We start from the raw sequence: 57,671 nt of genomic DNA on the forward strand, positions 1-57,671 counted from the left end.
TTCCGAAACTCTCACCCACAAAATTTTCTCCTGCAGCACGGAAATCTCTTAGTTTTTGCCCGATAGAATATTCATTCATCGCTTCTTTTCCTGCGGTATGTGTCAGCCAGTAAAGGAATTTCACCATGGCAACACCATCTCGTACCATCACTTTTCTGAAACCTTCGAGTTCCGTTTCGTTTTTCTGAGCTTTCATCAGATTTCCCGGAACAGCTGCTTTCACAAATTGATTATCGATTTTTAAAGCTTCAAAAATCGACTGATTACTGTTAGGCGAAACCAAAACTTTCTGACCCTTTACGGTTTTCAAATGATTGTAAAACTCTTCGTAAGGCATCATTTTTACCCACGCCTCGTCCATTTGTTTTCTGGCTTCAACCTCCATTTTTTCAAGATCAGTGAAGAGAATCGCATCGTTTTTAGTAATTAAAATATATCCTAAAAATACAGGATTACTTTCCACATCACTTCCTCTTAAATTTAAAGTCCAAGCCACATCATCCAAACTGGAAATAACATGAACAGATACTTCCTGCTCCTCCATTTTTTTGCGGATGGCAGAAATTTTATCAGAAACAGATTTACCCGCTCTTTCAATGGGATGCGTATAAATAGGATTTTTTGATGGTGTTCCTCTTTCTATCCAAACCTTTTTTAACAAAGGAAGATCAATTAAATTTAAATTTTTTGCATTCAGTTTTTGATATAAAAGTTCCCAGTTGGAATGCGATGTAGCCAGTGCATTGACAGCAACCTTTCCATTTTCCGGAATTTCAGAAATAATCCAGTCAATGTAATTTGGCGTTCCCTCCATTCCATCTTTGAAAAGGTCAATCCCGGAGCCTGCCAATTCAATTGGAGCTTGTGTGAAATACCTTCCGTCTGTCCAAAGTCCGGCTTTATCTTTTGTAATTACCACAAAACCTGCTGAACCCAAAAAGCCCGACAGCCAAGCTCTTTCCTGCCACTCTTCAGGCAAATATTCACTCATGTGAGGATCTGCAGAATATACTATAAATGCATCAACACTATTTTTCTGCATCTCTTCACGAAGCGCAGCTACTTTTTCCTTTGAAGTCATTTTTTATCAATTTTAAAAACCGAAAGTTACGGATTTTTGGATTAAATAAGTTTGCTGGGTGCATGATGATGGGTGCGGGGTGTTCGAGAGTTTTTTAAACACTTTTTTTTCATTGAAGCAATGTTGAATTAATAATTCCCTACATCCAACATCAAGCATCCATCATCCAACACCTTCACATACCACACGAAAACATTTTGGAAAGATTATTGTAATGTTAAATTTATGAAAACGCAGAATTACCAGAATCACCGAAAATTTTATGCTCCTCATCATTTCATTTACCTCCCTTTAGTAATCTTTTTACAGGGATTTGGGGTGTATAAAATTTTCACTGATTCGGTAAATCAGCTTTTGTGGATTCTGTTTTCAGTTGTTATTTTCCTGATTTTATTTCTGGCAATCATGGTTCGCCAACATTATGCTTTGGGTCTTCAAAACAGACTGGTAAGACTGGAATTTAAGCAGAGGTATTTTGAAATATTTAACCTGAGGTCGGATAAAGTGGAAGAAAAATTAGATTTCAGTCAGATTGCAGCTTTACGTTTTGCTTACGATGACGAATTTAAAATTCTTTTGGAAAAGGCTTTAAAAGAAAACATTTCCGGCGACCAAATCAAAAAAACGATACAAAAATGGAAGGCTGATGAGAACAGGATTTGAAATTTGAAGTTTGAAATTTGAAATTTGAGATTTCAAAAACTCCAAAATTTTACATCCGACATCAAACATCCATCACCCAACAATACTATAAACATCAAAAATAAATTATTATGAAAAAGCTAAGTTTCTTATGTATGTCCTTATTTGGTTTAATGCTTTTAACAAGCTGTGAAGCCATTGAAACAATTTTCAAAGCCGGAATGTGGTGGGGAATCATCGTCGCAGTAGGTATCATAGGAGTAATTTTATGGTTATTTTCAAGAGGTAAAAACTCATAATTGATTTGAAAAATGGAAAATTCAGATCTTGAAATTATTTCACATCTAAAACCTTCCAGGATCATCAAAATCATGAAAGATCCGGTGGCTTCTGCAAAGGCTGTAAACTTGATTTACACTTCCGATGCAGAAGCTTCCGGTATTATTCGCCGTAAAAGAGGAAAGAAATTTCAGTATTTTAAGGGCGATGAAAGAGTAAAAGACAAGGAAGAAATCAAACGAATCAACAGTCTGGTAATTCCGCCAGCATGGGAAAATGTTTGGATTTGCGCTTTAGATAACGGTCATCTTCAGGCAACTGGTTTTGATGTTAAAAACAGGAAACAATATCGATATCATCCACTTTGGAGTGCTCTGAGAAACCATACTAAATTTTATAGAATGCTTCAGTTTGGATATACTCTACCTGAAATTCGCTTACAGCTTGAAAAAGATTTAGCCCTAAGAAATTTTGATAAAAGAAAAGTTTTAGCATTGATTGTAAGTTTAATGCAACGCACCAACATCCGTATTGGTAATAATATTTATGAGAAACTGTATGGATCTTTTGGTTTGACGACTTTAAAGGAAAAACACGTAAAAGTTGAAGGTCAAAAAATAAATTTCTCATTTAAAGGAAAAAAAGGTGTCATGCACAATGTCAATCTCAAAAGCAAAAGACTGGCAAAACTCATTATGAAATGCAAGGAAATTCCTGGTAAAGAACTTTTCCAATATATCGATGGTGAAGGAAACAGGCATTCTGTAGATTCCGGAATGGTGAATGAGTACATTAAAGAATTGAGCGGTGAAGATTTTACTGCAAAAGACTTCAGAACATGGTCGGGAACGGTAAATGCTTTAATTGCTTTCAAAGAAATCGGCTACGCTGAAAACAATACGCAATACAAAAAGAAAGTGAAAGCCGCTTTGGATATTGTTGCTCAACACTTGGGAAATACGAGTACGGTTTGCCGAAAATACTACGTCCATCCTTTAGTCATCAATCTTTATGAAAACAATTCTATCAAAAAATATCTTGATGAACTCGAGGTTATCGAAGAAAATGATGGAAAAGCAGGCCTGACACATGAGGAAAAATTAGTTTTAAAAATTTTGGAAACAGAGAAGATGTGAGCAGGTGTATTGTAAATGGTCAATTTGCTCCGTTTGTCAATTTTTTTAATTTTAAACATTTAAGAAAAATTGAACCATTAAGATTTTTTAGTTTATAAGATTTCTTAAGATTCAGATAAATCTGAATTAAGCGGTGTGATAAAAATATTTCTTAATATTTTCTTAAACCAACATAAAAATTTCAATATTTTAATGATTAGATTCTGTAGAGATGCTTTCAGCATGACAAAACGACGTGAGATTCAGAATTATAATATTATCAACTTTAGTTAAAACTAATTGTAAAGATCGCTTAATAATATCTTCAGATATTTCTTTAACCAACTTAAAAACTTCAAGATCTTAATGGTTTAAAATTCACTATTCACTCGCAAAGCAAAATTCACTATTCACATTTTTTCATCATAAATTTTAAAAGTTGTAAATTTGTAAAACAGCAAAATAAAACAATACAACTTATATGTCAAAAGCAATTTCGCAAGTACCATTTGCAGTAAATGAGCCGGTAACTTCTTACGAACCGGGATCAGCAGAAGTAAAATCTCTTCTTGCAACTTACAAAAAAATGTGGGCAGAAAAGACAGAAATCCCAATGATTATCAACGGAAAAGAAGTGAAAACTGGTGATACCGTTCAACTTCAGTCTCCGCAGGATCATTCTCATGATTTCGGTTTTTATCATAAAGGAACAATGCAGCATGTAGATGATGCCATCAATACAGCATTAGCAGCAAAAAAAGCTTGGAATGACCTTGGATGGGAGCACCGTGCAGCAATTTTCTTAAAAGCAGCTGATCTTTTGGCAGGACCTTACAGAGATGTAATCAACGCGGCAACAATGATCGGACAGTCTAAAAATGTACATCAGACTGAAATTGATGCAGCTTGTGAATTCATCGATTTCTTGAGATTCAATGTAGAATTTATGACAGAAATGTATTCTGAACAGCCGGTTTCTGATGCAGGAATCTGGAACAGAGTAGAATACAGACCATTAGAAGGATTCTGTTTTGCTGTAACTCCATTTAACTTTACAGCAATTTCAGGAAACTTGCCGACTTGTATGGCAATGCTTGGAAACGTAGTGGTTTGGAAACCTTCAGACAAACAAATCTATTCTGCAAAAGTAATTATGGATGTTTTGATCGAGGCCGGACTTCCTGCAGGAGTTATCAACATGATTTTTACAGACGGAAAAGAAACTGCTGAGAAAGTAATGGCTCACAGAGATTTTGCAGGACTTCACTTTACAGGATCTACAAAAGTTTTCCAGGGAATGTGGAAAATGATTGGCGATAATATTCATAACTATAGAACTTACCCAAGAATTGTTGGGGAAACTGGTGGAAAAGATTTCGTTATCGCTCACCCTTCTGCAAACGTAGAAGCCGTTGCAACTGGTTTGGTAAGAGGTTCTTTCGAATATCAAGGACAGAAATGTTCTGCGGCTTCAAGAGCTTATATTCCTAAATCTCTTTGGGCAGACGTGAAAAAAGTAATGGAAACTCAGATTGCTTCAATTAAAGTAGGTTCCCCTGAAGATCCTTCAAACTTTGTAAATGCAGTAATCGATAAAAATTCTTTCGAGAAATGTAAAGGGTATATCGACAGAGCCAATGCTTCTAGCGTTGCAAATGTCGTGATTGGTGGTAAAACTGATGATTCTAAAGGTTGGTTTGTACACCCGACAGTTATCGAAACTACAGATTCTCAGTATGAAAGTATGGTTGAAGAAATTTTCGGTCCTATTTTATCTGTTTTCGTTTACGAAGATGCAGATTGGGCAGAAACTTTAAAAGTTGTTGATTCTTCTTCTCCATATTCATTAACAGGTTCGGTTTTCGCACAAGACAGATATGCCGTAAATGAAGCTTTCAAAGCATTAGAAAATGCATCTGGAAACTTCTACATTAATGACAAACCAACCGGTGCAGTTGTTGGTCAACAACCTTTTGGTGGCGGTAGAGCTTCAGGAACAAACGATAAAGCTGGATCTAAAATGAACTTATTGAGATGGACTTCTGTAAGATCGATCAAAGAAACTTTTGTTTCTCCTAAAGATTATAAATATCCGTATTTGGGATAATAGATAAGCAATTGGTAATTGGCAATAAGTAATTGTTGCCTGCTACACTTTCATACAGCCCCGAATTTTTGTCGGGGCTTTTTTGTTGGAAAGATTACAGTGAAAGATTTTTATCACATTAAATTCTAATAAATTAACATTCAGCAGGTTATTTTATCATTCTTTTAATATTTGGAAACTTCATTCGGAATAATTCTTGAACTGTTGATAATACATCAAAACAAATTATTATGAAAAAGTTACTATTGGCCGTATTATTCGGCTTTGCAATCACAGCTTGTGGTACAAAAGAATCTTCGACAAATGCAAACAGTACAGATTCTACAGCCGCAGATAACGCTGCAAGAATATCGCCCTCAACAATGGACACTACTGTTCCGGCAGTACCGAATGACAGCACCGTTATGAAGGTAGACTCGGCAACAACTGGAAGATAAAATTTTATTTCTATAAAAAATCCTTAGAATATTCTGGGGATTTTTTAAATACTTTACCAATTACTTTTTATCTACACCTACTCTACCAAAATATTCCCTATAGTTGTTTAATGAAGTTTTACTTTTTACTTTTTACTTTTTACTTTTTACTTTTTACTTGAATTAAAATGTTTATATTTGATTAATCATCCACACAATTATTCAATATGAAAAATACGATACTTAGTGCATTGCTGGTACTTTTTTGTGCCACAAGCTGTGCCGATAAAAAAGAGAACAGAGAAGAATTTAAAGCTGAACACAACAAAGATTCTCTGCGAAATAAATTAGGAGACAGCGCTGTTGCCAATTCTGAACCGGTAAATGCAGCAGATTCTTCAACTTCTAAAGTAGATACTACTCAAAAACCTACCAACTATAAATCTACACCTCCTAATACGCAAGGTGGTGGAAGCCGTTAATTTTCATTTAAATTAATAAAGAAAGCAGCTGTCTTCGGGCAGATATTCATAATTTTAAATCATGATTTCAGAAAAAACAGGATTGGTGCTTTCCGGCGGAGGTACCAAAGGAATTGCCCATGCAGGAGTTTTGAAATTTTTGAATGAAAAAAATATTCAGATTGACGTTTTATCCTGCTGCAGTGCGGGATCAATCGTCGGATGTCTTCATGCAATAGGAAAAACACCGGAAGAAATTCTGGATTTTTTCAATTCAGTTTATTTTTTCAACTGGAAACATTTTACTTTTAATCAGCCCGGATTGGTATCTTCTGTGATTTTCAGAAATTACCTGAAGCCTATTTTTGGAGATTTAAAACTGAAAGATTTAGATAAAGATGTGAAAATCGTAGCAACAGAATTGGTTTCGGGAACTCAAAAGATTTTTGATCCTGAATTTGAAATTGTCGATGCCATTATTGCCTCCTGCTCTATACCAGGAATTACAACACCTTATATTATTAAAGATGAAATGTTCTGTGACGGCGGAGTTTTAAACAATTTCCCAGCAGATATTATAAGAGAAGATTGTGATAAACTGATTGGTGTGTTTGTTTCCCCACCTCACAACATCAATATTAATGATCTGAAAACTATTAAAGCAATTGTTTCACGTTCCTATGACCTTTTATCTTACCGTGTAGAAAAAATAAAATTTGACCATTGCGACTGGCTTATCACATCTCAGCAATTCTCAAGTTACGGAACTTTCGAACGGAAGAAAAACAAGCTTGATGAACTGTTTGACATCGGCTATCAGGCAGCTAAAGACAGTTACGAAGAAAATTTATTTATTAAAAAATATTCCGTCAAATAATCATTTTTAGTAAATATCCATTGACAAAAAGTGAAAAACGAATAAAAATTACATGTTAAATTTTGTATGTTCGAGTTTTTTCATAAATTTAAACAATGGATTGGCAATTTATTTGCTGACCAAAATCAAACCCAAAAATCTCAAAATAATAAAAATATGGCAATGTTTAATTATGGCGTTGGAGGAAACGAAGTGAAAGTTGATGCCAACGAAGCTATCGCCCAGATTCAGGAAAACAAATCTCTGATCGTGAGCCAGCTTACCACAGACGAATCTTACACCCCGGAAATCGTTACCGGACTGAAAACTGTAGATGATGTTTTCAGACACTTCCAACCCTCAGTAGAAGTACAGCACGAGGATGTAGACGGAAACGCAATTGATGAAGAATTCAGATTCAGAAATCTCGCAGATTTTACACCAAAAAATCTCGTTAACAATTCAGATTATTTACAGAAACTGAGCATGGAGCAGGATCAGTACAACAAAATTGTACGTCAGCTGAAAACCAACAAAATCCTCAGAAACATGCTCGAAAACGAACAGTCGAGGGCAGCTTTTGTGGAAGTGCTTAAAAATGTAGCTCAGGAACTCGAAAAATAATAAAAACACCCCCAAAATATCATGGAAAATAAACTTCAGGCATCTGAAAATACGCAGCAGCAACAGCAGCAGTTTCAGGATAAAAGACCGTCTGCAAATCCTTTGGAAGAGCTCAACAGAATCGGTGGATTCGGCTTCGTAGAATCTGTTGTAGACGGAATCGCCAATATGAACCCTACGCGAAAGGCAAGAAAAGAAATATTCTTAAACGACTCCAATAAATCTGACGAAAGAAAAGAACTTCTTCAGAAAATAAATCTTTGGGTTGAACTTTTAGAAGGAAGCGACAACGCCGAAAAATTGGCAGAAACCTGCAAAAACAAAGCTCAAAGCGCAGAAACCAATTTAAAATCAAATCTAAAAAATGCTTTAGATTCTGTTCGTCAGCTTGAAACTTCTTACCGCACTGTTGCTCAGTTTTACAAAAATACTGAGCTTGATAAAGTAGACAATGTAAGCATCGTCAACGCAAGTCTTGATCAGGTTTCAGATTTAGACAATCCTGTTTTTATTGAAGCGATTGCTGAAGAATTTAAACAATATTACGACCGTCTTGATCTTAGGGACAACTACTCTATTTTGGCTATCCCAGGTTATTTAGGTTCGAATAAAGTGATTGAAAAATGGGCTAAAATCTGTAACGAAAATAAGGTAATGATGGTTACCGATTTCGCTAATCTTGATAAACCGGATGACGTGGTAGACCTTTTCCATTCTGCAAATCTTACTGGCGGCGAACTTCACAGAAGTAATGTTATTATGACATGTAACTGGTTGGTAGGCAGAGGAAAAGCAGAAGAAGTAGGTGAAGAAGAAAACGTAGAACTTCCGCCATCAACTTCATTGGCTGGAAAAATTCATAAAACTTTGATGTCTCAGGTGGCTGCCGGTAAAAAACATGGTAACATCAACGAAGTAGACGCTGTAAAATTTGATTTAAAGAAAAGTGAAATTTCTCAGCTTGAAAAAATGGGTCTTGTGCCTATGGTAAACGAGTACGGAAAAATCATGGCGTTCTCGGCAAAAACATTATTTACAGGAGATAACATCGGTCTTCAGACCTATTCTGTAGTGCGTGTTTTCGATTACGTGACAAAAGTTTTGCTCGATTTCCTAAACAGAAGAGCTTTTGAAAACTGGAATGCGAGAAACGAAGATGATTTAAGAAGACAGATTGTAAGCTTCCTTGACGGAATCAAAGGTGCTGATAAACTGATTGAGAAATTCAAAATCGTAAGATTTGAGCAGGATAAAGTAAATAAAGACAGAGTTTGGTTAGACATCAGACTGACTCCTTATTTCCCTACAAAAAGTTTTGTAATCAAACTTGACGGTCACAAAGGTGATGACGGTAACGAGTGGGATGCAGAATATATTCAGGATTAATTTATTTAAAATAAATCATAAAACAGACTGTCATTTTTGGCGGTCTGTTTTGGCTTAATCTAATTACAAAATGTGAAAAAATTTATTGCAAGCAAAAGTAAGAGAAGCATTAAATTTTTTGTACATTTTGCAAGCTTTTGAATTTCTTATTGTAATTAATTCTTTTGTCACTTTAGCGGTTTTAAAACATGTCATATTTAAGTATCTTTGCACTTTACCATTGAGATTCTTTACTTGAAACCAACAAAAAAATCCACAGACTTTCTTCACATCGGACACAAAATCCAGAACTGGTACACCCAAAACGCCAGAGATTTGCCTTTCCGAAATACAAAAGATCCTTATAAAATCTGGATTTGCGAAATTGTGTTTCAGCAAACCAGAATTGCTCAGGGTTTGGGTCATTACAACAGATTTATTGAAAGATTTCCGGATGTAAAAACACTTGCGGAAGCCGATGAAAACGAGGTAATTCTTCACTGGAAAGGTTTGGGATATTACTCCAGAGCAATTAATATTCATAAAGCTTCAAAGCAGATTATGACGGAATTTTCAGGAAAATTCCCGTCTGATTATGATGATATTTTGACTCTGAAAGGGGTCGGAAAATACACAGCTGCAGCTGTTTCGAGTATCTGTTTCGGACAAAAAAGACCAGCCGTGGATGGAAATTTCTACAGAGTTTTAAGCAGAATATTTGCTGATGATTTTGATATTTCTCAAACCAATGCATTTTCCTATTTTTCTGAACTGGCTTTTCTGATAATGCCTGAAAACGCTGGAGATTTCAATCAGGCAATGATGGATTTAGGTTCGGAAATCTGCAAACCAAAAAATCCAAATTGTGGAGATTGTCCTGTAAATGATGATTGTTTGGCTTTCGCACTTGGGAAGGTTTCAGAATTTCCAGTGAAAACAAAGAAAGTGAAAGTAGAAAATCTTTCCTTGAAATATTATTTTGTTCACAGAAACAACCAGTTTATCATTCAACAACGTGGCGATGATTATATCTGGAAAAAACTGTATGAATTTTTGCCTGAGATTTCTGCAGAACTCGTTCCCTTGATCAAAAATGCAAAAACTGTGAATCACAAACTGACGCACAGAAATTTAAGCATAGAAATATTTAATGTGGAAATCAGTTCAGAATCTATCTGGAATGATTTAATAAAAGATAAAAAACTCATCATTTCAGACTTTGAAGATTCCCAAAAGAGGTCATTTCCGAAACCTTTGGAAAATTATATTCAAAACACATTGAAAGACTGAAATTTGTCTCCTAAAATCTAAAATCTAATTTGTATTTTTGCAAAATGATTAAAAAAGTCATTTTTGTTTTTGCGTCTGCGCTTCTTATTTCCTGTGGAAAAGAGGCTACACCAAAACCTTTCGGTGAATTAAGACTGGAATATCCGGCACCGAAATATCAGAAAATGGATAAAAACTGTAATTACAGCTTTGAATATTCAAATTTCGCCAATCTGAGTGATGCGAAAAGACCTTGCTGGTACTATCTTAATTATCCGAAGATGAAAGCGAAGGTTTTCATCTCATATTATCCCATCAATAATAATTTTGCCGATCAGGTTGCTGAAGCCGAGAAAATGGTGTACAGACATACCGTGAAAGCGAGTTCTATCGATACAAAATCATTCGAATATCCTGAAAGAAAAGTTTATGGAAATTTCTATGAACTGAAAGGACAGACGGCTGCCAACATTCAGTTTTATGCTACAGACAGTACAAAACATTTTGTGACAGCTTATCTTTATTTCAATTCAAGACCAAAACCGGATTCTTTGGCTCCGGCTGTAGATTACGTGAAAAAAGATCTGATGCATCTTTTGGATACATTTGAATGGAAAAATTAAAAATTTAAATTAAAAAAATAAGACATAATATATGAAACTTTTAGTTGTAGGAAGTGTAGCATTTGATGCGATTGAGACACCATTTGGTAAAACAGATAAAATTTTGGGCGGTGCGGCTACATATATAGCAATTACTTCGTCAATTCTAGGCGTAAAATCAGGAATCGTTTCTGTTGTGGGAGGCGATTTTCCTCAGGAATATCTTGATATGTTCAGCAAAAGAGATGTCAATCTTGAAGGTTTAGAAATTGTAAAAGATGGAAAAACATTCTTCTGGTCAGGTAAATACCACAACGATCTGAATACCAGAGATACTTTGGCTACTGAAGTAAATGTTCTGGAAAACTTTGATCCAAAAATTCCAGATTCTATGCAGGATGCGGAAGTTTTGTTATTGGGAAACCTTCATCCTGGCGTTCAGCTTTCTGTTTTAGAAAAAATGAACAACCGTCCGAAACTAACGATTCTTGATACAATGAATTTCTGGATGGATTCAGCAATGGATACTTTGAAACTGATGATCGCAAAAACTGACGTGATCAGTATTAATGATGAAGAAGCAAGACAACTTTCAGGTGAATATTCTTTGGTAAAAGCTGCTAAAAAGATTCACGAAATGGGACCTGCTTATGTAATCATCAAAAAAGGTGAGCATGGAGCAATTTTATTCGGAGAAGGAAAAATCTTCGCAATTCCGGCACTTCCATTAGAAGAAGTTTTTGATCCGACAGGAGCTGGAGATACTTTTGCAGGAGGTTTTGCTGCTTACATTGCCAAAAAAGGAACTTTTGATTTCGATACAATGAAAGCTGCATTGATCGTAGGATCTGCGATGGCATCTTTCACTGTTGAAAAGTTCGGAACTGAAAGAATCGAAGAAGTACAGGAAACTGATGTTTATTTAAGAATAAAACAATTCAAAGAACTGACGACTTTTGAGGTAGACCTTGATTAATCATTTGTTTTAAGAAATATTTATAATAAAAAATTTAGTCTGATTCATTAAGAATTCTAAATTTGCAACTCGTTTAATATAAAAAAATGATAGATAAATTAAAAATCGCTTTTCTTTTTGGTATTTTCATGATGTTTTTCTCTGTAAATATATCTGCGCAGCTGAAGAAAGGACAATTGGTTGATGGGATTGCTGCTGTGATTGGCGATGAAATTGTTTTGGAATCTGATGTGGAAGAACAGCTGAACTATGCAAAACAGCAAGGTGCGGGAGACACAAATAAATGTGAGTTTCTTGAAAATCTTCTCAACAATAAGCTTCTTGTGGTTCAGGCAAAAAAAGATACTTTGATCGAAAACCGCTCTGCTATGATTAAAGAGCAGGCAAATGCGAAATACAATCAGTTGATTTCTCAGTTTCCGGACGAAAAGACAATGCTTGCCGCTTACAAATTCCGTAATCAGTATGAAATGAAAAATGCCATCGAAAAAATTGATACAGATCAATATTACGGACAGGCAAAATACCAGAGAATTACTGAAAAAGCTGACGTTACGCCAAATGAGGTAACCGATTTTTTTAATCAGTTTAAAACTCAGCTTCCACAGATTAAGGACGAAGTTTCTCTTTCGCAGATTTTTATGTATCCTAAGCTTACAGAAAAGCATAAAGAGGAGCTGATTGCAAGATTAAAGAAAATTAAGGCAGACATCCAGGCTGGTGAGTCTTTTGACAGCCAGGCAAGAATTTATTCTGAAGACAAGGGTTCTGCAGCTACAGGAGGTTTAATGAAAAACGTTTTTAAAGGTCAAATGGTAAAACCTTTCGAGGCAGCAGCATTGAATCTTCAGGAAGGCGAAATTTCTGAGCCTGTGGAGTCTGAATTTGGTTATCACATCATTCAGTTGGTGAAAAAATCAGGTAAAGCGTACGATGCACGTCATATTCTTTTGATGGCAACGCCTACAGAAGAAGAAATTGCTACTGCAAAAACCAAATTAGACAGCATCAGAGGTTTGATTCAATCTGAAAAAATTACTTTTAAAGAAGCTTCATTTAAGTTTTCTGATGATAAAAGAACAAAATTCAACGCTGGTGTAATTCCTGGAGCTGACGGTTCAAACAAAATTGAAAGAGAAAGTATTCCTGGATCAATCACTTATGAATTAGCAGGTTTGAAAAAAGGTGATATTACAACAGCATTTGATGATAAAGACGAAAGAGAAAGAGTAGTTGTGAAAATCGTAAAAATTGAAGATGACATCGCTGCACACCAGATTACTTTGGAAACAGATTATGACAGAATCAAGCAATTGGCATTGAACAGACGTAGAAATGAAATGGTAGAAAAATACGTAAACGAAAAAATCCCTACCACATTTGTATCCATCGACGGAAGATATGAATGCGATTTCAAAAGCAACTGGAAGAAAGCTTCCATTTCAAAATAAACTTTAAAACCTTCAGAAATGAAGGTTTTTTTTGTGCTGTGAAAATTAGTTTTATTATTTTAGGGGATTACTATTTTTATAATTATTATTTCATTTAAAAATAAAATATGCCGGAAAATCAAAACAGAATTTCAGAACTTTTCAATATTAAATATCCCATTATCCAAGCCGGAATGATTTGGCATTCAGGATGGCGTTTAGCCTCGGCGGTTTCCAATTGTGGCGGACTTGGATTAATCGGTTCAGCGAGTATGTATCCGGATATTTTGCGGGAGAATATCCAGAAATGTAAAAAAGCTACAGACAAGCCGTTTGGAGTAAATGTTGCCTTGCTTTATCCTAATTTAGATGAAATTATTAAGATTATTCTGGAAGAAAAAGTAGAAATTGTTTTCACTTCTGCAGGAAATCCTAGAGTCTATACCGAAATACTTCAAAAAGAAGGCATAAAAGTCGCTCACGTTGTTTCGTCTACCAAATTTGCCGTAAAATGTGAGGATGCAGGCGTTGATACCATCGTAGCAGAAGGCTTTGAAGCAGGTGGTCACAACGGGCGTGACGAGACCACTACCCTCTGCCTCATCCCTAATGTGAAAAAACATATTTCTAAACCACTGATTGCTGCCGGAGGAATTGCTTTAGGCTCTCAAATGAAAGCTGCAATGATTCTCGGTGCAGACGGTGTGCAAATTGGTTCACGCTTTGCCGCAACACACGAAGCAAGTGCCCACGAAAACTGGAAAAACAAAATCACAGAACTTACAGAAGGCGATACTCATTTAACTTTAAAAGAATTGGCTCCGGTACGTTTGGTCAAAAACAAATTCTTCAGCCAACTGGAAGAAATCTACAATCAAGGCAGAAATAAAGAAGCTTTGAATGCAACTTTAGGCAGAGCCAGAGCAAAACTCGGAATGTTTGAAGGCAATATGGAAGATGGTGAACTGGAAATCGGGCAGGTTTCTGCATTAATCGATGAAGTTCTTCCTGTAGAAACAGTTTTTAATAATTTACTTAAAGAATTTAATGACGCTAAAATCCCTTCTATCTAACTATTTTGTGGTATTATTAATATTAAAAAAAAATCTCGATATTAGCGGAAAATAAATTTACACCCTATTTTCACCAACTCAATGGACTCTAAGCAACAAATACAAAAATTATCAGATGAAGGTAAAGAAATTTATCTCTCACATATTTCTGCAGATCCCGTGATTTTCGGATTTGAAAACAACGAACTGAAAGTGCTTCTCGTAAAAATGAATTATCGTGAAAAATGGATGCTTCCGGGTGGATATGTGAGAAAGGATGAAGATCTGGACGATGCAGTACAGCGAATTATAAAAGACAGAACGGGTCTTACAGACGTCTATCTTCATGAGTTCGGAGTTTTTGGAAAAAAAGCCCGTAGCGAAGAATATTTTGAGGAATTTGATGATTCTCATTTCAGCAAACAGCGCTTTATTTCTGTAGGATATCTTGCTTTATACAACCCTTCTCAGCAGGATCTCGTAAAAGATGAGCTTAGCCAGTCTTGCGAATGGACCCATGTAAACAAACTCGACGAACTGGATTTTGCCATGGATCACCGTGAGATTATCGAAAAGGCGCTGCTATCTTTACGAGAAAAAATCGCTATCAGACCCATTGGTTATAATCTTTTGCCTGAAAAATTCACGCTTTCTGAAATTCAGAAATTATATGAAACCATTTTGGGTAAAGAACTGAACAGAGGAAATTTTTACCGAAAGATAAAAAATCTTGGCATTCTGAAAAAATTAGACGAGCAAAGACGCGGTGGCGCACACAAATCTCCGGATCTTTACACATTCGACGAAGAAAACTACCAAAAAGCTCTTGAAAATGGCTTGACAAACTGGTAAACATCTATAAAATTCGGGTTCACTTTTGGTGAGCCCGTTTTATTTAAACATTTATCTTCCAAACTTAAAATATTCTGAAAGTGGATGTTTTTTGTTTTTCATAAAAGCCGAAACCATTTCCATTCCCGTTACCGAAAAAGTAATTCCGTTGCCTCCGAATCCACAAACGAAGTAAGAGTTTTTAAAATTTCCATGTTCTCCGATGTAGGGTAATCCGTCTTTTGTTTCTCCAAAAGTTCCTGCCCACACAAAATCTGTGTAAAAATGTTCGTCCGGTTTTATTTTCTTGAGATTTCTAAGGATCTCCTTTTCTTTTTTCCCCAACAATGCATCACGCTTTTCAGCATTGTGAAATTCTTCGTCGCCGCCACCTATTAACAATCTTCCATCATCTGTGCTTCTCATATAAAGATAAGGTTCGTCTGTATTCCAGATCAAAGTGTGCTCTATATTTTTAGATTTTTCAGATTTTGCTTCTGATACAATCGCAAAAGTGCATTTTAAATCTACAAAATCTTCTCTAATCAATTCTTTTGCTTCATACCCAACACAATAAATGATTTTTTTTGCTTTGATGGTAAAACCACTTGTTGTGAGAGCCAAATTATGATCTTTTAAATATTTTACAGATTTCAACTCTGTTTTATCAAAAACTTCAAGTCCTTTTTTTTCATTAAATCTCAAAAGTTCGTGCGAAAACTTAAAAGCATCAATACTTCCGCCGGATTTAGATAAAATACCACCGTAAGAATTAGTGATTTCAAACTGTCTTTCTACTTCTTCGGCAGACAGCCATTCGACCTCAAAACCTGCTTTTCTTCTTGCTTCATATTCTGTTTCAAGCCAGTTTAAATCTTTTTTTCTCGCAGCAAAATAGAGAGATTGCTTTTTTCTGAATCCTGATCTGGATTTTATTTCTTTCACAAGATCGGCAATATCGTTTATTGATTTTTCGCAGGCTTTGTAAGCTTGTATAGCTGGTTTTTCGCCAATCATTTCCGACAGTTCATACAGAGGAACGTCTATTTCATACTGCAGCATTGAAGTTGTGGCAGAAGTACTTCCATTACAGATTTCTCTCTTGTCAATCAAAATAGTGCTGTAACCATCTTTTATCATTTGATGCGCAATAAGATTTCCAGTGATGCCGCCTCCAATAATCAGTACATCACATTCTTTATCATCTTTGAGCGATGGATACGAAGAAATAAGACCATTTTTAATCAACCAGAAAGGCTCATTAGATTTGAGATCCATAGTTTATTTTTTTTGATAAACTTTATCAACAATCAAGCCCTTTTTGTTTCAAAAGATTGGTTTAATTATTGTTTAACCTCACTCACCAAAACATTAAAATTAAATATATGATCACAATTATTCCAGATGCTCCGGAGAACGTTGCCGCATTTAAGGCTTCGGGTGAAATTACCAAAACAGATTTTGAAAATATCGTAAATCCTGAAGTGAAGAGAAAGGTTGAAAAATACGAAGAACTTAATTATTTAATGCTTATTGATACCGATTTGGATCAGTTTTCAGCAGGTGCATGGTTTGAAGATGTGCTTTTAGGCATAAAAAATCTTGCAAAATGGAATCGTGCCGCTATTGTAACCGACAGCACTGGCGTTCAGAATTTCACAGATATTTTCAGCGTCCTGATGCCGGGAGAGTTTAAGGCATTTCCAAAAGATAACTTATACAATGCTTTGTATTGGTGCCAGAACGGAAATGAGGTTGAAAGTTAAATAAAAGTTAGTTTTAAAAAAAGCTCTGTTTTGAAATTACAAAACAGAGCTTTTCTTTGCTAAATATTTTTACCTTATTCTGCGATAAGTTCTTTAGGTTGAGCACTTTTGTACAAAATTAAATAACGGATGCTGATTAATAAACCAATTCCAGTCATTCCCACCCCAACCAAAGATGGATAATTATAAGGAAGTTTGTATTCTAAAGGAATTCCACCCAAAAATGCGCCCATCGCATTGGCAATATTGAACGCTGCCTGCATAAATGCAGCTGCCATCATCTCACTTTTTGGCGCCGCTTTCATCATCATAATATTAATTGGTGCCGAAACTGACATTGATAAAGCGCCGCAAATAAAGGTCAATACAAGAGAAATTATTCTGTGTTCGGACAGGAAAAATACCGAAAGTAGAGCAACCATCATTAAAGATAAAAACAATATACATGTTTTTTCAGGACTCATTTTATCTGAAATGTATCCTCCAATCAGATTCCCCACCACCATTCCTGCTCCGGCAAGGATCATGACGTAAGCCATTTGGTCTGTTTTAATTCCTGAAACTACGGTCATCAAAGGTGTAATGTAGCTAAACCATGTAAAAAGACCTCCAAAACCAATTGCAGTAATCATTAAGACGAGCCATGCCTGTTTGGTTTTTAAAAATTTAATTTCATCTCTGAAATGTGCATCTTCATTGCTTTCCATTTCAGGAAGCCAAAGTTTGATGAACAACAAAGCTAAAATTCCTATGAGAGCAACAATAGCAAAATAATATCGCCAGTGAAAAACATGTCCGATGTAAGTTACAAGCGGTACCATCGCCAAATTAGCAACTGTAAGCCCGGTAAACATCAGTGAAATATAAAATGCTTCTCTGCCTTTGCCTCCCATTCTTGATGCTACGACTGTTCCCACTCCGAAAAATGCCCCATGAGGAAGTCCTGATAAAAACCTTATCACCATCATCGAACTATAATCCGGCATTAAAGCTGATAAACCGTTGAAAATCGTAAAAATCACCATCAAAGCCAATAAAACTTTTTTTGGCGGAAACTTTACAGAATATCCAATCAAAATTGGTGCACCTATAACGACTCCGAATGCATAAGCTGAAATTAAATGTCCCGCCTCGGGAATGCTAATTGCTAAAGACTTTGCCAAATCGGGAAGAAGTCCCATAATGGTAAATTCCGTTGTTCCTATACCTAATCCGCCGATTGCTAAGGGTAAAATTCTTTTATCTAATGCCATTATTAAGTTTAAATGATTATAATTGATTACTTATGAATCAATGAATATTTAAAACCGCAAAAGTCCGTAAAATTTCTCAGAACTTCGGTCTTGGATTATTTAATTTTTGATTGGAAGTAATAAGTTTTATTAATGATTTAATTCTAACCCTAATCTATTTTTTAAATGAATTTTGCTAATCTTAAATTTTGATTTAATTAAATTGAAAATTGTTGTTTTCTTTAAGAGCTTGTTTGAATTTCATCAAATTAAATTCCCCGACCCTAAAGGGAGTTAATTTTGATGAAATTTTCAAGGCATTTTTCCACCCTTCAGAGTTGGGGAAAAGAAAAATGACTTGAAAATTTGTTTTTTTATCATTTTTAAATAGGCTCTAAATCTTAATTAAAATATCGAGTCAGAATTATCTTTAAATTTTAAGATAATCTGTACAAATAAATTTAATCAAAAGAAAACTGCCTCAAAAAATGAAGCAGTTTATATTTTTAGTGAATATGTTTTTCAGCGTGGTAAGAACTCCTTACGAGTGGCGAACTTTCTACATGTCTGAAGCCTAAACTCCTTGCAAAATCTCCGAATTCATCAAATTCCTCAGGAGTGATGAATTTTTTTACAGGAAGATGCTTTTTGGTAGGCTGAAGATATTGCCCCATCGTGATCACGTCCACATTGGCATTTCTAATGTCTTCAATAGTTTGAAAAACCTCATCTCTTGTTTCACCTAAACCAAGCATTACACCTGTTTTTGTGCGGTTTTGTCCGGCTTCTTTTAAATATCTCAAAACCTCAAGGCTTCTCTCATATTTTGCCTGAATTCTCACTTCTCGGGTAAGACGTTTTACGGTTTCCATGTTGTGAGAAATCACTTCCGGAGCTACAGCAACTAAACGATCCAAATGTTTCGTCATTCCTTGAAAATCCGGAATTAAGGTTTCCATCGTAGTTCCCGGTGAGATTCTTCTTACAGCATTTACAGTTTCGCCCCAAAGGATTGATCCCATATCTTTCAAATCATCACGATCTACAGAAGTAAGAACCGCATGTTTGATTTTCATTAATTTAATTGATCTTGCAACTTTCTCCGGCTCGTCCCAGTTGACATCCATAGGTTTTCCGGTTTTTACACCGCAAAATCCGCAGCTTCTTGTACAGATATTTCCAAGAATCATAAAGGTTGCAGTACCTTCACCCCAGCATTCACCCATGTTTGGGCAACTTCCGCTTTGGCAAATGGTATTGAGTTTATATTTATCAACCAAAGTACGGAGTTCGCGGTAGTTTTTCCCTGTAGGAAGTTTTACCCTGATCCATTTTGGTTTCTGAACGGTTGTATCCTGAACTAAATTCTCCATCAGTTTCTAAAATTGGCTTCAAAGTTACGTAATTTTTAAATGAAACCATCAACGATGAACATTGACAAAATGCATAAAAAAAGGTCTGCAAAATCTGCAGACCTTATATTTTTTTAGTAAAAGATTTAATCTAAAGGTTTTCGACCTGAAATAATGTTATATAAAATAACAATAATTGCGATTACCAGTAAAACGTGAATCAGATTTCCTAATCCCATTCCACCTCCTACACCTGCAAGTCCAAGTACCCAGACAATGATGCAGATTACTGCTACTAACCATAATAAGCTTCTCATAATAATAGATTTTAAGTGTTATGAGAAAGTATATACTAAATCTGTGCCTTTTGAAAAAATATGGTATCTAAATTTTCAGATTAAAGATCTCCACCGTGATTTTCCAGCTGGCCTTCCCATTTAGAAACAGCTGAAGTAGCCAAAGCGTTTCCTAAAACATTGGTCATACTTCTTGCCATATCGCAGAAGTGATCGATAGGAAGAATAAGTGCAATACCTGCAGCAGGAATATCAAACATGGTACAGGTCGCAACGATAATTACTAAAGAAGCTCTCGGAACTCCGGCAATTCCTTTTGAAGTCAGCATTAAAACCAAAAGCATGGTAATTTGTTGTCCCAAAGTCATATCAACTCCGTAAAACTGAGCTATAAATATAGATGCGAAAGTCATGTACATCATACTTCCGTCGAGATTAAATGAATATCCTAATGGTAAAATGAATGACACTACTCTATTGTTGCAGCCAAATCTTTCCAGCTCTTCAACCAATTTTGGGAATACTGCTTCTGAGCTTGTGGTTGAAAACGCAATAAGCAAAGGAGATTTTATTCTTCTTAATAATTCAAATAGTCTTTTTCCTAAAATTAAATATCCTACCAATAACAGAACAACCCACAAAACAGCAATCGCAAAGAAGAAATCGCGCAGATACACTGCATATACTTTAAAAATTTCAAAGCCATTGGTTGCCACAACAGCGGCAATCGCCCCGAAAACTCCAAGCGGTGCGAACCACATGATGTAACCAACCATTTTAAGAATAGCATGTGCAATAACATCAAAAAGTTTGATGACCGGCTGAGAATAATCGTCGCCCATGTTTGCCAAAGCCACCCCAAACATAATACTGAAGACAACAATCTGTAAAACTTCATTTGTTGCAAATGCTTCAAATAAACTTTTAGGAATGATGTGTTTTACAAAATCTTCCATAGAAAACCCTTTGCTGGTTTTCACAAGCTCGTCTGCTCCTGAAAGTTCCTGATTTGGGAATTTGATGGCATGCCCCGGCTCAAGCCAATTAACTAAAATCAGACCTATAAATAATGATACCAAGGATGCGGAAATAAACCACAACATGGCTTTTGTACCTACTCTACCAATCATTTTGATGTCACTCATTTTGGCGATACCTACTACCAAAGTGGTAAAAACCAATGGTGCAATAATCATCTGAACCAATCTGATGAAAACGGTTCCGAGTAATTTAATATTTTTAGAAAAAGCGGCTGCACTATCCGGATATTGCAGATGCACGATTCCACCAAGAAGTACACCGAGAGCCAGCGCAATGATGATGGCGAAAAAAAGTTTATTTTGTCCTTTCATATCTTAAATCAAGTGGCACAAATATAATATTTTTAATCTTCTGAAATATTTAAACTTAATCAGAGGATTATAACTTCCGAAAAACAGCTGTTTCACATAAGTTGACCTGCAAATTTTTAAAAATTTTTATAAAATTAATTTTCACAAGAGAAATAATTATTACATTTACCAATAACAATTATAAAAATAAATCCACTTATGAAAAAAACAATCACAATGGCTGCTTTAGCAATAGCAGTTTCTTTCGCATCTGTTTCTTGTAAGAAGAAAGTTTCTGATGCTGATCTTCAGACTCAGGCGACAGCAGTTGTAACTTCTACTCCTACAGCTACTGTAGAAATTAAAGAAGGTAAAGCACACCTTAGCGGAACTTTCCCTGACCAGGCTTCAAAAGATGCTGCTATCGCTTCTTTGAAAGCTATTAAAGGAGTAACAGATGTGCACGATATGGCTAAAGTAGAAGCAGCAGCTCCTGAAATGCCGGTGCAGACTACTTCTGCCGTAGATCCTATTGTTCAGCAAAAAGTACAGGATGCATTGAAAGACTTCCCTACCGTAAAAGTAGAAGTTGTAAACAATGAGCTGACACTTACAGGTAACGTTTCTTCAACTCAGGCAAGAAAAATCAAAGAGTCTGTTGACGCTTTGAAAGTAGGAAAAGTAAACTTCAATTACACAGTAAAATAATTATAAATGAGCACATTAGAAGAAAAATATTCTGGAGTAGTATCTGCAGCACAGTCTGCGGGAATCTCAAATTTAAAAGTACAGGAGCAGGACGGAATCCTCTATGTGTCTGGAGACGCAGCCAACACAGCTGCTAAAGATACAGTTTGGAATGCTTTAGGAGCAATTGATGCTTCATACTCTGCATCAGACATTAATATCGATGTACAGGTTACAGGTTTGGCTGCCGGAGCTGCATTAAGCGTTGCAACTGAAGAATCAAATCTTAATATCAGACAAGACCCTTCTACCGAAGCTGCCGTTGTAGGTAAAGCTGCAAAAGGATCTTCTGTAACACTTGTAGAGCAGACTTCTGACGACTGGTGGAAAGTAAAAACTTCCGAAGGCGTTGAAGGATACGCTTACGCAAGATATCTGAAAGCGTAACAGTTCAATATTTATAGAAATATTAACACATAGGAACATCCCATTGCTGGGATGTTTTTCTATTTTTGCCCCATAAAATAACTATTACTGAAACATGAGGAAAGTCTTATCCCTATTTTTCTTTTTAAGTTTATTTTTTGCGGCAAATGCACAGAAAATCAGCTTAGACGGAAAAGTAAAAACCAGTGAACAAAAACCTATTACCAATGCTACCGTTTATCTTTTAAAAGCTAAAGATTCAGCAATTATCAATTACACTTCTACCAATAATGAAGGCAAATTCTCTCTAAAACTTGATCAGCTCAATGAGAGAAGTTTGCTTAAAATTGAAGCAGACAAACACAACGAATATTCAAAAATATTTGAGAAGATTGAAAGCTCTCAAAACATCGGAGAAATACAGCTTGAAGACAGCAAAATAAATGATATTGCAGAAGTAAAAATCACTGCTTCTCCTGTTAAAATTAAAACAGACACGATTGAATTTAATGCGTCATCCATCAAAGTAAGACCCGACAGTAAAATTGAGGAACTTCTGAAAAATATTCCCGGAGTGGAAATAAGCAACGAAGGAAAAATAACCGTCAACGGAAAAGAAGCTGACCAGATTCTCATCAACGGAAAACCTTTCTTCGACAAAGACGGAAAAGTAGCACTTCAGAATTTACCTGCCGATCTTATCAAAAGCATTCAGTTTACCACAACCAAAACTAAAGAAGAAGAGCTCAATGGAAAAGCTGCAAAATCAAACAATGCTACCATCAATTTTACCATTGATGAAAAGAAAAATAAAGGTTTAATCTCAAGAATTACCGCAGGATACGGATCCGACAAACGGTATGAAGGCAGCGCTTTAATCAGTTATTTTAAAAACGACACCAAGATCAGTTTACTCGCATCGTCCAACAACATCAATTCGCAGGGATTTTCTAATGACGAAGTTTTCGACAGTATGGGACACGGCAGAAATGCATGGCTTATGCAGGGCGGAACCGTTTTCAGCAGTGGAGGTATGACAAGTTATTCGATGGGAGGAAACACCAACAGAGGTATTACCAGATCTACAACAGTTGCTGTAAATTACAGCGATAAATTTAATAAAGATCTCGATCTTGAAAGTTTAAGCCTGATGCACACCGATAATAATCTGGAGACAAGATCAAAAGTTTCCAGAACTACACTGCTTCCCAATTCTACCTTAAAAACAAACTCCGAAAGCAACGGAGAAAACGAAACCAAACAATATGGCGTAGATCTTACGGCAAGAATTAAACTCGATTCTCTTACCACGGTTTATTTTTCGCCCAACTTCAGCAGATTCGAAACTAAATCTTTCAACAACTTAAAATCATCCACACTTGGAAATGACATTCTTCTGAACGAAAGCAACAGCTACACCAGCACAGAGTCTGAAAACAACAGCTTCTCACCCAATATCTACTACTCTAAAAAATTTAAAAAGAAAGGAAGAGTTGCGTATGCCAATATGAGTTCAAATATCTCTGAAAACAAAAATAACAATCTGAATAATTCTCAAACGATTTTCTACAACTCGCCAGATCCGAATGATATCAGAAATCAGCTTTCAAAAACAAAAAACCAAACCAACAGATACGATTTCAGAACAGGATATTCTGAACCTATTTCAGACTCGATGTCTGTAAGTGTAGATTTGAATTATACCAAAACCTCATTCAACAATAAAAGAAATGTGAATGATTTTGATGCTTTAAATAATGATTATTCAAATCTTAATACAGATCTTTCCTACGCAATGAATCAGGATATCAACACGGTTTCTCCTGAAATCAGTATGGAAATCAATAAAAAGAAACTAAACTTCTGGGCTTCTGCAGAACTTGGAATCTCAAAAATGGATGTAAATTCATCTTTTCAGGGGCAGAATTTTCAATTGCAGAAAGATTTTGTGCTTCCGAAATTTAATATGAATGCAAACTATAGTTTTTCTGAAAGCAAAAGATTGAGTTTCTACAGTTTCGCAGGTTACGAAATACCTACAGCAGAAAAATTTACACCTTTTGAAGACCGCATCAATCCGTTGATTTCTACCATAGGAAATGCTGGTTTGAAAAATACCTGGAACAGTAATACCTACATCTATTTCAATAATTTTAATATGTTGAAAAACATAAGTTATTACATGAATCTTGATTTTAATTACAGAGAAAATGATGTGATAAATTATGCATATTTCGATGAATCCGGAAAGCAGTTTATCACTTATGCCAATATCAGTGGGAATAAAAGAATCAATTTCGGAGGCGGATTTACCAAAACTTTCAAATGGAAAGACAACAAACTGAATTTAAACCCAAGATTGAATGCCAATTATTCTTACAACAGAGGTTTTATCAATACTCAGCAGTTTACCAGCAATGTCTACAGCATCAATCCAGGATTTAATATAGCGTACGAAATTAAAGATAAAATCACAATAAAACCTTCATATACGGTCAGCTACAATTTCAGCAACTACGAAAACTACAGCATCGATGAAGTAAAAACCAGCAATCAAATCCTTAAAATGGAGTTAACCAACTACATTTTCAAAAGCAAATTGGTGATCGGAAACGATTTTGAATATAACACCACCTCCAACATCGCTCCTGGTTTCAAACGTGATTTCTATTTCTGGAATACAAGTATCGGATATTCTTTCTTCAACAAACAGCTTACGGCAAAAGTGAAAGTATATGACGTACTGAACCAGAACCAAAGTGTAAGAAGAACCATCAGCAACGCCTTCTTCGAAGACCGTGAAGATTTGATTCTAAAGCGTTATGTGATGTTTTCACTTACCATGAAACTCAACAAATTTGCAGGAAAAAAGATGCAGGAAAAGTAAAAAACACACCTCTATAAACGAAATACCCGGAGATTTTTTCTACGGGTATTTTTTTTGTATCATTGCGAACAAAGTAACGAAAATTATGTTTTGGCTAAAGCCAATTCTTACTACGAATTAAGTAGTCGGGCTAAAGCCCGACCCTATTGAATTTCCATTTTTCAAAAAGCTTTTTGGCAACCAAGAAGTGGTTGAACTACAATAGCCGTGGGTGAAACCCATGGACAGTTTACAACAATAAATTAGAACCACGAAGTGGTTCAACAATGTGAGCGAGTGAAAGCCCGCACCTCGCTGGTATGAGCATCTCGCTCGTACCCACTACACAAGCAGGACGCTTGCGCCAGCGATAATGACTGTTTGTAAAAACAATATTGTTTTAAAGAAAGATGTTGTGAACAAACCTTGTCAAAGTTATTTCATACTGAATATAAACCTTTTCAAGGTTCTACCAAGTTTAATTCTACTTAAAACCACAAAAGACCAGAAGAAACTCCGGCCTTTTTCTTTTCCTAAAACTTCATTCCAAAAACTTTTTAATCATTAAATTAGCATCAAATTTCAACTATGAACATCCGATATTCATTTTTTCTGACTTTGCTTTTTATTCTTGGGAATGCGCAGACTCAGCAGACAGACAGTTTTGTGAAAGAGAATTTTACCAAGCAGGAATTTTACATTCCAATGAGGGACGGTACCAAACTTTTCACTTCTGTTTACATCCCGAAAGATATTTCAAAAGCTAAAAAATATCCTTTCCTGATGCAGCGTACCTGCTACTCTGTCGCTCCCTACGGCGAAAATGATTACCGAAGAAGTCTCGGACCCAACAAATATCTGATGAATGACAAATATATTTTCGTCTATCAGGACGTTCGTGGGAGATACATGAGCGAGGGAACTTTTACCAACATGACGCCGCAGGTAGACCATAAAACCAAAAAAGATGTCGATGAAAGCACCGATACTTACGACACGATAGATTATCTCGTAAAAAACATCAAATTCAACAACGGCAAAGTAGGTCAGTTTGGAACTTCCTATCCCGGTTTTTATACTGCTGTAGGCCTTTTGGCGCAACATCCGGCTTTGGTGGCATCTTCTCCACAAGCCCCAATTTCAGATTTCTGGAACGATGATTTTCTTCACAACGGGAGATTTATGCTCGGATATTTCAAAACGTTCCCTGTATTTGGCGTTCAGAAAACTAAGCCTGAAAACAAAGCCTGGTACACCGATTCTATGATTAAAGCGACTTCAGAAGATGGTTTGAAATTCTACAGAGACATGGGAACTTTAAAAGATGGTTACGAGAAATATTACAAAAACAATTTCTTTATGACCGAAATTATGGAGCACACCAATTACGATGAATTCTGGCAGAAAAGAAGTCTTCTACCCCATCTTAAAAACGTAAATCATGCGGTGATGACTGTTGGCGGTTGGTTTGATGCAGAAGATCTTTCAGGCCCTTTGAATATTTATAAAACAATAGAAAAAACAAGTCCGAAAGCTAAGAATACGATTGTGATGGGGCCATTTTCTCACGGCGGTTGGGGAAGAGAAGAAGGGAAACATTTCCATAACCAAATCTACTTTGGAGACAGCATTGCGACGTATTATCAGAAAAATTTAGAAACAAAATTTTTCAGTCATTATCTGAAAGGCGACACCAAAAAAGATGCAGGTTTACCCGAAGCCGTGATGTATGACACAGGTGCAAAAGAATGGAGAGAATTTGCAGAATACCCGCCAAAAAACACACAGAAAATCAACTTTTATTTAGCTGATAAAACTTTGAAAAACACCTCAGGACAAAGTTTTTCTGAATATTACAGCGATCCGAACAATCCTGTTTTGAGTTCGGATAATTTAAAAGATTTCAATGGTTTTACTCCGAGAAATTACATGTCAGAAGACCAAAGATTCGCAGTCGGAAGACCTGATATTTTGACTTTCACCACCGATGTTTTAACAGAAGACCTGACTTTTGCGGGAGAGATTTTGGCTAAATTAAATATTGCTTCTTCTTCTACCGATGCCGATTTTGCTGTAAAACTAATTGATGTTTATCCTGAAGATTTCAAACCTGCGGAGAAAAAAGAAGGCGTGATTTATGGAAATTATCATCAGATGGTAAGAAGTGAAATTATGCCTGCGAGATTCAGAAATTCAAGAGAGATAGCTGAAGCATTAACTGCAAATCAAAAAACGGCAGTCAATTTTAAATTACAGGATGTCATTCATACTTTCAAAAAAGGACATAAAATTCAGATCCAGATTTCTTCGACATGGTTTCCGTTGTTTGCGGTAAATCCACAAAAATTTATAGAGAATCCTAATTTTGCGACAAAAGAGGATTATACAAAAGCGTTTATTAAGGTTTTTGAAGACTCTGCGATTGAAGTTCAGGTGTTGAAATAATTATATTTTTTCTTTTGCCTTGATGTAAAAGAAACAAAAAAAACAAAGGCTGTTCAAGAATTTTGAACAGCCTTTGTTATGTTAAGATAAAGTGTCGATATATAATAAATCGTCATAAATTCCCCTCCTCTGGAGGGGTGGATTAATTTTTGACAAAAAATTAAGACGGGGTGGTTTCCGAGTGGCATCTTTAAATTTAAAACAACCTTCAAAAACCACCCCGTCAAAAATTCTTTGAATTTTCGCCACCCCTCCAAGGGAGGGGAATTTCTCATCTCCGAAATTTTATTTCTATTTAATTACTGAAAATCATAATATCTCGCTCCTATCAAAACAGGATTATCTTTTTCTACAGATTGAAGTCCGAAACCTTTGTAATCGGGATTTACTGAACTGTTTAACTGTTTTCTGTGAAGTTTTTCATAAGTTTCGAAATTGATGGCTGTTCTGTTTTTTAAGCCTTCAAAAAGATTCCATTTTTCGGCTACGGTTTTCCAGTTTGGAGAAACTTTTCCTGCAAATACTTTCGATTTAGAACCACTTCCGTAACCGAGAAAACCAATTTCCTGTCCGCTCAAATCTTCATTTTTATTAAAAGAAGTCTGCAAAACTGAAAGCAAAGCCATGAAAATAGAAGCAGTGTACATATTTCCGATTTCTGAAGAAGCTCGCTGAGATTTTTCAATTTTTACCTTGATAAATTGGATGTAATCTTCAGATTTTGCTACCGCTTTTTGTTCTTCTGGATTGCTGTATGAAAGTCCGTTTTCTAAGCTGTAAATTTCAGTAAAAACTCTTTTGCCATGAAACGCATACGGAAGATGGAAAATCAAATATTTCCAGTTTTCATAGGGTTTTTCAGTTCCGGTAATTTCTTTATAATGACTGTAAGCTTCTCTGATTCTGTCCTGATAACACTGGTTTGAATATTGTCCGTCGAAAACAGGTTCATCAGTAAATATTTCAATTTTATCAGGGAAACTTTCCGGGGCATTGGTCAGATTTTCTTTGCTAAAATCTCTTCTTGGTTTAAAGAAATCAAATACCGATTCTGTAGCCACTCCCCAATTATTATCGATTTCAATCAAATTCGGTTGAGCAGAAACTAAAACTGCAACTGCACCGCCACCTTGCGTATATTCGCCGGAAGAAGCTAATTCATATTTAGCATAATCACTCGCAATGACGATGGCTTTTTTATCAGGGTTTACACGAACAAAGTCGAGCGAATTGTGAAGTGCATCCACCGCTCCGATGCAGGCGAAAGTCATATCCACAACGTCACAGTTCTTAAAACATCTGTCTCCGAAATCATTTGCTAAAACTTTTTCAACCATCTGCATTGCATAAGTTGCTGTAGGCTTAGCAGCATCAAGTGCACTTTCTGTACCAAGATAAATTCTTGAAATTTCTTTAGGATTGATATTATAATCTCTGATTAATTTCAGTAATGCTTCTGCTGCAAAGGTTGCTGCATCTTCGTGTACGTCGGGAAAACCCATTTTATGAAGTCCTAAACCTTTCTCCAATTTTGCTGGTTCTATGCCTCTTTTCTCAGCTAAATCTTTAATTTCCAAATACAAAGAAGGCACATAATAGCTCGCCGCCTCAATTCCAAAACTCATAATTTTTTAAATTTTAAACTAATTTATGAAAGATAATGCAAAAATGAGTTGTAAATGATACTGATTTTTGTAAGATTATTAAAATTTAATCACAACTCTACTTATTTGAAACGTCTATCCAGACTCAATTTCAGGTTTTGGATATACTCGAAACAACAATATAAAATACACTGTTATTTTTATTAATAAATAATTGTAATTTTATGTAAAAATTAACCAACCATTTAAAAATTAAAAACTTATGAAAACAAAATTACAGGAACAGGACTTTAAAAACGCGGCAAAAACCCTGAACTGCGAGGTTGCAGTGATAAAAGCGGTTGCCGAAGTTGAATCTAAGCAAGATGGTTTTTTACCAACTGACGAGCCGATTATTTTATTTGAAAGACACATTTTTTCAAAGCTGACCAAAGGAATTTTTGATCACTCTAATCCCACTATCTCAAACCGTACGCCGGGAGGTTACGGAGCAGTTGCCCAACAGCACAAAAGACTGCAATCTGCGGTAGCTTTAGACAGAAATGCAGCTTTAATGTCTGCTTCTTGGGGAAAATTTCAGATTATGGGATTCAATTTTACTTTGGCGGGATTTAACAGTCTTCAACAATTTGTCACAGCGATGTATTCTTCTGAAGCTGAACATCTGGAAGCTTTTGTGGAATACGTTAAAAATACTTTTCTGGATGATGAACTGAGAAGTAAAAACTGGGCAGAATTTGCCAGAAAATACAACGGACCCGATTACAAAAAAAACAAGTACGACACAAAATTAGCCGCCGCTTACAAGAAGTACAAAGGCTAAATTATCAAAACAAAAGCCTGCAAAATTAATATTGCAGGCTTTTTAAATTTATCTGAAAACTTTGTCAAAGTAATCAAATTGACAAAATGAATAATGTATTATTTAAAATCTTCAATCGCTTTGTTGATGGCATCAATCTGTTTGTTGATACTTACAGCATTTTGAGGATTTTGCTTTAAAACTTCCATTTTTTTGTTGAGACCGTCTTTCAGCATTTGAGAAACCATCATTTTTACCTGAGGATTTTCTCCCATCTGACCTTTTGCCTGGCCTAAAATTTTGGTAATGCTTTCAGTAGCTTTCAGATTATCAGAACTCATAATCCAGTTATAGGCTTCTTCCGCATTTTTCCCCAACTCAGGATTCTGGAATTTTATGAAAGGATAAAACGCCACAAGCGGAGCCAAATGCTGAGCCTGAGAAGTCACTTTATTTTTCACGATTACCGGAAGCATCTGAGCAAGCATTTCTTCTGAAGCACCGTCCAAATCAATTTTTTCTGCATAAGAAGCCGCTTTTGAAGGATCAATTGCTAAAACTGCACCTATAGAGTTTGCTTTTACAGCATTAGAAACTGCACTCACTCCTTTTTCGAAAATCGGTAAATATTTTTTGTCTTTTGTTTTTGCTAAAGCTCCGATTGCTGCAGCCTGAACCAATGTTTTAGGATCATTTGAAGCCAGTTTTTCAACTTCAGAACCCATTGCTTTCATCTGTTCAGGATTGGTAAGATCCATCATTTCCAAAGCTTTCATTCTCACTCTGAAATACGGATCTTTGATTGCCGCCGCCAACAATTTTGTCGCTGCCGCATTTTTCCCAACCTCATCTTTGATTCCGTTTAAGGCTAAATATCTGCTTTTGAATTCTTTTGAACCTGTAAACTGTAATAAATTCTGCTCGGGCGTTTTCTTGTCTGTAACATCGGCAACTAAAATTCCGTCTGCATTAATATTTACCAAATCTGGATTTTTAGAAGCATCAAAATTAAAGGTGTTTTTTGCCGTTGCATTTACCCAAACCTGCTGTCTTTTTGGTTTTCCATTATCATATACATCGATGGTTAAAGGAAATTCAAAAGGTTGCTCCTGAGTCTGTGTAATGGTCACAGAAACCTGTTTTTTCACAGGCTCATAAGACATTGTGTAAGAAATTTTCGGATGACCGCTTCCAAAATACCATTGGTTGAAAAACCAGTTTAAGTCTCTTCCTGAAACTTTTTCGAAAGATAATCTTAACTGATGTGCTTCAGCATTTTTGTATTCGTATGTTTTTAAATAATCTGTAATCCCTGCAAAGAAAGCATCATCGTCAAGGTAATTTCTCAGCATGTGAAGAATTCCGCCACCTTTCTGATACGTTACCAAATCGAAAACATCTTCTCTTGAAGCATAATCAAATCTTACCAAATCCTTTTTGAAATCTGTAGGATTGTGAATGTACATATTCACATCGGTCATCTGATGGTAATCTGCCTGATCTTTTCCGTATTTATATTCATTCCAAAGGTATTCTGAATAGTTTGCAAAAGACTCATTTACAGTAAGATTACTCCAGCTTTCAGCCGTTACCAAATCTCCAAACCAGTGATGAAAAAGCTCGTGAGCAATGGTATCTTCCCAGGAATTTTCGTCGATTAACTGTCCCGGTTTTTGCAGAACTGCACTTCCGTGAAGTGTTGCTGTGGTATTTTCCATCGCACCGCTTACATAATCTCTTCCAGAAATCTGTGCATATTTTGCCCAAGGATAATCGTAGCCTAATTTTTTAGAGAAAAACTCCATCATTTCAGGGGTATTTCCGTAAATCTGTTTTGCATACGGTTCGTATTCTTTTTCAATATAATAATCAACCGGAATATTTTTCCATTTGTCTTTTACAATCGCATATTCACCAACTCCCATGAAGAAAAGATAGGTAGAATGCGGTTTATCCATCACCCAATGATCGGTTCTCAAGCCATTTCCTGCTTTTTCAGAACCTTTCATAATTCCGTTTGAAAGGGTTACATATTTATCAGGAACGGTCATGTAAATTTCCTGAGTTGTTTTTTGATTCGATTTATCGATGGTCGGGAACCATGCAGATGAAGATTCGGTTTCACCCTGAGTCCAGATTTGTGTTGGTTTATCGGCATCTTTTCCCTGTGCGTTGATGAAGTAAAGACCTTTCGCATCGCTGATTGCGGCACTTCCCTCCTGCTTCACTTCGTTCGGACGGGAGGTATATTTTACGTAAACTGTATAATCCTGATTTTTCTGATACGTTTTATCTAAAGTGATTTTAAGAACATCATTTTTATAATCAAATTTTAACGGAGATTTTTTGCCGTTTTGGTCTAAAGCAACCTCATGAATCAGCATTGCTTTTGCGTCAAGTGTCAACTCGTTTGTAGGGTAAAAATAAGGCGAAGCTGTAAGCCATTCTTCACCATTCATCTGCTCTTTCTGGTAGTCGAAATTGACTTTGAGTTTGGTGTGTTTAAGTTCTGTAACTTTGGTATAAGTTGCTCTGTAAACCTTTTCTCTTCCTGATGTTTCGGTTTGTGCAAACGCATTTGCCGAGAATAAAATCCCTCCTAAAAGAGCGACTGATAAAATGGCTTTTTTCATTATATATCTAAAATTATTTCTTTGTTAAAATGGTAAAAATATCGTTCACCAATGTTTCGTAATCTCCTTTTTTGAACTGCTCTTTTGTTTTTTCGAAAGCTTTTTTCAGTTCGCTTTCGGGATTTTCTTCGTCAATGATTTCAACGGATGAAATTCCTTTTATCTGTAAGAGCAACAGTTTCATGTATTCTGCATCAGCATTTTCTTCCAAAGTGATTTTAATTGACTTCATGATAAATGAGTAGTTTAATTCTATGTATAGTTACAAAAAAAGTGAAGTTTTCAGGCTCCACTTTTATATTCTTTCAAAATTTAATTTATATTGCCACCGGCGCTTTAATCCCCGGATGCGGATCATAATTTTCTAAAGTAAAATCTTCAAAATTAAAATTGAAAATATCTTTAATTTCAGGATTCAATTTCATTGTCGGAAGAGATCTTGTCTCTCTGGAAAGCTGTCTGTTTACCTGCTCAAAATGATTATTGTAAATGTGAACATCGCCAAAAGTATGCACATAATCCCCAACTTCTAACTCACAAACCTGCGCTACCATCATCAAAAGCAAAGCATAACTTGCAATGTTAAATGGAACTCCAAGAAAAACATCTGCGCTTCTTTGGTACAACTGTAAAGACAATTTGCCATCAGCTACATAAAACTGAAACAAAGCGTGACAGGGAGCCAGCGCCATATTTGGGATTTCAGCAGCATTCCACGCAGAAACAATTAATCTTCTGGAATCGGGATTTTTTTTGATCTGATCGATTACATCAGCAAACTGATCGACTACTTTTCCGTCTGCACCGTTCCAGCTTCTCCACTGCGCACCGTAGACAGGTCCTAAATCTCCGTTTTCATCAGCCCACTCGTTCCAGATGGTAACTCCGTTGTCAGTAAGATATTTAATGTTGGTATCACCTTTCAGAAACCAAAGCAATTCATAAATAATAGATTTTAAATGAACCTTTTTCGTTGTAACCAAGGGAAATCCTTTAGACAAATCATAACGCAGCTGGTATCCGAAAACACTTCGTGTTCCCGTTCCCGTTCTGTCGGTTTTATCGGTTCCGTTGTCTAAAATATGCTGAAGTAAATCGAGGTAGTTTTGCATTTTGAGCAATTTATATAGTGAAAATGTGTCTGAATATTTATGCAAAATAAAGACTTTTTAAGGTAAGAAATATCATTTTCAGTCTTAAAAATTAAAATGTGGAGCGATAGAAAAAAACAATACTTCGATAAAATCGCTGAGTTCGTCTATTAGATTTGATTTCCTTTTGAATATGCTACAACTTTGTCACTGTAAAATCAGAAAGACAATGAAAAAATACATCGCCATAGCACTATTCATCGGAATTTTTGCTCCGGCTCAGAAAGTATGGTCGCTGCAGGATTGTCTGGATTATGCGGTACAAAATAATATCACCGTAAAAAAGACGGTTTTAGACAAAACCACTGCACAACTGAATTATCAGCAACAGAAAAACAATAAGTTGCCCACAATCTATGGTTCATCATCTTTGGGATTGACCAACGGATCGAGCATTGACCCGATTACGAGTAATTTCGTGAACCAGAATATTCTTTCAAACAGTTTTGGATTAAGCGGAAATATGACTCTGTATCAGGGAAATAAACTGAATCTGCAGATCGAACAAAATAAAATGATTTTAGACCAGTCTTCTCTTTATCAAAAACAGGCAGAAAACAACATTGTTCTGAGTGTTTTGGAAGCTTATTTACAGTCGCTGTATTATAATGAAGGTATTAAAATTGCAAAATACACCGCTAATTCTTCTGCTCAGGAACTGAAACTGACTCAGACGAAATTCAAAAACGGAGCGATTTCCCAGCTCGAACTTGCAGATGTAGAGACTCAGAACGCACAAAATCTGTACACGGTTGTCAACAGTGAAAACCTGTACAATCAGCAGGTTTTAAAACTAAAACAATTGCTAGAATTGGATCCTTCCGAAGAATTTGAAATTGAAAAAACCTCGCTCCCTGATGTTTCTGAAAATCTTCCCAATAAGCAGGAAGTATTTGCTGAAGCTGCTGAAAATCTTCCGGATTTGAAAATATATGATGCGCAGAATGAGATTTTAAACAAAGCTTTAGAAATCACAAAAGCAGGTTACAAACCGACGCTTTCTGCTACAGCGGGCTTAAATACAGGGTATTCGAACACGAGAGATGTAGATTATTTTGGGCAAATAAAAAATAACTTTAATAAATCGGTTGGGCTTTCGCTTAACATTCCGATTTTTTCTAAAAAGCAGAATAATACAAATGTAGCATTGGCTAAAATTGATATTGAGCAGAATAATTTAGATAAAATAAGCGCAGGAAAAACGTTGTATGCAAGCATAGAGACAGCGTGGCAAAATGCAGTTGCCAATCTTGCACAGCAAAAATCTTCAAAAGTAGCAAGAGACAATGCCAAACTGTCTTACGATTTATCCAACAAGAAATTTGAATTTGGAGGTTTAACAGCGACAGATCTTTCCGTAAGCAGAAATACGTATCTCACCAACGAGCAAACTTATCTGCAGACAAAATACATGGCTGTTTTGTACACTCAGCTTCTGAATTTTTATCAGGGAAAAATATTAACGACCAACTAACACAAAATATCAAGATCATGAATCCGAAATATAAAAAGACCTTCAAAAACGCTGCAATATTTTTAGTTTCAGCCATTGTGATTGTTTTTGCTTACCAGTATTTTACAAAAAGTAAAGAAGCAGAAATCACTTTAAAGACTGTAAAAATCAGTAAAAATGATGTTACAACTTCTGTTACTGCAACGGGAACGGTGGAACCTGTCGATACAGTACAAGTCGGAACGCAGGTTTCAGGTTTAATTGAAAATATTTATGTGGATTACAATTCTCCCGTAAAAAAAGGTCAACTTTTAGCCGAAATCGATAAAACCAATCTTCAGGAATCTGTGAATGATGCTTTGGCACAGTACAATTCGGCTTTGAATGAACTTAATTATCAGCAGCAGAATTTTAACCGTCAGAACAATATGTTCAGAGCGGGCGTTATCAGCAGAGCAGACAATGAGACGGCTTCTTATCAGGTAAAAAGTGCCCAGCAATCTGTCAACCAGAAAAGAACGGTTCTGGCTCAGGCAAAAACCAATTTAAGTTATGCCAATATTTACGCTCCGATTGATGGAATTATCTTAAGCAAAGAAGTACAGGAAGGGCAAACTGTTGCTGCAAGTATGACGACTCCTACCCTTTTTACGATTGCGAAAGACATTACCAAAATGCAGGTTCAGGCCAATGTGGATGAAGCAGATATCGGAAATGTGCAGATAAATCAACGGGTAACTTTTACGGTTGATGCGTATCCAGACACAGAATTTAAAGGAACAGTAAGAGAAATCCGTTTGAGCCCAAAAACATCTTCCAACGTCGTAACGTACACTGTTTTAATAAATGCCGATAATTCTGAACAGAAATTGAAACCAGGTTTAACTGCAACGATAACGATTTTCACACAGGAACTGAAAGGAACAAACACAATTCCGGCGGCGGCAATAAGTTTCAGTCCGGATTCTGAAATGCTTCAGAAATATTATGAGAAAAATAAAATCAATGCAAAAATTCCTGAAACAAAAACGGGAAAAGGCAAAGAAAAGTGGATTTGGATTAAAAATAACGACGGAAGCCTTTCACAAAAATCAATCGTTATCGGAATTAATGACGGAATCAATATAGAATTAAAAAGTGGATTAAACGGAAGTGAGCAAATTGTGACTTCACTTGATGAGCAAACCCAAGCTGCAGCAAAATCTGAATCCGGAAGCAGTCCTTTTATGCCGAAAAGGCCGAGCCAAAACAATGCAAAGTCTTCGTCAAAACAAGCTCCTCCGGGAAATTAAATTCAGTCCAGACTTTAAATATTGAATTTTAAATTTTTAAATCCAACCCAATGAACCCAATTATAAAAATAGAAAATCTGAAACGAGAGTTCCGAATGGGAGATGAGACTGTTCATGCTTTAAAAGGGATCAATCTCACCATCAATGAAGGAGAATTTGTGACCATCATGGGAACCAGCGGATCGGGTAAATCTACATTTCTGAATACTTTGGGATGTTTAGATCAGCCAAGTTCGGGAACGTATGAGCTTGATGGAGTTTTGGTGAAAGATTTAAATAAAAACCAACTCGCAGAAATTAGAAATACCAAAATAGGATTTATATTTCAGTCTTATAATCTATTGGCGAGAACGAGTGCTTTAGAAAATGTAGAACTTCCTCTGCTTTACAACTCCAAAATTTCGTCTGAAGAAAGAAGAGAAAGAGCTGTAAAAGCATTACAGCAGGTAGGTTTGGAAAGCAGAATGGGACACGTTCCGAGCCAGCTTTCGGGAGGTCAGCAACAGAGAGTTGCGATTGCAAGAGCATTGGTAAATCATCCCGTGATTTTACTTGCCGATGAAGCCACAGGAAATCTTGATACAAGAACTTCCTACGAAGTGATGAATCTTTTTCAGGAACTGAATGACGAAGGAATTACCATCGGCTTTGTAACCCATGAAGAAGATATTGCGAAATTCAGCAAGCGAACTGTAATTCTGCGAGACGGAATTATTAAAGAAGATAAAATGATTACAGACAGACTCATTGCGAAAAACGAGCTTCAAAAACTTCCAAAATCCGAATAAATAATAGTTCATATTAATTAACCCATGAAGAGGATTAAATGCAGCAACTTTTACAGATCTATATGCAGAAGAGTGTAAATAGATTTTAGTTTGGTGATTTTGAAAGAAGGCAGATCTGTAAAAGTTTTTTAAACAAAAAAGAAAGTTATGAATTTCTCAAACTTATTAAAAATAGCCTGGAAAGCAATTATTCTGAATAAAACCAGAGCCATGTTAACGATGCTCGGAATTATCATCGGGGTTGCTTCCGTGATTGCGATGTTGGCGATTGGTGAAGGCTCGAAAGAAAGCATCAAGCAGAATATTTCGAGTATGGGAGCCAATCTTATCACGATTCGTCCCGGAGCAGGAATGATGGGCGGTGTGCGTTCTGATCCTTCTGCGATGCAGACGTTAACTTTAGCAGATTATAAAGCTTTAAAAAAAGATGTTACTTTAATAAAAGACATTTCGCCCTTGGTAAACGGGAGTGGACAAAGTATTGCCGGCTCCAAAAACTGGCCGACTTCCATCTACGGCTCATCACCGGAATATCTGAAAATCCGTGATTGGGCTGTTGAAAAAGGCTCCATGTTTACTGACGATGACGTGGAATCTTTCGGAAAAGTAGCCGTAATCGGAAAAACCGTTCAGGAAAATCTTTTTCCCAATGAAGATCCAATCGGAAAAATGATCCGTTTTAAAAATATTCCGTTTAAAGTGATTGGAGTTTTAAAGGAAAAAGGTGAAAATACTTTCGGGCAGGATCAGGATGATATTATTATCGCACCTTACACAGCGGTTCAGAAGAGAATTTTGGCTAAAACTTATCTTCAGTCGATTGTTGCCTCATCTTTAAGCGAAGAAAATTCTGAAGCTGCTGTAAATGAAATAAAAACAGTGCTTGAAAAGCAACATCAGATTCAGGATAATCAGGAAAATGATTTTAATGTTTCATCACAACAGGAAATCATCTCCATGTTCAGCTCAACAAGTGAAATGCTGACGATTTTATTAGTTGCTATCGCAAGTATTTCATTAATCGTTGGCGGAATCGGAATTATGAATATCATGTATGTTTCGGTAAAAGAGCGAACCAAAGAAATCGGTCTCAGAATGGCAATTGGCGCAAAAGATAAAGATATTCTGATGCAGTTTCTGATAGAATCTGTTTTAATATCAATTACAGGAGGAGTTTTGGGTGTTTTAATTGGTTTGATTGCTACTTTTTGCATTCAGTATTTTGCGGGATGGCCGGTAAATGTAACAGCGATTTCTATCATCATTTCTTTTGCAGTCTGTACAGTTACAGGTGTATTTTTCGGTTGGTATCCAGCGAGAAAAGCAGCTCAGTCTGACCCTATCAATGCTTTGAGATATGAATAAAAACTTCATCAAAAACAATCGGGAATGCTTGAAAAAATCATAAATTCACTTCTTGAAAAATTTCATCGTGAAAAGTTTTGTGAAGGTTTGAAGAAATTTAAATTTTAAATCATGGAAAAGAAAAACAACATCTATAAAATTCAGCTTGAGGAAATCGCTTTGAAAGCATCCTCTGAAGAACTCAAAACAATTAATCTTGCATTTACAAATCATGATGATCTCTTTAAAATCATTGAGATTCAGAAAGAAAAAAATCTTTTTGGAAACGAAAATGATGCGATTGAATTTTCATTAGGATTAAAACTTTTCTCAGAAGTAATGTTGCGTCACCGTGAACATCCTCTGTTTGAAGAGCTGAAGCCTGCTTTCGGAGGTTTTATGAAAAAACTGAAAGAATCTGTAAAATGATCAGCGTTAAAAATAAAAAATTAGAAATCAGCCTTCATTTTTTGATCTGGCTGGTTTTGTTTTTCCTTCCTGTGGCTTTTTCCATAGGTTCAGATTCAGACTGGAAAGATCTTTTCCGCCACTTTTGGCTGCAACTGATTTTTATGGCAGTTGTGTTTTATGTGAATTACATTTTGCTCATCAAATATCTTTTTGAGGAAAAAAAGCTGTGGTTTTTCATTATTAATTTAGTTTTAATTCTAGTTTTAATTTATACTAAACATCAGATTTCAGACTTGATTGAGCCAAGACAACCACGACCTGGAGGAAAAAGACCACCAACTGCGTTATTTTATTTCATGGATACTTTGATATACATGATTCCCGTTGCTTTTTCAATTGCCATTAATGCCGGAAAAAAAATTCAGAAAGCCAATGAAATGAAAATTGAAGCTGACAATATCAAACTTCAGTCTGAACTTCAACATCTGAAATACCAGCTTCAACCGCACTTCTTCTTCAATTCGCTCAACAATATTTATTCGATGGTAGATTTTGCTCCGGACAAAGCAAAACAGAGCATTCACAGCCTGAGCAAACTGATGCGACACCTTTTGTATAAAGCTGATATTGAAAGCATCAGTCTTTCTGAAGAAGTTGAATTTTTAAATAAATATATCGACTTAATGTCTCTTCGACTCACAGAAAATACAAAAGTCTACACCAATTTCCCGAAGCAGATTCCTGATTTAAAAATTGCTCCGTTGCTTTTTATTTCGATTGTTGAAAACGCTTTTAAACACGGAATTTCTGCCACAGAACATTCTGATATTCATTTTAAAATGGAAATTGTGGAAGATGAAATTCATTTCACAGCATCCAATTCAAACTTTCCAAAAACCGATGCCGACAAAAGTGGTTCCGGAATTGGCGTTGAAAATCTGCGAAAAAGACTTCAATTATTATATCCCGAGAAACACGAATTTCACTCTTGCCTGAACAACGGAATGTATATTGCGGAAGTGAAATTGAAAGTAAATTAAAACTAAACGATGAAAAAGAAATTTGCCTTCTTCTTCCTGATTGTTCTATTGACAGGTTGTTCTCAGCCAAAATTCAATATTAATAAAAGACAAAATGATATTGATTCAATTATTGAAACCATTATTGAGTCTGACAGTTTAAATGTTCAGAAAAATAATGATCAAAATAATAAAGTTGTACAATTTTTAAAGAAGTTCAAAATTACCAATCCAAAAGCTGAAGATATTTTACCTCCAAATATTAATGAAAGAAAACTGAGCTGGATTTTTGATTTTAGTTCCAAAAATGGATTCAGTAAAAAAGATTCTGTTTACCTATTATCTCAGAATATTAACAAAGACAGTATAGAGATTAGTGAAAATTTAAAAACAAAATACAATTATTCTTCTACTTCTAAAATTTTAAATGACAAGAAAAAAGGAGAACGTTTCCAATATTATAGATTTTCAATTCCTGTTTTCTCACAGGATAACAAAACAGCGTATATTGAGTATGACTATCATTCAGAAGGTTATTTTGGACAAGGAATGGCTTTCATTCTTAAAAAAGAAAATAATAAATGGACAATTATTGAAAGTGGCGGAACTTGGATAAACTAATAAGAATATGAAAAAACTCACCTGTCTCATTGCTGACGACGAGCCAATGGCTTTAAATTTAATTGAAAGTTACGTTCTGAAAACTCCTTTTCTGGAACTTAAAGCAAAATGTACCAGCGCAATTGAAGCGATGAAAGTTTTAGAGGAAATCAAAAATATTGACCTATTTTTTCTCGATATCCAAATGCCGGATTTATCCGGACTTGAATTTTCAAAACTGCTTCCTCAAAACAGCAAAGTCATTTTCACCACCGCTTTTGAGCAATATGCGATTGAGGGTTATAAAGTAAATGCACTGGATTATCTTCTGAAACCTTTCGATTACACCGAATTTTTAAATGCGGCAACAAAGGCGAGAACACACTTTGAAAATCATTCTTCAAACTCAGAAAAGAAAGACAAAAAGCAGGAATTTTTCTTTGTAAAATCTGAATACAAACAAATAAAAATCAACTTTTCTGAAATCCTTTTTATTGAAGGATTAAAAGATTATGTGAAAATTTTTCTGAAAGATAATCCAAAACCTATTCTCACTTTAATGAGCTTAAAAAAGCTTGAAGAAGAGCTTCCATCTCATAATTTTATGAGGATTCATAGGTCTTACATCATTGCTTTGGATAAAATTGAAGTCATTGAAAGAAATCACATCGTGATCGGCCAACAACAAATTGCTATCGCTCCAAACTATAAAGATTCTCTGATGGAATTTATTAATGGGAAAAGTTTCTAAGAAGCCGGAAGAGGGAAGCTTGAAGTTTTCACTATCTGATTATATTTTTAATCAAGATATTAACTTCCAGCTTCCCTCTTCTAACTTTCAGCTGTAATTATATTGCCGTATAACCGCCATCAACCAGGTAATATCCTCCGGTCATGAAAGACGATTTTTCAGAGCTTAGGAAAAGTACCAATTCGGCAACTTCTTCAGGTTTTCCGAGTCTTCCCATCGGATGTTTTGACACTAATGCTTCTTTCATGTCGCCGCTTGCACTTTCCAAAAGTGGTGTTTCGATGTAAGCCGGCCCAACCGCATTGCAGCGGATATTTTTCTGACCATATTCTACACCAATATTTTTCGTTAAACCAACCACAGCATGTTTTGAAGTGGTATACGCTGAAGAAAGCGGTGCCGCAACTGTTCCGTGAATCGATGCGATGTTTACGATTACTCCACCTCCATTTTTTTCCATTTGGGTTAACTGATATTTACAGCCATAGAAAACACCATCGAGATTTACATCCAAAACCTTTTTCCAGCTGTCGATACCGTACTCTCCGGTAAGTTTCTGTTCGCCACCAATCCCTGCGTTATTACATGCAATATCAAGTCTTCCGTAAGCCTCGACAGTTGCATTGACCAAAGCTTCCACCTGTTCAGCATTAGATGTATCGGCTTTTACAAAGGTTGCTTCCCCGCCGTTTGACTTGATTTTTTCTACAGCCTGATTTCCGTGCTCTTCATTAATGTCTGAAACAATTACTTTTGCTCCTTCCTTTGCGTATAACTCTGCAATTGCCAATCCGATTCCTGAACCGGCTCCTGTAACCAATGCTACTTTATTTTCTAAAATTCCCATTTTGATAAAATTTTATTTGATTTTAATTAAATTTGATAATACAATTTACGACAATAAAACTCCATTGATTCAAAGTAAAACATTAAAGTTTTCTTAAATTTTTTATAGAAATGAACACGGAGATCAAGAAGTTTTTTTAAAAAAATAATACTTTTTATGGTTTCACAAAGCCGCTTTGCTTGTATAAGGCTAAAGATTAATTTAGACGTTTTTTAATTACCAGATTTTAAGAATTTTCTGTGTTATGTTACTTAGAGTAATTTCCTCACCTACTGTTTTATTTTCTAAAGCATGAGCCAAAGGTGAATCTAGGGAGATACAGAATATTTTAAATTTGTTATAAAGTAAATTTCCCAAAGAAACAGAAATATAGAAAATCCCTTTATCCGTTTGAACTAAAGCTCCTTTTTCCGATTTGGCAGATTTTTTTGGTGATAACAAATTGACTGTATTTTGTTGTTTTAAAACTTCATTCAGCTGAAACTGAAGATTGTTGATTTCCTGCTGCAACATTTCTCTTCCCGTTTCATATTTATCTCCCATTGAACTTTTTGTATCGTTGCTGGAGGCGCGGGTTTCGGCAATCAAGATTTCAAAATCACTAATCTTGTTTGATATATTATTTTTTATAATGTTTATTATTTCTTCTTTATTCATTGGTTGAGTATTAAACCCCGCCAGCGTTTCAAACGCTGGAGGGTTATGTTATATAATATTAAAATCCCAAATTTATATAATCGTGATTATTATGACAAAAAATAAAATTATCGACTGTATCAAATAACTCTACTACTTCGTTTCTTTTAATTTTTGATACTGATGATGAAATTATTGCTCTGTATGAACTCCATTTGTAATCTTCAATAGTATCAGTAAATTCATGATGAACAGGATTATTATGGATATATAAAATAACCTGCCTCAAATAGTTTTCTTCTAAAATTCTCTTTCTTTCAAAAGTTTTTTCAAAAATGCTTCCGCTTCTGGAATATTTTTTATTAACAGCCTGAGAATATGCATTGAACAAATGAGAAAACTGTCTCGAAGCATTCAATCTCAGTGGCTTTTCTGTAGTGGTATAACTAAGCTCTTCAATTTTCACATCTTCAATTTTTTTTATTTGTACCAATAAATGAAAATGATTTTTCATTAAACAATAACAGTAAATATCTGCAATCGGATAAATATATTTTGCTAAAAGTTTTAGAAAATAATGATAATTGGCTTCTTCAAAGAAAATATTTTCTCCGTTATTTCCTCTATTATAAATGTGATAGAAATGACCTTCTTCTATGGAATCAATTAGCATAGCAACAAAATTTTAATTTTCAACATTCTAAAGTAACCCCGCCAGCGTTTTAAACGCTGGCGGGGTTTTTACTCTTCAAATCAAATATATTAAAATTATCTCTTATTTTTCAAAAACAGCAAAGTCTGAAACCTTGAAACTGAAATTTTTATCTGTTGTAAAATCTCTTTTCGATCTGTCAAAAACATTTTTAAACTCACCGGAAAGTTGGGAATCGTCGATTGTGAAGTTCACAGCTTCTTTTGACCAATTTAAAACTACCAAAACTTCATCTTTCCCATTTTTTCTGATATAGGCAAAAATTTTATCGTCTGCAGAAGTTTTCAAAATCACCGTAGAAACAGCAGAATCTCCTCCTCTCAATGCAGGATTTGATGATTTTAAATTTAATAGAGTCTTATAAAACTCAGCCATTTTATAGTCATTTTTCCATTCGATAACATCTTTTTCGAAGAACTCAAGCCGTTTCATGTTTGGCAATTCCTGTCCTGAATAAAGCAATGGAACACCATTCCAGGTTGCAGAAAATATAGCCATTGGTTTGGTGATGTCGCCATATTTTTCAAATTCGGTTCCGTTCCATGAATTCTCGTCGTGATTGGTCGTAAACCATGCTCTCATCGACGAATCTCCAATTTGAGAATATTGAATTAAGAGATCTTTTAAAGACTGAATCGATTCATTATTTTTATAAAAATCAGCAGATTTGTGCATCCATTTCCATGAATAACTTGCGTCGAAAACTTTTCCATAATCCGGACTTTCAATTTCGTCAAATTCTCCCAAGAAAAACAGAGGTTTTATTTTTTCAACTTCAGGTCTTGCCTGCTGCCAGAAATCTACTTCAACCCAAGATGCCAAGTCGCATCTGAAACCGTCGATATTGGTTTCTTTAATCCAGAATTTCATGGCATCGATCATGGCGAGACGCATTTCCTTATTGGAGAAATCCAGTTCGATAATATCATCCATTCCGGAGGCTTTGTGGAAACTTCCGTCGGGATCTTTCAAGTAAAATTCGGGGTGCGATTTTGTCCAGACATGATCCCAGCCTGTGTGATTGGCAACCCAGTCGATAATTACTTTAAAACCTAATCGATGAGCTTCATTCACCATGTGTTTAAAATCATCCATCGTACCGAATTCCGGATTGATGGAGATGTAATCTGAAGCTGCATACGGACTTCCGAGACTTCCTTTTTTATTAAGTTGGGCAATCGGAGTTATTGGCATAAACCAAAGGGTTTTTACGCCCATATTTTTCAAGCGCGGCATTTCTTTTTCAAAAGCTCGGAAAGTTCCTTCTTTGGTGTATTGCCTTACATTAACTTCGTAAATATTGGTGGTATGTTTCCAGTCTTGTGGTAAATTCATATTCTGATTTATTTTTTGAGAGCCACACGAAAGCAACGTGCAACCAACCGTGAATGATAAAAGATATTTTTTCATCCTTATTCTTATTTCAACAAAAATAGGAATTGCTTCTTTAAGAAACGGTATTATCTTTTTAATTTAATGTATGTTTTCCATTTTAAATAGAAAGAAAATTAATAGTTGTTTTAGTGTAACTCGAAAAATTTAACACAAAGACTCACAAAGATTTTCTAAATTCTAAGTGTTTTTAAGGCTCACAAAGCCGTAAACTTAGCAAAGCACACAAAGCATTTTTATTTTGACAATTTATTTGCATTTTTAATCAAAAGAAAAACCTCAAACTTTCGTCTGAGGTTTTGTATTTTAAAAATATTATCTTTCGTCGTCCTGATCATCTTCGTCAAAGACATCATCGTTGTAGTCATCTTCTTCTTCGTCATCGAAATTATCGTCATCTTCGTCAGAAAAATTGTTTCCACTTCCGAAATCATCATCGAAGCCGAAATCATCATCCATGATAGGCTTTGCAGCTTTTTTCTTACCACCTGCCAAAGCATTTTTTACAGGAGCTTTAAGCGGTGCATTTCCAAATCTAAATGCAGTAAGAGGATAATTAACGCCTTTTGTCTCTTCATTGATCTCTACCAACTCGCAGAAAAACTCCCACAAATCCAGAAGACCGTATTGAAACTGAGCTTTATCGCCAATTTCTGCGAACGCTTCATCGATGTAAATATCAGACATGATCTCGCCATCGCCGTCGTCACTCATATCCTCCAAAGGAACGCTTTTTACAACTGTACCGTCGCTCTCCAGCATATTGAATGCAGAAAGCTCGTCACCCTGCAAATTGAAAGCACTTTTGATACCCAAATGTAAGTTCCAAAGCGTTTGTTTTCCCTTAACCTCGACGTCTCTGAAGACATCTTCTTTTGCATCTAAAATTACACGAATCTTGTAAACCATACCAACTTGAATTTCTTTTTTTCTTTTACTACTTAATCTATTTCTGTTGCAAATATAAAATAAATGAAAGTGGACAAAAAAATTTTTCAGAATTTTTTAAAAGATTTTTTTTTCTTACATTTTGCACCGCGTTACTTCCCTTTTTCAAGCATAAAACTGAATTTTGTGCCTTCAAGGTAAACACTTTCTACGGTAATGTTTTCGTTATGAGCTTCAAGTATGTGTTTTACGATTGCCAAGCCGAGCCCGGAACCGCCCTGTCTTCTGCTGCGACTGGTTTCTACGCGGTAAAATCTTTCGAAAATACGGGGAAGAAGTTCGGCTTTTATACCCATTCCGTTGTCGATCACTTCTACGAGTACTTTATTTTTGACCATACTCGTTTTTACAATTACTTTTGCTTCCTGACGGTTGGCGTAATGAATGGCATTTGAAATTAAATTGATAAAAACCTGTGAGATCTTCTGCTTATCGGCATCCACAAAAATCTGAGTCTGCGGAGTCTGGATTTGAAGCGTTGTGTTGTGCTTTTCGGCTTCAAGATCCAAAAGGTCGAAAATTTCTTTAATTAAAAGATTGATATCAAATCTTGAAACTGAAAGGTTGATTTCTCCTGCCTCAAGCCTGTTGATCATATCGAGATCTTTTACAATGGCAATAAGTCTTTCTACCGACTGATCAATCCTCTCTAAATATTTATCCCGAATTGCCAGATTTTCAACTCCACCATCCAGCAAAGTTTCTACATATCCCTGAATAGAAAACAAAGGTGTTTTCAGCTCATGAGATACGTTTCCGATATAATCTTTTCTGTAGCTCTCCATTTCTTTCATTAAATCAATTTCAGTTACTTTTCTTTGATTTAAATCTGAAAACCTTTCACCTAATTCTTTCAGCGTAAGATTGTCCTGATCGTCGTACACCATTTCATCAGGAAGAATTTTAGAAATATTCCTGATCTGTTTTTTGGCGTAGGAATTAAAAAGCAATTCCAAAACGGTATAATTAATGAGAAACATGATGATGATACTAACCGCAATTCCAATGTTGAAAACCGAGGAATCGGCGTAGATATCTTTCACAGAATCAAATACAACAACCAGAATAAACATCACCAAAGTGATGAGAAGTGAAGAGACGAGTGTAAGTCTGTAAAACTTCAATTTTACAAATTTTTAATTGTTTAGAAATTAAAGGTAATGAATTTAACCTTGAACTATCAGTTTATAACCAATTCCTTTCAAAGTCTGAATCGTATTGATTCCTAATTTTTCTCTAAGCCTTCTGATGTGTACGTCGATGGTTCTTTCGCCCACAATGACGTCATTACCCCAAACTTTCTCAAGAATCTCTTCTCTTTTGAAAACCTTTTCGGTATTTGAAGCTAATAGATAAAGAAGATCAAATTCTTTTTTCGGTAAGAGAAACTGCTGTCCGCTTTTAGAAACTCTGAAGTTGTCTTTATCTATAATAAGATCTCCTATTTCAATTTGTTTTGAAGTATCAGAAACCTGAGAAGTCAACTGCAGCAATGCATTTACTTTAGAAATCAAAATTTTCGGTTTGATAAGCTTCACGATATAATCGTTTGCACCTGCCTGAAAACCTGCAAGTTGAGAGAATTCTTCGCTTCTAGCTGATAAAAATACGATAAGCGTTTTTTGAAGTTCTTTAATCTTACGCAGTTCCTGACATGTTTCGATACCGTCTTTTTCCGGCATCATTACATCAAGAAGAATAAGATCTGGAAGAATTTCCTTGGCTTTATCAATGCCTTCGTTGCCGTTTGTGGCGGTGTAGATATCATAACCTTCTTTTTCTAAATTATAAGAAAGTATCTCCAGGATATCCATTTCATCGTCAATTAAGAGGATCTTTTTTGAGTTCATTTTAGAATTTTGCTGGTCAAAGTTAATCATTTTTAAATCACACGTTAATGTTAGGGTAATCGTTCACATAAAGTTAACAATAAATATCGATTGGTAACATTTCGTTAAAGAAAATTTAAATTTAACTAAACCAAAGCAGGCATAAATGTTTAGTTCCTTTGCACCGAAGAAATTAGTAAAAAAGAAATGAACTTTAGAAAAATCAGTATTGCAGTTTTGTTTTTAACATCAACAGGAGCTGTAATGTACGCCCAGGAAGCAAAATCTGACACCGTAAAATCTGAAAAGAAAATTGATGGTGTTGTTATCCAGGGAACTACAAAAAAAGGTGCAGAATCAAACATTATCAGTCTGCAAAAAAAATCAGTAGAAGTAATCGAGCGCGTAGGATCTGTACAGCTTGAGAAACAAGGTGTGGGTGACGTTTCTGTTGCAGTAACTAAAGCTACAGGTTCTCAGAAGCAGGAAGGCAGCGGCCAGATTTTCATCAGAGGTCTTGGTGACAGAAACAACTCTACAACGATTAACGGACTTCCGGTTCCATCAAATGATCCTTTATACAAAAACATCGATTTGAGTATCATCAAAACTGATATGATCGATTTTATTGGTTTGGAAAAAGTTTATAACCCTAAACTTTGGGGAGATATGTCTGGTGCCAACGTAGACATTGTAACTAAAGTTTACACAGGAAAGCCATATTTTAAAGTTAACTTAGGATCATCTGTCAACTTCAACGCTGTTCAGAAAAACAATTATTTCCTTCAGGACGGGCCAAGCTATTTTGGTTTTGCAAAACTAGAACAACCTTCTAAAAATGCAATCATCAACAGAGGATATGTATTTCAGACTTCATGGAGAGATCAGGAAATTAATAATCCTATCAATTCAAACTTAAGCTTTGATTTCGGAACCAACTTCAAAATTGGAGATCAGGGAAAACTTAGCATTTTTGGATACGGAGGTTTTGATAACAGCTATGAATATTTCAATGGAACTACAGGTGGTGCTTTTGACGGACAGAACAATGCTTTAAGAGTTTATAACGTAGCTGAAGAATTTAAATATACAACCAACACAACCGGTTTGTTGAATGTAAATTATAAGATTAATCCTAATCACAACATCAATTTAAGTTCAAATTATATTCACACTACTGAGCAGAAGCTTGGAAACTACGAAGGTTACAACAGAGATTATTACGATAATGACCCTTCAATGGAAAGATTTGTTACTCAGCAAAGAAGAGCTACATACAAAACCAATGATTTATTGGTGAACCAATTGAGAGGTGAGCATACTTTATCTGAACCTTTAAAAATCAGCTGGAATTTAGGCTACAACAGATTAGACAGCAGAAGACCAGACAGACAGCAGAATGTAACTGTTTTTGACAAGCAGCAAAACTACAGTTTCTTCGCAAGTTCTAACCCTGGAGCAAATAACAGATATTATGATCAGTTATTAGAAAATGATTTCGTAGCTGATATCCATGCAGACTATAAAGTTGGTGAGAAAGCTAAAATTACTTTAGGATATAGCGGAAGATATAAAGATTCTGATTTCAAAGCAACGCAGTATAACTTCAGAATTCTTCCTTTACAGGGAACTTATTATGTAGATCCTAAAAATTACGATTCTTTCTTCAACTTAGGAAATTATCAGACAGGTGCTTTCTTCGACATCGTAACCTTTAGAGGAGATGTAAAATACAGCCCTGATCAGGCTTTAATTCCTCAAACATTTACCTCTGAAATGACCAACAATGCAGGTTATGTAAATGTAGATTATAAGTTCAGCGAAAAATTAACTGCACAAGCTGGTGTGAGATATGAAAACCTAATGCAGAAACTGAAGTTCAATACTGCAATTCAGGAAGGTAAAGCAAATAGAGATTACAATAAAATTTTACCGGCTTTCAATATCAAATACAGTGTAAATGATCAGCATAATTTAAGATTAGCAGGTTCAAAAACATATACAACTCCACTTTTACTTGAAACAGCACCTTATCAATATGAGGAAGTTGAAGAAAGTACAATCGGTAACATATCTAACTACCCTTCAGACAACTACAACGTAGATTTGAAATGGGAATGGTTTCCTAAGAAAAATGAGTTGATTTCAGTAACAGCTTTCGGAAAATACATCCAAAACCCTCTTTCAAGAATTACAATTAATTCGTCTGCAAACTTAACTTCAGTAGTAAACGTGGGTGATACAGGAAGAGTTTTAGGTATTGAAGCTGAATTCAGAAAAGACCTGTATAACTTTGGAAATGGAAGAATTTACACTTTCATGAACGGTACTTACTTGAACACGCAACAGGAGCTTGATGAAGGTAAAGTAACAAAAGAAAATGCTGGTGCTAACAAATCAAACTTTACAACAGATTTCCTGATTGATGAAGACAAAATGCAGGGAGCATCAGAATTCCTGGCAAACGTAAACGTTGGTTTTGAAAAGAAATGGGGCAACAAAAACACTATGGATTTAGTAGTTTCTTACTCTTACATTTCTGATAATATCTATGCTATCGGATTCCAAAGTAGAGGAAACATGGTAGATAAAGCATTCAGCACATTAGACGCAACTTTGAAATTCAAATTAGGAAGCGGAATTGGTTTCTCATTCACAGGAAGAAATCTTATCAATCCTTACTTCACAAGAATTCAGGATAATGCAGGAACTGAACTTACCTCAAGAAAATACAAAAGAGGGGCAGGTGTAGGAGCCAGCGTTTCTTATGAGTTTTAATTAATCTAAAAAAATAAAAATTTAAAATATTGTAAAATGAAAAAGAACACTTTAAAATTATTAGCTGCGGTATTCGTAATGTCTACAACTGCTGTAGTATTCCACTCTTGTAGTGATAATGACGACGAAGAAGTAGTATCTACAGGTATTGCTTCAGATCCAAACAACTTCAAAGGTGAAGTAAAATCTGGTGAAACAGTAACTTTAAATCCTTCAGTAACTTATAAATTAACAGGAGCTGTAGCTGTAAAAGCTGGTGGTACTTTGGTAATTCCTGCAGGAACAAGAATCGAAGCTACAGGAGGTACTTCTGCTTATATCACAGTTGAACAGGATGGTAAAATCTTCGCAAACGGTACTGCTTCTCAGCCTATCGTAATGACTTCACCGGCTGGTCAGCCAGGAAGTTGGGGAGGTTTGGTAATCTGTGGTAAAGCTCCTATCAACAAAGGAACTTCTGCAACTGCTGAAGTAGGAAACGCTACTTACGGTGGTGCGGTTGCCAATGACAATTCTGGTACATTAAGATTTGTAAGAATCGAGTATGCAGGTGCAATCTATCAGGCTGATAAAGAATTCAACGGACTTTCACTTTTCGCAGTTGGTAACGGAACTACAATCGACAATGTATCTTTAATCAACGGTTCTGATGACGGTATCGAATTCTTCGGTGGAACTGTAAATGTTTCTAATATTGTATCATTCGGAAACGAAGATGATGCATTTGACTGGACAGAAGGTTGGAACGGAACTGCTACAAACGTGTACACAAAAAGAAGAGCAAACGGTGTTGGAAACAGAGGTATCGAAGCTGATAACAACTCAAACAACAACGATGCAAGCCCTTACTCAAACCCTACAATCAAAAATGCTACTTTCATTGGTGGAACAACTGGTGAAGCAGATGGTTTGAAATTGAGAGTAGGTACCAGAGGTACTTTCGATAACATTGTATTATCTAACTGGACTACAGGAATAAACATCGAAAACGATGCCTCATTAGCTTGGTTCAACGGTCAAAACAGAATTACTAATATTAGATTTGAAACTGTTACCACTGAAGCTTCAGGAAAAGGAAACGATCCAGACGGATCAGGACCACTTACTGCACCAACAGTTGCTATTCAGGCAAACACTTATACAAAAAGTACTACTGCTACAGGTGCTGGAAACGGTACAGCTACACCAACTTGGGCTACAGGATGGGCTGGTTTATAAGAAATAATTAGTTTCTTCATATCAATTGAGAAAACCACCTCAGAATTTTTTCTGAGGTGGTTTCTTTTTTTATTCTTCGATGGTTCTGAAAGTTAAATTTATTCTCGGCGTTTTCACTTTAGTTGTTGGCGGAAGACGGTGCAGCCAGTTTTCCTGAGTAGTTCCTTTCATGACCAACAAACTTCCGTTTTCCAGAAAAATATCAACTGTTTCTTTGGTGGTTTTATGTTTAAATAAAAACTTTCTTTCGGCACCAAAACTTAATGATGCGATAGCACCGTGTTTTTTCAAATCTTTCTCTCCGTCGCTATGATAGGCCATTCCCTCGCTGCCGTTGTGGTATAAATTCAGTAAGCAGGAGTTGTAGGTTTCGCCTGAAACTTCCTCGCACTTTTGTTTTAATTCCAATAATTCAGGCGTCCAGATTTTGGCGTATTTTGTCCGTTTTGAGTAAGTATATTCAAATTCTTTTTCTCCAAACCAAGCCACTTTTCTTTTCGTTAAAATCAATTTCCCAAAAATAACTGCTTCATCATTTTCCCACGGAATTTGGTTTAATAAATATTCGTAATATTTCAAGCATTCATCTTGCGAAAAGATTTTACCGTAATATTCTGTAACTCCGTCATGCGGAAGAATATTGATTGGAAATTCTGAATTTTCGTCGAAGAGTTTAAGCATTTAAAAACTTTAAATTAATTATTACTTGCATCGAATTTATCACACACGATCACAAAATCCGTGTAAATCTGTGAGATCTGAGAGATCTGAGAGAGAGAATTATTTATTTCAAAATATGATGATCCGTAAAAATCTTCGCACTCTCCCACCCGATTATCAGCTGCTTTCGGTCGCTTCCCCACATGTAACCGCCAATTTTACCACTCGACTGTATTACACGGTGACAGGGAATTAAAAACGCCACAGGATTACTTCCAATAGCTGTTCCAACCGCTCTTGACGCTTTGGGATTTCCAACATCGTGAGCCAGATTTCCGTAGGTACATAATTTCCCCATTGGAATTTTAAGCAGACTTTCCCAGACTTTCAACTGAAAATCAGTTCCTTTTAAATGAAGTTTAATTTGATTTAAATTTTCCCAGTCTTCATTAAAAATAGACAAAGCATTTTTCTGCAAATCATCTTTTTTTTCTGAAAATTCTGCGTTAGGAAATCTCATTTTTAAATCCGAAAGAGCTTTCATTTTATCATCATCAAAAGCGATATAACAAACACCTTTCTCTGTGGAAGCCGATATTAAATTTCCAAAAAGACTTTCTGAGAAACTATAGTTAATTTTTAAATTCTTTCCGCCATTTTTATATTCTGCTGGCGACATTCCTTCAATTTTAACAAACAAATCGTGTAGCCGGCTCGTGCTGGACAAACCTGTTTCCAAAGTCGTATCAAAAAGATTTATTTTTTCTTCTTTTAAAAGATTTTTAGCATGATTTAAACTGATGAACTGCAAAAATTTCTTCGGACTCGTCCCTGCCCAATCCGTAAACATTTTCTGAAAGTGTGTCGGACTCAAACCCACAAATTCAGCCACCTCATCCAGATTTGGCTGAAGCTGAAAATGATTCTGAATATAATCTATTGCCTTTGCAATTCTCTGATAGTCTAAAATTTGCTGAGCCGACATGCTTTTTTTTTATTTAAAACAAATTTCAGAAGAAAAATCCGAAGAAAAAATCCGTTTCATGTGGAATTTCAAATCTCAAACATCCAATTTCAAATCTTTAAAAATCCCTACCTTTGCAAAAACAGAAAATATGTCATTAAAAGCTGTGCTGTTCGATATGGATGGCGTGATTGTAGACACAGAACCGCTGCACAGAAAAGCCTATTTTAAAACCTTCGATCAGCTTGAAGTTGCTGTTTCAGAAGAATTATACACCTCTTTTACAGGTGCTTCCACCAAAAGAGTTTTTGAGACCATTATTAATCATTTTGATCTGTCGGGAACTCACGAGGAAATGTCGGTTATCAAGCGGGATTATTTTAAGGATTATTTTTACAATGATGAGGAATTTGATCTGATTACCGGAGTACGAAAGTTGATTGAACATTATTACAACCACGGAATTACATTAATTTTGGCATCTTCAGCAACAATGACCACAATCAACATGGTTTTTGAAAAATTCGGACTTGAAAAATATTTCAGCGGAAAAATAAGCGGAGCCGACTTAAAGGAATCAAAACCTCATCCTGAAATCTTTTTGAAGGCAGCAGAAATGGCGGGTCAGCCTATCGAAAACTGCATGGTGATTGAAGATTCTACCAACGGAATTCTGGCCGCTCACAGAGCAGGAATTTTCTGCGCAGCTTACAAAAGTTTTCATACGCACAATCAGGATTACAGTTTGGCAAATATTATTGTTTCGGATTATGCTGAACTGGAAGTTGGTAAGATTTCAAAATTCTTTTAAATATATAGGGCTCTCAAAATTGGGAGACATTTTTATTTAAAGGAAATATCAATCTTTTATCCTCTGCAATCCTTAAATTCTGCAGTAAGAAAGAAAACTGCAACGGTTACAAAAGAAATTGTTACCAATAGAAAGAAAATTTTAGAAAGGATTTTTGATGACTGGGTTTTTCTTTGAAATCTAAAATTAATCCAAATGATGATTAAGGAATTAAATGCTAAAAACTTGGCCAGCGGGTTGTACATCATGTGAAAATCATCAGGATCCGGACCAGACCATCCACCTGACGTTTCTAAAATTACAGGATATTCAATGATTTTATACACCAAAAAGATCAAATTGACGGGTAAAAGCACAAACGCCATTTTGTAAAACCTCTTATATCCTTCAAATCGCTTGTAGGATTCCAAAAAGATGACATAGGAAATCAGGATGCAGATAATAAAAACTTCAAAAACTTGTATACCCACAAAGTTTTCAAGCTTTGTTTCCGAACAATATCCCTCATATCCGTAGTAAGATCGCATTCCATAAAATGATATCAAACCTATGTATACATATCCTGCAATAAAAGTAAGTATGATGAAGATTACTGCTAAAGTTTTTCTCAATTTCATTTTTTATCAAATATAAAAATGTTTATAAATTAAAAATGACTGATGTGTAATCATTTTGTGATTTTTTCAAACGAAAAAAGCTTCCAAATATTGAAAGCTTTTATTAGTTTTGGCTAAAGCCGAATGATTTCACCTTAATGAAAATGGGCTAAAGCCCGTTCCTATTGAATTATATTCCAAGTCGTTGCTTTACTTGCAACAATTTAGTATCCCAATATCTTCAAAATATCCTCAGGTCCCTGTCTTTCCCTGAAAATTTCATACTGAAACTCACCGTTTTCATCTTTCTGAATCAAAATATGTCTTGGCTGAGGCATCAGACAGTGGTGAACACCGCCGTAACCGCCAATTGTTTCCTGATAAGCGCCTGTGTGGAAAAAGCCGATGTACAGAGGTTTTGTATCGCTGAAAACCGGTAAATAAATAGCGTTGGTATGCTGTTCAGAATTATAGTAATCGTCAGAATCACAAGTCAGACCACCTAAGAAAACTCTTTCGTAAGTATCATCCCAACGGTTGAGCGGAAGCATGATAAAGTGTCTTGATATCGCCCATGTATCGGGAAGTGTGGTCATGAAAGAAGAATCAATCATATTCCATTTTTCTCTGTCGTTCTGGCGTTTCTGAGAGATAATTTTATAAATATTCGCTCCGCTTTCTCCTACAGTGAAACTTCCGAATTCGGTATAAATATTCGGTTCTTCCACACCCTCTTCTTCACAGAATTTTTTGATCTGCGATGCAATTTCCTCGACCATGTACTGGTAATCGTAATCGAACTGTAAAGATGTTTTGATTGGGAAACCACCACCGATGTTCAACGAATTCACTTCGGGAGCAATTTTCTTCAGACGTGCATAAACACGAAGACATTTGTATAATTCGTTCCAGTAGTACGCAGTATCTTTAATTCCGGTATTAATGAAGAAGTGAAGCATTTTCAGTCTTGCATTCGGGTGTTCAGCAATTTTCTGACTGTAATAAGGGATAATATCTTTGTATCCGATCCCCAGTCTTGAGGTATAGAATTCAAATTTTGGTTCCTCCTCGGATGCAATTCTGATTCCGATATCGAAAGTAGTGTCGATGCTTTCTGTAAGCTTGTCCAGTTCGCGGTAATTGTCCAGAATTGGCGTAATATTTTCAAAACCGCTGTTGATCATATCTGAAATTTTCGCGAGATAATCATCGGTTTTAAAGCCGTTGCAGATTACTTCGATATTTTTATCCACTTTACCTTCGTTGTAAAGAGATTTCACAATATCCATATCGTAAGCTGAAGAAGTTTCGATGGAAATATCGTTTTTCAGGGCTTCTTCGATGACGAATTTGAAGTGACTCGATTTTGTGCAGTAGCAGTATCTGTAGTTTTTTTTGTAGTCGATTTTCTCAAAAGCTTCTTTAAACCAGCCTTTTGCTTTCTGTATATTCTGAGAAATCTTCGGGAGGTAACTTACCTTAAGAGGCGTTCCAAACTTCTCAACAACTTCCATCAGAGGAATATCGTGAAAAGACAAATTGTTCTCAGAAACATTGAATTCTTCGGTTGGGAAGTACAATGTCTGATCAATAAGTTCCGAGTACTTTATTTTCATTTTCTAGCAAGTGAATTAAGAATGCAAAATTGCTAAAAAAGATTGATTTTCGGATGTTAATTTCTTATAATTTTCTATTTCTGCTAAAGTCTTAACATTCCGTTTAAATCTTTGTTATTTAGATAAAAATAAGACCTTAAACATTCATTATTTTTGAAAACCACGCTTATTCTTTGCAACAAAAATCAGAAGATTCCCTTTATCGTATTCGATGAAAACATCATCTTCTTCGGCAAAATTTCTGGTCAGCATGGTGCTTGTCATTTCAGCGTCAATTCCATTTATATTCCATTGTAAACCTTTTGATTTTAAATTTTCTACTGATGGAAAAGGATACAGCGAAATGATTTTATTTTTAACACCTTTCAATTCAAATTTTTGCGGAATGAAATAGTATTCAGAAAAATCATCATAAAATCTGATGTTTAATTTTTCTTTAAAGCCGAAAGCTACCGTTAAATTTCCAAGAAAATGATCCTGCTCTCCACCACTTCCGCCATAAACATCTACATTTTTAAAACCTCTTTCCAAAATGATTTCTAAAGCTTTGTAAAAATCGGTCCGTTCCTGATCCGGCGTGTGAATAATTTCAATTTTATTAAGCTCAGCCTGCCGGAGAACTTCCTCTTCCCAAACATGAGAATCGAAATCTCCGGAGATAAAATCAAGTTTTTCTAATGGAAAATTTAATGTTTTTAAATAATGAAAAGCGCCGTCGGTGCAGGCAATCAAGGTGTAAATATCCAAATCAGGAAGCGATTTTGGAGCGTCTCCGTTAATGAAAAGAAGTGCTTTATCTTTCATACGGATTTATTTGATTAATTTGAATTTTACAATTTGAACTCTATTATAAAAGCCAAAATTAATTGTTCTTTTAAAAAAGCCCTGTTTTACAATTCCCATATCGTAATCCATTAAATACTCTGTATTTTCAGAAAATTCTAACTTTAAGTCACGAAGTTGGTCATCTATTTCTTTAGCATTTTTGCTGCTAGCCTTTTTTAAGGCTTCTATCACCGAAATTTTAAGCTGATCCCCGTTGCCGTTTCTGTTGGTTTTCACGACACAAGTTTTTAGATCTTCTTTCACGTCTGTCATCACTAATGTTTCTTTTGCAGAAAAATTTTTGCCTCCAAAAGGATTTTCCATTTCCAAATCATTTGTACTAGGTTGATTTTCTTTAAATTGATAACCAAAAAACAATAGATAGGCCTTAATATTTTTTGTCAATAAAAGTTCAACTCCTTCGTTAGTCTTAACCAAGCTTTTTGCAATATTTAATAGTGCTTTTTTCGCTTCATCAGCAGTT

55 protein-coding genes (2 of these 55 running past the window's edge) are annotated in these 57,671 nt (G+C 35.5%); 32 read left to right on the plus strand and 23 right to left on the minus strand.

The genetic code is table 11. From position 1 onward, the window contains the following. Nucleotides 1–1,081: the 5' portion of an aminopeptidase P family protein gene (locus tag AC2A1G_RS11395; protein ID WP_484047039.1), read on the minus strand. 689 nt of this gene lie to the left of the window's left edge; the window shows 1,081 of its 1,770 coding nt (coding positions 1–1,081); the start codon lies at nt 1,079–1,081; its stop codon lies off the left edge, out of view. A 225-nt stretch (nt 1,082–1,306) separates the two neighbouring features. On the opposite strand from AC2A1G_RS11395, the gene AC2A1G_RS11400 reads away from it, so the two are divergent. The 15 genes from AC2A1G_RS11400 to AC2A1G_RS11470 all read left to right on the plus strand — a co-directional run bounded on the left by AC2A1G_RS11400 (nt 1,307) and on the right by AC2A1G_RS11470 (nt 15,127). Then, nucleotides 1,307–1,744, plus strand: a complete 438-nt coding sequence (locus AC2A1G_RS11400) for a DUF6526 family protein (protein ID WP_484047040.1) — start codon at nt 1,307–1,309, stop codon at nt 1,742–1,744. A 110-nt stretch (nt 1,745–1,854) separates the two neighbouring features. Further along, nucleotides 1,855–2,022: a phosphatidate cytidylyltransferase gene (locus tag AC2A1G_RS11405; protein ID WP_484047041.1), complete on the plus strand. Its 168-nt coding sequence runs from the start codon at nt 1,855–1,857 to the stop codon at nt 2,020–2,022. 12 nt (nt 2,023–2,034) lie between these two features. Further along, nucleotides 2,035–3,138, plus strand: coding sequence for a DNA topoisomerase IB (locus AC2A1G_RS11410; protein WP_484047042.1), 1,104 nt, complete (start codon nt 2,035–2,037; stop codon nt 3,136–3,138). A 460-nt stretch (nt 3,139–3,598) separates the two neighbouring features. After that, on the plus strand, nt 3,599–5,224 hold the full coding sequence (gene pruA / locus AC2A1G_RS11415) for an L-glutamate gamma-semialdehyde dehydrogenase (RefSeq protein WP_484047043.1): 1,626 nt from the start codon (nt 3,599–3,601) through the stop codon (nt 5,222–5,224). Between the two features lie 230 nt (nt 5,225–5,454). Next, nucleotides 5,455–5,661, plus strand: coding sequence for a hypothetical protein (locus AC2A1G_RS11420; protein ID WP_484047044.1), 207 nt, complete (start codon nt 5,455–5,457; stop codon nt 5,659–5,661). Nucleotides 5,662–5,867: 206 nt separating this feature from the next. Continuing rightward, nucleotides 5,868–6,122 carry a hypothetical protein gene (locus AC2A1G_RS11425; protein ID WP_484047045.1) on the plus strand — a complete coding sequence of 85 codons (255 nt, stop codon included), beginning with the start codon at nt 5,868–5,870 and terminating at the stop codon, nt 6,120–6,122. A 61-nt stretch (nt 6,123–6,183) separates the two neighbouring features. Continuing rightward, entirely contained in the window at nt 6,184–6,978 is a 795-nt protein-coding gene (locus AC2A1G_RS11430) for a patatin-like phospholipase family protein (RefSeq protein WP_484047046.1), read from the plus strand. A 66-nt stretch (nt 6,979–7,044) separates the two neighbouring features. Next, nucleotides 7,045–7,581, plus strand: coding sequence for a type VI secretion system contractile sheath small subunit (locus AC2A1G_RS11435; RefSeq protein ID WP_484047047.1), 537 nt, complete (start codon nt 7,045–7,047; stop codon nt 7,579–7,581). A 21-nt stretch (nt 7,582–7,602) separates the two neighbouring features. Beyond that, nucleotides 7,603–8,967 (plus strand): DUF5458 family protein, encoded by a 1,365-nt coding sequence (locus AC2A1G_RS11440; protein ID WP_484047048.1) that lies wholly within the window; start codon nt 7,603–7,605, stop codon nt 8,965–8,967. A 234-nt stretch (nt 8,968–9,201) separates the two neighbouring features. Then, nucleotides 9,202–10,236: an A/G-specific adenine glycosylase gene (mutY, locus tag AC2A1G_RS11445; protein WP_484047049.1), complete on the plus strand. Its 1,035-nt coding sequence runs from the start codon at nt 9,202–9,204 to the stop codon at nt 10,234–10,236. 44 nt (nt 10,237–10,280) lie between these two features. Further along, nucleotides 10,281–10,838, plus strand: a complete 558-nt coding sequence (gene gldD, locus AC2A1G_RS11450) for a gliding motility lipoprotein GldD (RefSeq protein ID WP_484047050.1) — start codon at nt 10,281–10,283, stop codon at nt 10,836–10,838. A 31-nt stretch (nt 10,839–10,869) separates the two neighbouring features. Next, on the plus strand, nt 10,870–11,793 hold the full coding sequence (locus tag AC2A1G_RS11455; RefSeq protein WP_484047051.1) for a PfkB family carbohydrate kinase: 924 nt from the start codon (nt 10,870–10,872) through the stop codon (nt 11,791–11,793). 86 nt (nt 11,794–11,879) lie between these two features. After that, complete coding sequence (locus tag AC2A1G_RS11460; protein ID WP_484047052.1) at nt 11,880–13,244, plus strand: peptidylprolyl isomerase; 1,365 nt, start codon at nt 11,880–11,882, stop codon at nt 13,242–13,244. 107 nt (nt 13,245–13,351) lie between these two features. Further along, nucleotides 13,352–14,296 (plus strand): NAD(P)H-dependent flavin oxidoreductase, encoded by a 945-nt coding sequence (locus tag AC2A1G_RS11465; protein ID WP_484047053.1) that lies wholly within the window; start codon nt 13,352–13,354, stop codon nt 14,294–14,296. Between the two features lie 81 nt (nt 14,297–14,377). Then, nucleotides 14,378–15,127, plus strand: a complete 750-nt coding sequence (locus AC2A1G_RS11470) for an NUDIX hydrolase (RefSeq protein WP_484047054.1) — start codon at nt 14,378–14,380, stop codon at nt 15,125–15,127. Between the two features lie 51 nt (nt 15,128–15,178). Here the strand turns inward: AC2A1G_RS11470 and AC2A1G_RS11475 are convergent, their stop codons facing one another. Further along, nucleotides 15,179–16,384, minus strand: a complete 1,206-nt coding sequence (locus AC2A1G_RS11475) for an NAD(P)/FAD-dependent oxidoreductase (RefSeq protein ID WP_484047055.1) — start codon at nt 16,382–16,384, stop codon at nt 15,179–15,181. A 107-nt stretch (nt 16,385–16,491) separates the two neighbouring features. Between AC2A1G_RS11475 and AC2A1G_RS11480 the strand changes: the two genes are divergently transcribed. Further along, the gene (locus AC2A1G_RS11480) at nt 16,492–16,872 is read left to right on the plus strand and encodes a SpoIIAA family protein (protein WP_484047056.1); all 381 of its coding nucleotides are present in this window, start codon (nt 16,492–16,494) and stop codon (nt 16,870–16,872) included. 74 nt (nt 16,873–16,946) lie between these two features. On the opposite strand, the gene AC2A1G_RS11485 is transcribed toward AC2A1G_RS11480, so the two are convergent. The 4 genes from AC2A1G_RS11485 to AC2A1G_RS11500 form a co-directional block, all read right to left on the minus strand. Beyond that, a complete protein-coding gene (locus tag AC2A1G_RS11485; RefSeq protein WP_484047057.1) occupies nt 16,947–18,125 on the minus strand; it encodes an MFS transporter in 1,179 nt (392 codons plus the stop codon). Between the two features lie 485 nt (nt 18,126–18,610). Next, entirely contained in the window at nt 18,611–19,477 is an 867-nt protein-coding gene (gene lipA, locus AC2A1G_RS11490; protein WP_262148399.1) for a lipoyl synthase, read from the minus strand. Nucleotides 19,478–19,602: 125 nt separating this feature from the next. Beyond that, nucleotides 19,603–19,773 (minus strand): lmo0937 family membrane protein, encoded by a 171-nt coding sequence (locus AC2A1G_RS11495; RefSeq protein WP_056032445.1) that lies wholly within the window; start codon nt 19,771–19,773, stop codon nt 19,603–19,605. Between the two features lie 80 nt (nt 19,774–19,853). Beyond that, nucleotides 19,854–21,104, minus strand: coding sequence for a dicarboxylate/amino acid:cation symporter (locus AC2A1G_RS11500; protein ID WP_484047058.1), 1,251 nt, complete (start codon nt 21,102–21,104; stop codon nt 19,854–19,856). A gap of 198 nt (nt 21,105–21,302) precedes the next feature. On the opposite strand from AC2A1G_RS11500, the gene AC2A1G_RS11505 reads away from it, so the two are divergent. From AC2A1G_RS11505 to AC2A1G_RS11520, 4 genes are all read left to right on the plus strand, one after another. Further along, nucleotides 21,303–21,791, plus strand: coding sequence for a BON domain-containing protein (locus tag AC2A1G_RS11505; RefSeq protein ID WP_484047059.1), 489 nt, complete (start codon nt 21,303–21,305; stop codon nt 21,789–21,791). Nucleotides 21,792–21,797: 6 nt separating this feature from the next. Next, nucleotides 21,798–22,217, plus strand: coding sequence for an SH3 domain-containing protein (locus AC2A1G_RS11510; RefSeq protein WP_484047060.1), 420 nt, complete (start codon nt 21,798–21,800; stop codon nt 22,215–22,217). A gap of 94 nt (nt 22,218–22,311) precedes the next feature. Further along, nucleotides 22,312–25,083 carry an outer membrane beta-barrel protein gene (locus tag AC2A1G_RS11515; protein ID WP_484047061.1) on the plus strand — a complete coding sequence of 924 codons (2,772 nt, stop codon included), beginning with the start codon at nt 22,312–22,314 and terminating at the stop codon, nt 25,081–25,083. A 567-nt stretch (nt 25,084–25,650) separates the two neighbouring features. Further along, a complete protein-coding gene (locus tag AC2A1G_RS11520; protein ID WP_484047062.1) occupies nt 25,651–27,507 on the plus strand; it encodes a CocE/NonD family hydrolase in 1,857 nt (618 codons plus the stop codon). A 299-nt stretch (nt 27,508–27,806) separates the two neighbouring features. On the opposite strand, the gene AC2A1G_RS11525 is transcribed toward AC2A1G_RS11520, so the two are convergent. Then, nucleotides 27,807–29,132, minus strand: a complete 1,326-nt coding sequence (locus AC2A1G_RS11525) for a hydroxymethylglutaryl-CoA synthase family protein (protein ID WP_484047063.1) — start codon at nt 29,130–29,132, stop codon at nt 27,807–27,809. A 241-nt stretch (nt 29,133–29,373) separates the two neighbouring features. Between AC2A1G_RS11525 and AC2A1G_RS11530 the strand changes: the two genes are divergently transcribed. Then, nucleotides 29,374–29,934: an N-acetylmuramidase family protein gene (locus AC2A1G_RS11530; protein ID WP_484047064.1), complete on the plus strand. Its 561-nt coding sequence runs from the start codon at nt 29,374–29,376 to the stop codon at nt 29,932–29,934. Nucleotides 29,935–30,032: 98 nt separating this feature from the next. Here AC2A1G_RS11530 and AC2A1G_RS11535 read toward each other — a convergent pair whose 3' ends face one another. From AC2A1G_RS11535 to AC2A1G_RS11545, 3 genes are all read right to left on the minus strand, one after another. After that, nucleotides 30,033–32,546 carry a M1 family metallopeptidase gene (locus AC2A1G_RS11535; RefSeq protein ID WP_484047065.1) on the minus strand — a complete coding sequence of 838 codons (2,514 nt, stop codon included), beginning with the start codon at nt 32,544–32,546 and terminating at the stop codon, nt 30,033–30,035. 13 nt (nt 32,547–32,559) lie between these two features. Beyond that, entirely contained in the window at nt 32,560–32,778 is a 219-nt protein-coding gene (locus AC2A1G_RS11540; RefSeq protein ID WP_484047066.1) for a hypothetical protein, read from the minus strand. 85 nt (nt 32,779–32,863) lie between these two features. Then, the gene (locus AC2A1G_RS11545; RefSeq protein WP_484047067.1) at nt 32,864–33,658 is read right to left on the minus strand and encodes a thymidylate synthase; all 795 of its coding nucleotides are present in this window, start codon (nt 33,656–33,658) and stop codon (nt 32,864–32,866) included. Between the two features lie 208 nt (nt 33,659–33,866). Between AC2A1G_RS11545 and AC2A1G_RS11550 the strand changes: the two genes are divergently transcribed. From AC2A1G_RS11550 to AC2A1G_RS11585, 8 genes are all read left to right on the plus strand, one after another. Continuing rightward, complete coding sequence (locus AC2A1G_RS11550) at nt 33,867–35,171, plus strand: TolC family protein (RefSeq protein ID WP_484047068.1); 1,305 nt, start codon at nt 33,867–33,869, stop codon at nt 35,169–35,171. A 17-nt stretch (nt 35,172–35,188) separates the two neighbouring features. Further along, entirely contained in the window at nt 35,189–36,442 is a 1,254-nt protein-coding gene (locus AC2A1G_RS11555) for an efflux RND transporter periplasmic adaptor subunit (RefSeq protein ID WP_484047069.1), read from the plus strand. 50 nt (nt 36,443–36,492) lie between these two features. Continuing rightward, a complete protein-coding gene (locus AC2A1G_RS11560) occupies nt 36,493–37,230 on the plus strand; it encodes an ABC transporter ATP-binding protein (protein ID WP_484047070.1) in 738 nt (245 codons plus the stop codon). A 147-nt stretch (nt 37,231–37,377) separates the two neighbouring features. Further along, nucleotides 37,378–38,595: an ABC transporter permease gene (locus AC2A1G_RS11565; RefSeq protein ID WP_484047071.1), complete on the plus strand. Its 1,218-nt coding sequence runs from the start codon at nt 37,378–37,380 to the stop codon at nt 38,593–38,595. A gap of 111 nt (nt 38,596–38,706) precedes the next feature. Then, on the plus strand, nt 38,707–39,003 hold the full coding sequence (locus AC2A1G_RS11570; protein WP_484047072.1) for a DUF3861 domain-containing protein: 297 nt from the start codon (nt 38,707–38,709) through the stop codon (nt 39,001–39,003). Continuing rightward, entirely contained in the window at nt 39,000–40,025 is a 1,026-nt protein-coding gene (locus AC2A1G_RS11575) for a sensor histidine kinase (protein ID WP_484047073.1), read from the plus strand. The genes AC2A1G_RS11570 and AC2A1G_RS11575 overlap by 4 nt, the downstream gene beginning before the upstream one ends. 9 nt (nt 40,026–40,034) lie before the next feature. Then, nucleotides 40,035–40,625 (plus strand): putative periplasmic lipoprotein, encoded by a 591-nt coding sequence (locus AC2A1G_RS11580; protein ID WP_484047074.1) that lies wholly within the window; start codon nt 40,035–40,037, stop codon nt 40,623–40,625. A 7-nt stretch (nt 40,626–40,632) separates the two neighbouring features. Next, on the plus strand, nt 40,633–41,355 hold the full coding sequence (locus AC2A1G_RS11585; protein ID WP_484047075.1) for a LytR/AlgR family response regulator transcription factor: 723 nt from the start codon (nt 40,633–40,635) through the stop codon (nt 41,353–41,355). A gap of 97 nt (nt 41,356–41,452) precedes the next feature. Here AC2A1G_RS11585 and AC2A1G_RS11590 read toward each other — a convergent pair whose 3' ends face one another. The 7 genes from AC2A1G_RS11590 to AC2A1G_RS11620 all read right to left on the minus strand — a co-directional run bounded on the left by AC2A1G_RS11590 (nt 41,453) and on the right by AC2A1G_RS11620 (nt 47,740). Then, nucleotides 41,453–42,202 carry an SDR family NAD(P)-dependent oxidoreductase gene (locus AC2A1G_RS11590; RefSeq protein ID WP_484047076.1) on the minus strand — a complete coding sequence of 250 codons (750 nt, stop codon included), beginning with the start codon at nt 42,200–42,202 and terminating at the stop codon, nt 41,453–41,455. Nucleotides 42,203–42,418: 216 nt separating this feature from the next. Continuing rightward, complete coding sequence (locus AC2A1G_RS11595; protein ID WP_484047077.1) at nt 42,419–42,859, minus strand: hypothetical protein; 441 nt, start codon at nt 42,857–42,859, stop codon at nt 42,419–42,421. A gap of 58 nt (nt 42,860–42,917) precedes the next feature. Continuing rightward, entirely contained in the window at nt 42,918–43,511 is a 594-nt protein-coding gene (locus AC2A1G_RS11600; protein ID WP_484047078.1) for a transposase, read from the minus strand. A 102-nt stretch (nt 43,512–43,613) separates the two neighbouring features. Further along, the gene (locus AC2A1G_RS11605; RefSeq protein ID WP_484047079.1) at nt 43,614–44,960 is read right to left on the minus strand and encodes an alpha-amylase family glycosyl hydrolase; all 1,347 of its coding nucleotides are present in this window, start codon (nt 44,958–44,960) and stop codon (nt 43,614–43,616) included. A 297-nt stretch (nt 44,961–45,257) separates the two neighbouring features. Then, nucleotides 45,258–45,851, minus strand: a complete 594-nt coding sequence (locus tag AC2A1G_RS11610; RefSeq protein ID WP_484047080.1) for an IS1096 element passenger TnpR family protein — start codon at nt 45,849–45,851, stop codon at nt 45,258–45,260. Between the two features lie 131 nt (nt 45,852–45,982). After that, nucleotides 45,983–47,014, minus strand: a complete 1,032-nt coding sequence (locus AC2A1G_RS11615) for a sensor histidine kinase (RefSeq protein ID WP_484047081.1) — start codon at nt 47,012–47,014, stop codon at nt 45,983–45,985. Between the two features lie 42 nt (nt 47,015–47,056). Further along, nucleotides 47,057–47,740, minus strand: coding sequence for a response regulator (locus AC2A1G_RS11620; protein ID WP_484047082.1), 684 nt, complete (start codon nt 47,738–47,740; stop codon nt 47,057–47,059). A 186-nt stretch (nt 47,741–47,926) separates the two neighbouring features. Between AC2A1G_RS11620 and AC2A1G_RS11625 the strand changes: the two genes are divergently transcribed. Continuing rightward, complete coding sequence (locus AC2A1G_RS11625) at nt 47,927–50,497, plus strand: TonB-dependent receptor domain-containing protein (RefSeq protein ID WP_484047083.1); 2,571 nt, start codon at nt 47,927–47,929, stop codon at nt 50,495–50,497. Nucleotides 50,498–50,533: 36 nt separating this feature from the next. Next, complete coding sequence (locus tag AC2A1G_RS11630) at nt 50,534–51,715, plus strand: hypothetical protein (protein ID WP_484047084.1); 1,182 nt, start codon at nt 50,534–50,536, stop codon at nt 51,713–51,715. A gap of 69 nt (nt 51,716–51,784) precedes the next feature. Here the strand turns inward: AC2A1G_RS11630 and AC2A1G_RS11635 are convergent, their stop codons facing one another. Together AC2A1G_RS11635 and AC2A1G_RS11640 are read right to left on the minus strand one after the other, a co-directional pair. Then, nucleotides 51,785–52,396, minus strand: a complete 612-nt coding sequence (locus tag AC2A1G_RS11635) for an alpha-ketoglutarate-dependent dioxygenase AlkB family protein (RefSeq protein WP_484047085.1) — start codon at nt 52,394–52,396, stop codon at nt 51,785–51,787. Between the two features lie 103 nt (nt 52,397–52,499). Further along, nucleotides 52,500–53,360, minus strand: coding sequence for a bifunctional helix-turn-helix domain-containing protein/methylated-DNA--[protein]-cysteine S-methyltransferase (locus AC2A1G_RS11640; protein WP_484047086.1), 861 nt, complete (start codon nt 53,358–53,360; stop codon nt 52,500–52,502). Nucleotides 53,361–53,490: 130 nt separating this feature from the next. Here AC2A1G_RS11640 and AC2A1G_RS11645 point away from each other — a divergent pair, with 130 nt between their 5' ends. Beyond that, nucleotides 53,491–54,150 (plus strand): HAD family hydrolase, encoded by a 660-nt coding sequence (locus tag AC2A1G_RS11645; protein ID WP_484047247.1) that lies wholly within the window; start codon nt 53,491–53,493, stop codon nt 54,148–54,150. Between the two features lie 56 nt (nt 54,151–54,206). Here the strand turns inward: AC2A1G_RS11645 and AC2A1G_RS11650 are convergent, their stop codons facing one another. From AC2A1G_RS11650 to AC2A1G_RS11665, 4 genes are all read right to left on the minus strand, one after another. Beyond that, nucleotides 54,207–54,767 carry a hypothetical protein gene (locus AC2A1G_RS11650; RefSeq protein ID WP_484047087.1) on the minus strand — a complete coding sequence of 187 codons (561 nt, stop codon included), beginning with the start codon at nt 54,765–54,767 and terminating at the stop codon, nt 54,207–54,209. Between the two features lie 203 nt (nt 54,768–54,970). Beyond that, nucleotides 54,971–56,362, minus strand: a complete 1,392-nt coding sequence (locus tag AC2A1G_RS11655) for a type III PLP-dependent enzyme domain-containing protein (RefSeq protein ID WP_484047088.1) — start codon at nt 56,360–56,362, stop codon at nt 54,971–54,973. 147 nt (nt 56,363–56,509) lie between these two features. Further along, entirely contained in the window at nt 56,510–57,166 is a 657-nt protein-coding gene (locus AC2A1G_RS11660) for a thiamine diphosphokinase (protein ID WP_484047089.1), read from the minus strand. A gap of 6 nt (nt 57,167–57,172) precedes the next feature. Continuing rightward, a protein-coding gene (locus AC2A1G_RS11665; protein ID WP_484047090.1) for a hypothetical protein crosses the window boundary here: on the minus strand, nt 57,173–57,671 show its 3' portion. The gene runs 410 nt beyond the window's last position; 499 of the gene's 909 nt are visible here — the last part of the coding sequence; the start codon falls outside the window, past its right edge — the gene reads right to left on this strand; it ends in the stop codon at nt 57,173–57,175.

The sequence above is a fragment of the Chryseobacterium sp. HNCC26DJ240 genome, assembly GCF_057180485.1.

Excerpts from the sequence above, each read along its gene's own strand:
- AC2A1G_RS11470 (WP_484047054.1), top strand. The coding sequence starts at position 14,378 with ATGGACTCTAAGCAACAAATACAAAAATTATCAGATGAAGGTAAAGAA.
- AC2A1G_RS11515 (WP_484047061.1), top strand. The coding sequence starts at position 22,312 with ATGAGGAAAGTCTTATCCCTATTTTTCTTTTTAAGTTTATTTTTTGCG.
- AC2A1G_RS11635 (WP_484047085.1), bottom strand. The coding sequence starts at position 52,396 with ATGCTTAAACTCTTCGACGAAAATTCAGAATTTCCAATCAATATTCTT.
- AC2A1G_RS11625 (WP_484047083.1), top strand. The coding sequence starts at position 47,927 with ATGAACTTTAGAAAAATCAGTATTGCAGTTTTGTTTTTAACATCAACA.
- AC2A1G_RS11535 (WP_484047065.1), bottom strand. The coding sequence starts at position 32,546 with ATGAAAAAAGCCATTTTATCAGTCGCTCTTTTAGGAGGGATTTTATTC.
- AC2A1G_RS11660 (WP_484047089.1), bottom strand. The coding sequence starts at position 57,166 with ATGAAAGATAAAGCACTTCTTTTCATTAACGGAGACGCTCCAAAATCG.
- AC2A1G_RS11595 (WP_484047077.1), bottom strand. The coding sequence starts at position 42,859 with ATGAATAAAGAAGAAATAATAAACATTATAAAAAATAATATATCAAAC.
- AC2A1G_RS11410 (WP_484047042.1), top strand. The coding sequence starts at position 2,035 with ATGGAAAATTCAGATCTTGAAATTATTTCACATCTAAAACCTTCCAGG.
- AC2A1G_RS11500 (WP_484047058.1), bottom strand. The coding sequence starts at position 21,104 with ATGAAAGGACAAAATAAACTTTTTTTCGCCATCATCATTGCGCTGGCT.
- AC2A1G_RS11585 (WP_484047075.1), top strand. The coding sequence starts at position 40,633 with ATGAAAAAACTCACCTGTCTCATTGCTGACGACGAGCCAATGGCTTTA.
- AC2A1G_RS11400 (WP_484047040.1), top strand. The coding sequence starts at position 1,307 with ATGAAAACGCAGAATTACCAGAATCACCGAAAATTTTATGCTCCTCAT.
- AC2A1G_RS11475 (WP_484047055.1), bottom strand. The coding sequence starts at position 16,384 with ATGGATCTCAAATCTAATGAGCCTTTCTGGTTGATTAAAAATGGTCTT.
- AC2A1G_RS11620 (WP_484047082.1), bottom strand. The coding sequence starts at position 47,740 with ATGAACTCAAAAAAGATCCTCTTAATTGACGATGAAATGGATATCCTG.
- AC2A1G_RS11630 (WP_484047084.1), top strand. The coding sequence starts at position 50,534 with ATGAAAAAGAACACTTTAAAATTATTAGCTGCGGTATTCGTAATGTCT.
- gldD (WP_484047050.1), top strand. The coding sequence starts at position 10,281 with ATGATTAAAAAAGTCATTTTTGTTTTTGCGTCTGCGCTTCTTATTTCC.
- AC2A1G_RS11440 (WP_484047048.1), top strand. The coding sequence starts at position 7,603 with ATGGAAAATAAACTTCAGGCATCTGAAAATACGCAGCAGCAACAGCAG.
- AC2A1G_RS11480 (WP_484047056.1), top strand. The coding sequence starts at position 16,492 with ATGATCACAATTATTCCAGATGCTCCGGAGAACGTTGCCGCATTTAAG.
- AC2A1G_RS11435 (WP_484047047.1), top strand. The coding sequence starts at position 7,045 with ATGTTCGAGTTTTTTCATAAATTTAAACAATGGATTGGCAATTTATTT.
- AC2A1G_RS11460 (WP_484047052.1), top strand. The coding sequence starts at position 11,880 with ATGATAGATAAATTAAAAATCGCTTTTCTTTTTGGTATTTTCATGATG.
- AC2A1G_RS11570 (WP_484047072.1), top strand. The coding sequence starts at position 38,707 with ATGGAAAAGAAAAACAACATCTATAAAATTCAGCTTGAGGAAATCGCT.
- AC2A1G_RS11655 (WP_484047088.1), bottom strand. The coding sequence starts at position 56,362 with ATGAAAATAAAGTACTCGGAACTTATTGATCAGACATTGTACTTCCCA.
- AC2A1G_RS11525 (WP_484047063.1), bottom strand. The coding sequence starts at position 29,132 with ATGAGTTTTGGAATTGAGGCGGCGAGCTATTATGTGCCTTCTTTGTAT.
- AC2A1G_RS11605 (WP_484047079.1), bottom strand. The coding sequence starts at position 44,960 with ATGAAAAAATATCTTTTATCATTCACGGTTGGTTGCACGTTGCTTTCG.
- AC2A1G_RS11455 (WP_484047051.1), top strand. The coding sequence starts at position 10,870 with ATGAAACTTTTAGTTGTAGGAAGTGTAGCATTTGATGCGATTGAGACA.
- AC2A1G_RS11580 (WP_484047074.1), top strand. The coding sequence starts at position 40,035 with ATGAAAAAGAAATTTGCCTTCTTCTTCCTGATTGTTCTATTGACAGGT.
- AC2A1G_RS11555 (WP_484047069.1), top strand. The coding sequence starts at position 35,189 with ATGAATCCGAAATATAAAAAGACCTTCAAAAACGCTGCAATATTTTTA.
- AC2A1G_RS11430 (WP_484047046.1), top strand. The coding sequence starts at position 6,184 with ATGATTTCAGAAAAAACAGGATTGGTGCTTTCCGGCGGAGGTACCAAA.
- AC2A1G_RS11610 (WP_484047080.1), bottom strand. The coding sequence starts at position 45,851 with ATGGTTTACAAGATTCGTGTAATTTTAGATGCAAAAGAAGATGTCTTC.
- lipA (WP_262148399.1), bottom strand. The coding sequence starts at position 19,477 with ATGGAGAATTTAGTTCAGGATACAACCGTTCAGAAACCAAAATGGATC.
- AC2A1G_RS11425 (WP_484047045.1), top strand. The coding sequence starts at position 5,868 with ATGAAAAATACGATACTTAGTGCATTGCTGGTACTTTTTTGTGCCACA.
- AC2A1G_RS11560 (WP_484047070.1), top strand. The coding sequence starts at position 36,493 with ATGAACCCAATTATAAAAATAGAAAATCTGAAACGAGAGTTCCGAATG.
- AC2A1G_RS11520 (WP_484047062.1), top strand. The coding sequence starts at position 25,651 with ATGAACATCCGATATTCATTTTTTCTGACTTTGCTTTTTATTCTTGGG.
- AC2A1G_RS11575 (WP_484047073.1), top strand. The coding sequence starts at position 39,000 with ATGATCAGCGTTAAAAATAAAAAATTAGAAATCAGCCTTCATTTTTTG.
- AC2A1G_RS11550 (WP_484047068.1), top strand. The coding sequence starts at position 33,867 with ATGAAAAAATACATCGCCATAGCACTATTCATCGGAATTTTTGCTCCG.
- AC2A1G_RS11640 (WP_484047086.1), bottom strand. The coding sequence starts at position 53,360 with ATGTCGGCTCAGCAAATTTTAGACTATCAGAGAATTGCAAAGGCAATA.
- AC2A1G_RS11650 (WP_484047087.1), bottom strand. The coding sequence starts at position 54,767 with ATGAAATTGAGAAAAACTTTAGCAGTAATCTTCATCATACTTACTTTT.
- AC2A1G_RS11645 (WP_484047247.1), top strand. The coding sequence starts at position 53,491 with ATGTCATTAAAAGCTGTGCTGTTCGATATGGATGGCGTGATTGTAGAC.
- AC2A1G_RS11530 (WP_484047064.1), top strand. The coding sequence starts at position 29,374 with ATGAAAACAAAATTACAGGAACAGGACTTTAAAAACGCGGCAAAAACC.
- AC2A1G_RS11510 (WP_484047060.1), top strand. The coding sequence starts at position 21,798 with ATGAGCACATTAGAAGAAAAATATTCTGGAGTAGTATCTGCAGCACAG.
- AC2A1G_RS11405 (WP_484047041.1), top strand. The coding sequence starts at position 1,855 with ATGAAAAAGCTAAGTTTCTTATGTATGTCCTTATTTGGTTTAATGCTT.
- AC2A1G_RS11545 (WP_484047067.1), bottom strand. The coding sequence starts at position 33,658 with ATGCAAAACTACCTCGATTTACTTCAGCATATTTTAGACAACGGAACC.
- AC2A1G_RS11590 (WP_484047076.1), bottom strand. The coding sequence starts at position 42,202 with ATGGGAATTTTAGAAAATAAAGTAGCATTGGTTACAGGAGCCGGTTCA.
- AC2A1G_RS11485 (WP_484047057.1), bottom strand. The coding sequence starts at position 18,125 with ATGGCATTAGATAAAAGAATTTTACCCTTAGCAATCGGCGGATTAGGT.
- AC2A1G_RS11420 (WP_484047044.1), top strand. The coding sequence starts at position 5,455 with ATGAAAAAGTTACTATTGGCCGTATTATTCGGCTTTGCAATCACAGCT.
- AC2A1G_RS11540 (WP_484047066.1), bottom strand. The coding sequence starts at position 32,778 with ATGAAGTCAATTAAAATCACTTTGGAAGAAAATGCTGATGCAGAATAC.
- AC2A1G_RS11600 (WP_484047078.1), bottom strand. The coding sequence starts at position 43,511 with ATGCTAATTGATTCCATAGAAGAAGGTCATTTCTATCACATTTATAAT.
- pruA (WP_484047043.1), top strand. The coding sequence starts at position 3,599 with ATGTCAAAAGCAATTTCGCAAGTACCATTTGCAGTAAATGAGCCGGTA.
- AC2A1G_RS11495 (WP_056032445.1), bottom strand. The coding sequence starts at position 19,773 with ATGAGAAGCTTATTATGGTTAGTAGCAGTAATCTGCATCATTGTCTGG.
- AC2A1G_RS11565 (WP_484047071.1), top strand. The coding sequence starts at position 37,378 with ATGAATTTCTCAAACTTATTAAAAATAGCCTGGAAAGCAATTATTCTG.
- AC2A1G_RS11465 (WP_484047053.1), top strand. The coding sequence starts at position 13,352 with ATGCCGGAAAATCAAAACAGAATTTCAGAACTTTTCAATATTAAATAT.
- AC2A1G_RS11505 (WP_484047059.1), top strand. The coding sequence starts at position 21,303 with ATGAAAAAAACAATCACAATGGCTGCTTTAGCAATAGCAGTTTCTTTC.